We start from the raw sequence: 57,018 nt of genomic DNA, 5'->3' as shown, positions 1-57,018 counted from the left end.
TGCAGCGCTGGTAGGCCTTGCCGGGCCAGACCGTGTCGCCAGTCCGGGCGGCCTGCAGGCACAGCATGGACAGGGCGCGGCCTGCCAGTGCACGGCGGCCGGCGCTGACATGGTCGGGGCGATAGGCGCCGGTGTCTCGGTTGGCCTCCCAAGCCGCTTCCCATTCGGGCTGCAGGGCACTCGCGAGCTGCAAGATCATGGCTTCGCGCACGGCATGGACGCGCTGCGGATCGACCTCGGCCAGTTGCTCGGCGATATAGCTCTCCGACGGCAGCGTGAGCACCAGGTCCTTGAACGCGGCATCCAGCTTGTCGTCACGCAGCACGCGGCGCATGGCTTCGATGAAGTCTGCTGGCAGGATCTCGGCGTTGGCGTCGCCGCTGGCAGCGATTGCCTTGAGGGCATAGCGCAGGCCCAGGCGCTGGCTGGCTTCCCATTGGTTGAACGGGTCGCTGTCATGGGCCAGCAGGGTCAGCAGATCGGCATCGCTGAATTCATGCTCCAGCACCACGGGGGCACTGAAGCTGCGCAGCAGCGAGGGCACGGGTGCTTCGTTCACATTGCTGAAGACAAAGCGCTGTTCGGCTTCGGTCAGCACCAGCATGCGGCTGGCGACTGCCTGGGCCGCATCCTCGCCTTGCAATTGCAGGGCGATGGGCTGGCCGCTGGCCGTCAGCAGACCCATCTGCACGGGAATGACGAACGGCAGTTTCTCGGCCTGACCCACGGTGGGCGCACAGCTTTGCGACAGCGTCAGCGTATAGGTCCGGGCGTCTGCATCGTACTGGCCCACGGCCTTGAGCACGGGCGTTCCGGCCTGGCTGTACCAGCGGCGGAACTGCTGCAGATGCTGGGCCAGGGGAGAGTCGGGGTTGGCGTCGGCAATGGCCTGCGAGAAGTCGTCGCAGGTCACTGCTTGGCCGTCATGGCGCTCGAAGTACAGCTTCATGCCCTTGGCAAAGCCTTCGCGGCCGACCAGGTTGTGCTGCATGCGCACGACTTCCGCGCCTTTTTCGTAGATCGTGACCGTGTAGAAGTTGTTGATCTCGATATAGCTGTCGGGGCGCACGGGGTGGGCCATGGGGCCGGCATCCTCGGGGAACTGCACGGTGCGCAGCACGCGCACATCGTCGATGCGCTTGACGGCGCGGGCCGAAGCCGTGCCCGCCATGTCCATGCTGAACTCCTGATCGCGGAAAACCGTCAGGCCTTCCTTGAGGCTCAGCTGGAACCAGTCGCGGCAGGTGACGCGGTCACCGGTCCAGTTATGGAAGTATTCGTGGCCGACGACGGATTCGATATTGGCGTAATCGGTGTCGGTGGCCGTGGCCTGGCTGGCCAGAACATACTTGGTGTTGAAGATGTTCAGGCCCTTGTTTTCCATGGCGCCCATGTTGAAGTCGCTGGTGGCGACGATCATGAAGCGGTCCAGATCCAGGCTCAGGCCAAAGCGGGCCTCGTCCCATGCAACGGAGTGCATGAGGGAGTTCATGGCGTGCTCGGTCTTTTCGAGGTCGCCGGGGCGCACATAGACCTGCAGCAGGTGATCGCGGCCGGCACGGCTCTTGATCTTCTGCTCGCGGGCCACCAGATTGCCGGCCACCAGTGCAAACAGATAGCTGGGCTTCTTGTGCGGATCGACCCACTTGGCAAAGTGGCGGCCGTCGTCCAGGTCGCCGGACTCCACCAGATTGCCGTTGGACAGCAGCACCGGGTACTGGGCCTTGTTGGCGCGCAGCGTGACGGTGTACATGGCCATCACGTCGGGGCGGTCCAGGAAGTAGGTGATGCGGCGGAAACCTTCGGCCTCGCACTGCGTGAAGAACGTGTCCTCGCTCACATACAAGCCCATGAGCTTGGTGTTCTTGATGGGGGCGCAGGTGGTGAAGATCTCCAGCTCCACGGGCTCGTTGCCCTCGGGCAGGTTCTCCAGCACCAGCTGGTCGCCATCCATCTTGAAGGAGGTACCACCGCCGTTGACCATCACCCGCGCCAGATTCAGCTCGTCGCCGTCCAGGCGAAGCGCCTGTGCCGGCACCTCGGGGTTGCGGCGCACGCGCATCTTGCTGAGCACGCGCGTCTTGGCTGGGTCCAGGTCAAAAGTCAGGTCCACCGTGTCGATCCACCAGGCCGGGGCCTCGTAGTCGGCACGATAAATCGCGGTGGCCGGGGCTTGCCCGTCACGCAGTTGCAGCATATCGATTCCTTTCTAGGATCAGAGGCCTTGCTTGAGCGAGGCTTCGATAAACACGTCCAGGTCGCCGTCCAGCACCTTCTGGGTGGCCGAGACTTCGACGTTGGTGCGCAAGTCCTTGATGCGGCTGTTGTCCAGCACATAGGAGCGGATCTGGTGACCCCAGCCCACATCGGTCTTGGTGTCCTCGAGCTTTTGCTGCTCTTCCATGCGTTTGCGCATCTCGAAGTCGTACAGCCTGGAGCGCAGGCGCTGCCATGCCACGTCACGGTTGCTGTGCTGCGAGCGACCATCCTGGCACTGCACCACGATGCCCGTGGGAATGTGGGTCAGGCGCACGGCCGAGTCGGTCTTGTTGATGTGCTGACCGCCGGCGCCCGAGGCGCGGTAGGTGTCGGTGCGCACATCCGACGGATTGATGTTGATCTCGATGGAGTCATCGATCTCGGGATAGACGAACAGCGAGGAAAAGCTGGTGTGACGGCCGCCAGAGCTGTCGAAAGGCGACTTGCGCACCAGGCGGTGCACGCCGGTTTCGGTGCGCAGCAGGCCGTAGGCATACTCGCCTTCGACCTTGATGGTGGCGCTCTTGATGCCGGCTACGTCGCCCGGAGTCTCTTCTTCGACCGTGGCCTTGAAGCCCTTGCGTTCCGCGTACTTCAGGTACTGGCGCAGCAGCATGCTGGCCCAGTCGCAGGCTTCGGTGCCGCCGGCGCCGGCCTGGATGTCGATGAAGCAGTTGAGCGGATCGGCTTCGCCGCCGAACATGCGGCGGAACTCGAGCTCCTCGATCAGCGGCTTGAGCTTGGCGGTTTCGGCCTCGATGGTCTCGAGGCCGGCATCATCGCCTTCTTCCTTGCTCATCTCGAACAGCTCGACGTTGTCGGCCAGCTCGGTGGTGAGCTTCTGCAGCGTCAGCACGACGGAGTCGAGCGACTTCTTTTCCTTGCCCAGCTCCTGCGCCTTCTTGGGGTCGTTCCAGACGGCCGGGTCTTCCAGCGAGGCGTTTACAGTGCGCAGACGTTCGTACTTGGCATCGTAGTCAAAGATACCTCCGGAGATCTGCCGTGCGCTCGGACAGATCTTGGAGGGTGTTGCCGATAGAGTTGACGCGTTCTGCTTCCATGGTGAATCCGTTGTTCTTGCTGATAAATAACGGGTGATTTTCTCATGCCAAACGGCTGTGGGGATGCAATGGCCTTTGACAGGGCTTTTGCGTGCGTCATCGGGGTGTCTTTTTGATCCCAGCTATGTCCCTGATACCCCCATCGGTTTTATTCATGGATGCCGTTACTCGAGGTAACAAATACTGCATAGAATTCGCAGGCGCGCGCAGTGTGCACGCGCTTTTCGGACCGTTCTTCCTATTTCCCATCTCGCAGGTGCCAGACCTTCCAGGTCGTCCAGGCTCCCCATCCCCCATGAACTTCTTTCGCAACCTCAAGCTGGCCAACAAGCTGCTGGTGTCTTTTGTGCTGATCCTGCTGATCAGCGCGGTATCGGGTCTGTACGGCCTGGTACAGATGGAGCGTGTCAATGCCACGGCCACCGATCTGGCGCGCCAGTGGCTGCCGGCGGCCCGCAACCTGCAGGACATGCGCTATCAGCTGCAGCGCTATCGCTCGCAGACCATGCAGCATGTGATGGCGCAGTCGTCCGAGGAAATGGCGGTCTATGACAAGAGCATGCCCAAGCTCTGGGACGAACTGGTCCAGAACCAGCAGTCCTATGCCAAGTATGTGAAGACCGACAAGGAGCGGGCATTGCTGGCCGAGATCGGCGAGGATCTCAAGGCCTATGCCGTGCAGACGGCCAAGGTGGTGGATCTGTCGCACCAGCTGCTCAACGATGACGCCAGCGAGATTCTGCGCGGCGAGTCGCTCAAGATCAGCCGCGGCATCAACACCCGTCTGGATGCGCTCAGCGAGATCAACTACCAGGCCACCGAGGAAACCAACCAGGCCGGCGACGACCTGTATGCCGCTGCCCGCTGGTGGGTGATGGCGCTGCTGCTGGGCTCCATCGTCATCGGCGTGGCGCTGGCAGTGCTGATCGCGCGCTCCATCTCGCGTCCGCTGCAGTCGGCCGTGCAACTGGCGCAGTCCGTGGCCGCAGGCGATCTGAGCGCCAGCATCACCGTGCAAAGCCGCGACGAAGTGGGTCAGCTGCTGAAGGCGCTCAAGGACATGAACAACAGTCTGCAGCGCATCGTGGGCCAGGTGCGCCAGGGCACGGACTCGATCGCCTCGGCCAGCAGCCAGATTGCCAGCGGCAACCAGGATCTGTCCTCGCGCACCGAAGAGCAGGCCAGCTCGCTGGAGCAGACGGCGGCCTCGATGGAAGAGCTGACCGCCACCGTGCAGCAAAATGCCGGCAACGCCCAGCAGGCCAACCAGATGGCCTCTGCCGCATCGCAGGTGGCCGTTCGCGGCGGTGCCACTGTGGCCCAGGTCGTGCAGACCATGTCGGCCATCAATGAGTCCTCGCGCAAGATCGTGGACATCATCGGCGTGATCGACTCCATCGCCTTCCAGACCAATATTCTGGCGCTGAACGCGGCGGTGGAAGCGGCCCGTGCGGGCGACCAGGGCCGCGGCTTTGCCGTGGTGGCCTCCGAGGTGCGTACCCTGGCCCAGCGCTCGGCCGAGGCGGCCAAGCAGATCAAGCAGCTGATCGACGACTCGGTGAGCAAGGTGCAGGAAGGCAGCACGCAGGTCGACGAGGCCGGCAGGACCATGGACGAGATCGTGATGAGTGTGCGCCGCGTCACCGACATCATGGGCGAGATCTCGGTGGCCAGCCACCAGCAGACCTCGGGCATCGAGCAGGTCACCCAGGCCGTGACGCAGATGGATCAGATGACCCAGCAGAACGCCGCCCTGGTGGAGGAGGCTGCGGCCGCGACCGACGCACTGCGCGGCCAGGCCGCCGCGCTGGCGGAGACGGTGAGCTTCTTCAAGCTCGGCGCCCAGTCCGGCCAGCAAGCCGCACCGGCCCTGGCTCCAGCGACGTTCAAGCCCGCGCCTGCCAGGGCTGCGATCAAGGCTCCTGCCCCGCTCAAGGCCTCGTCGGCTGCACTCAAGCGCCCGGTGATGTCGGCGGCGAGCAAGCCGCCGGTTCTGAGCCCCGTGAAAAACGCAGCAGCGCCCCAGCCGCAAAAGGCCGCAACGGCAGACGATGGAGAGTGGGAGAGCTTCTAAGCCTGATAAGGGTGTGCGGTGCCGGGCCCGGTGCCGCTAGCTATGCTGCTATTGATTAAGAAGCTTCTATCGCATGGATTCATTGAATTTCAAGATGTTTTGTATCTGAAATCTTTTGATATAGGGCGGTATAAGCTTCTTTGTTGATAGCGAATAACAAATCTGCCATCGAAACAAAAACACCCCGCAGCCGTGGCTGACGGGGTGCTTTTGTTTCCGGGCAGCAGCGGCGCGATGCGCTACCGCTGCCTCGCATCAGCCGCCGCGCGTGATGGGCACTTCGGCGTTCTTGCCGTAGCTGCCGTATTTGCCCAGCTCCCACTTGGCAATCGCGTTGCGGTGCACCTCGTCGGGGCCGTCGGCGAAGCGCAGCGTGCGTGCTGCGGCATAGGCATAGGCCAGCGGGAAGTCGTCGCACATGCCGCCGCCGCCGTGGACCTGCATGGCCCAGTCTATGACCTGGCAGGCCATGCTGGGGGCGACGACCTTGATCATGGCGATCTCGGTCCTGGCCACCTTGTTGCCGGCCACGTCCATCAGCCAGGCGGCCTTGAGCGTGAGCAGGCGCGCCATGTCGATCTTGCAGCGTGCTTCGGCAATGCGTTCCTGTGTCACGGTCTGCTGGGCCACGCTCTTGCCGAAGGCCACGCGGCTGCTGGCGCGCTTGCACATCAGCTCCAGCGCACGCTCGGCCAGGCCGATCAGTCGCATGCAGTGGTGAATGCGGCCCGGGCCCAGGCGGCCCTGGGCGATCTCGAAGCCGCGCCCTTCGCCCAGCAAAATATTGCCGACGGGAACGCGCACGTTCTCGAAATACATCTCCATGTGGCCGTGGGGCGCATCGTCATAGCCCATCACGTTCAGCGGACGCTCGATGCGGATGCCCTTGGCATCCGCCGGGATGATGATCATGCTCTGCTGCGAATGCTTGGCCGCTTCGGGGTCGGTCTTGCCCATGGTGATGAAGACCTGGCAACGTGGATCGCCGGCACCCGAGATCCACCACTTGTGGCCGTTGATCACGTATTCGTCGCCCTGGCGCTCGATGCGCGTGCAGATATTGGTGGCGTCGGAGGAGGCGACTTCGGGCTCGGTCATGGCGAAGGCCGAGCGGATCTTGCCTTCCAGCAAGGGCTTGAGCCAGCGCTCCTTGAGTTCGGCACTGCCGTAGCGGGCAATGGTCTCCATATTGCCGGTGTCCGGCGCGGAGCAGTTGAAGACTTCGGAAGCCCATGGCACGCGGCCCATGATTTCGGCCAGCGGTGCGTATTCCTGGTTGGTCAGGCCCGCGCCGTGGTAGCCCGAGGCTTCGGCGCTGTCCACGGGCAGGAACAGGTTCCACAGGCCGGCGGCCTGGGCCTTGGGCTTGAGCTTTTCAATGGTTTGCAGCGGCGTCCAGCGTTTGCCGGCGGCCGTGTTGGCCTGCATCTCCTGGGCATATTCCTTTTCTGCCGGGTAGATGTGTTCGTCCATGAACTTGAGCAGGCGCTGCTGCAGGTCCTTGGTTTTGGGCGAGTAGTCGAAGTCCATGAGTGCTCCTTTTGTTGTGGGACGGTCTGATTGCGTGGTGGTGGATGAAAGTCAGGCGCGCTGAGCGAAGGACCAGGCCAGCTCGGCCATGGGGCGGGCGGTGTCGCCCGAGGCCTTGGCCTGGGCGCTGGAGGCCGTGCCGGCCTCGACACGTTTGGCAATGCCTTGCAGGATGGCCGCGATGCGGAACATGTTGTAGGCCAGGTAGAAGTTCCAGTCGCGCTGCAGCGTGGCCACATCGGCAATGCCGGTGCGCTGGCAGTAGCGCTGCATGTAATCGTGCTCGGCGGGGATGCCCAGGCCCGCGATGTCCAGGCCCGCAATGCCGCGGCCCAGCTCGGCCGGGATATGCCAGCTCATGCAGTGGTAGCTGAAATCGGCCAGCGGGTGGCCCAGCGTGGACAGCTCCCAGTCCAGCACGGCGATCACGCGCGGCTCGGTGGGGTGGAACATCAGGTTGTCCAGGCGGTAGTCGCCATGCACGATGGAGACGCGGCCCTCGTCGCGCGCGCTGGCCGGCATATGGGCGGGCAGCCACTCCATCAGCTTGTCCATCTCGGGGATGGGCTGGGTCACGGAGGCCACATACTGCTTGCTCCAGCGACCGATCTGGCGCTCGAAGTAGTTGCCGCTCTTGCCGTAGTCGGCCAGACCGCGCTCGGCAAACTTCACGCTGTGCAGGGCCGCGATCACGCGGTTCATCTCGTCGTAGATTTCGGCCCGCTCGGCGGGCGTCATGCCGGGCAGGGACTGATCCCAGAGCACGCGGCCTTCCATGAATTCCATGATGTAGAAGGCGCGGCCGATGACGGATTCGTCTTCGCACAGCGCATACATGTGCGGCACGGGCACATCGGTGCCGGCCAGGCCTTTCATCACGCGGTACTCGCGCTCGATCGCATGCGCAGAGGGCAGCAGCTTGGCCACGGGCCCGGGCTTGGCGCGCATCACATAGCTTTTGCCGGGTGTGATCAGCTTGTAGGTGGGGTTGGACTGGCCGCCCTTGAACATCTCCACCTGCAGCGGACCTTCAAAGCCCTGGACATGCTGGCTCATCCAGGCACCCATGGCATCGGTGTCAAAAGCATGCTGATCGGAAACCGCGCGGGTGCCGACGAAATGGTCATAAGTGCTCATGCTGTCTCAGTCCTGTGTTCGATTTGTGATGCGCAAGGCGCAGCCCGCCACGCCGCGCCGAAGGCGCAGCGAGCGAATGCGTGAAAGGGGAGAGTTGCCGCAGAACGCGGCGAAGAGAGAAACGAAGGTGAAAACTGGCGCGATCCCGGCCAGAGATGCCGAGCAAGAGCCGCCTCGCGGCGATGGCATCGTCCCCCTCCCGCAAGCGCAGCGAAGCGAGAGAGGGGGAAGCGGCAAAGCCGCTCAGGGGGTGAATCAGTGATCCGTGTCTGCAATACGCAGCAGCGTCACCCGGTCGCGCACGATGAGGCCACCTGGCTCGATGCGAATGACTTCCTCGCGTTCCATGGACTTGAGCTCCTGGTTGACGCGCTGACGCGAGGCGCCCAGCAGCTGCGCCAGCTCTTCCTGTGCCAGATGCAGGCCGATGCGGATCTCGTTGCTGTCCGACAGGCTCATCACGCCATAGCTGCGCGTCAGGTGCAGCAGTTGCTTGGCCAGGCGCGCGCGCAGAGGCAAGGTATTGAGATCTTCCACCAGACCGTAGAGCTGGCGCACACGGCGCGCATTGAGGCGCAGGATCGCCTCGGAAAACTCCACATGCTCGGCCAGAATGCGCCTGAAGTCTGCCTTGGTCAGGCACAGCAGCGTGGTCTCGCCATGTGCATAGGCGTCGTGCGTGCGCTTGTCGCCATCCAGAATCGCCACATCCCCGAACCAGATGCCCGGCTCCACATAGGTCAGCGTGATCTGCTTGCCCGTGATGGAGGTGGAGCTGACCCGCACCGCGCCACGCGCACAGGCAATCCACTCCTCGGGCGGTTCGCCGCGAGCGCAGATGAGCATGCCATCTTTGTATCGTTTGACGTAAGCGCATCGAAGAATGTCGTGCCGCAAAGAGGGCGAAAGGGATGAAAACCAGCGACCAGAGTTGATCGCCTCACGTTCTTCCATACTAAGAATTGGCTCGTCCATGTTCTGTCTTGTGCGTGACTGGTAACCGCCCCATTGTCGCGTGTGGGACCGGCCATGCCGAAGCTGATGGACTCAGGGTTGTCACCTGTGTGTCCGCTTTTACGGCGAAGAGGGCTTGCGCCAATCAAGAAAACCCAGCAGCCATGCGGCCTGCGCAGCGGCGCTCCAGAAAAGAAGCCCGCTGGCTGCGGGCATTTTTTCTGGTCATTTCCGGTGTTTTCTGTGCCAGTCAGGCCTGGCGCGGCGGGAGTTTTGAGTCTCTCAATGAAAATAGCCGCCGGTGCTTGTTCAAAGCGCCGGCGGCTATTGAATGGGAAGTCGACGCGCTTCGATACGCTCAGACTGCAGCCTGCATGCGCTGCAGCAGATGCCGGGCTGCTGCCTCTGGATCGGGGGCGTTGACCAGGGCGCGTACCACGGCCACCGAGCCCACGCCCGTGGCGCGTACGGCAGGGAACAGGTCTTCGGAAATACCGCCAATCGCCACCAGCGGGTACTGCTGCATCAGTCGCACATAGGCCGCCAGACGAGCCAGGCCTTGTGGGGCCGTCGCCATCTTCTTGAGCGTGGTCGGGAACACCGCTCCCAGGGCGATATAGCTGGGCTGGACGGCATGGGCGCGCACCATCTCGGCGTAGCCGTGGGTGGAAACGCCCAGGCGTGTGCCCGAGGTGCGGATGGTCTGCAGATCGCGCTGGCCGATCACGTCCAGATCTTCCTGACCCACATGGATGCCGTAGGCGCCTGCGTCCAGCGCGGCCTGCCAGTGGTCGTTGATGAACAGACGTGCATGCGTGCCCTTGACGGCTTCGACGGCCGCCTTGACTTCACGGGCCACGGCGGCCTGGTCGCCGGATTTGAAGCGCAGCTGCACCGTGGGCACGCCCGCACGGGCCATGCGGCCCACCCATTCGGCCGTGGGCAGCACGCCATACAGGCCCAGCTCGCGCGGGCAATGGGCAAAGGCCTGGGCCGGGTCGGCCTTGCCGAGACCGAAGTCGCGTGGGTCGTCTGGCCAGTGGGTGGCATCGAAACGATTGTTGCGTTCGCTCTGGCACTGCCAGGCCTGGGCCAGTGTCTGCGCATCCACGGCGATAAAGCCCAGCTGGCTGCAGGCCTCAAGCGCGGCCAGATAGGCGGGTTCCTGGCGCAGTGCGGGCGGCACGGGCTGTGGCGTCAGCTCGACCGAGTTGGCATCGTGGTGCAACTGGGCGCCAAAGTTGGCGCTGTGCTGGTGAACAATGGCTTGCGCCAATGCATTGATCTCTGCGGAGTCCATCACGGCGACCTTTATTCCTGATGCCAGAAGGGCGTGCCCAGTACAGGGGTGCTGGGCTGGGCGGCGTTTTGCTCGGCCATGGCTCCTGCGCGCCAAGCGGCGTGACCGGCATTGACGGCATCGGAGAACGCTCCGGCCATGGCCACGGGGTCTTCGGACAGGGCCACGGCGGTGTTCAGCAGCACGGCGTCATAGCCCCATTCCATCACGGTGCAGGCGTGGGAGGGGCGGCCCAGGCCGGCATCGACGATCAGCGGCACCTTCAGGCGCTCGCGCAGCATCTGCATGGCATAGGGATTGACGGGGCCGCGGCCGGTGCCGATGGGCGCAGCCCAGGGCATGACTGCCTGGCAGCCCACGTCGACGAGCTTTTGGCACAGCACCAGATCGTAGGTGGTGTAGGGCAGGACCTGGAAGCCGTCCTTGATGAGGATGGAGGCCGCTTCCACCAGATTGAGCGTGTCGGGCTGCAGCGTGTAGTCGTCACCGATCAGCTCCAGCTTGATCCAGGGGGTATCGAAGACTTCGCGCGCCATCTGGGCCGTGGTCACTGCTTCCTGGATGGTCATGCAGCCTGCCGTGTTGGGCAGTACGGGCACGTTGAGCTTGCGCAGCAGCTCCCAGAAGCTGGCACCGGTTTCGGCGGCATTGCTGCCCTGGCGGCGCAGCGAGGCCGTGACCATGGCGGGCCTGGAGCGCTCCACAGCGGCTTCGAGAATCGCCGGCGAGGGGTAGCGCGAGGTGCCCAGCAGCAAGCGGCTTTCAAAACGCTGGCCGTAGAGAACCAGGGCGTCGTCGGTGGTTTTGGTATTCATGATTTATCTATATCTCTTGTCTTTGTGCCGCAATGCGTGTGGAGCCCAATGAACCTCAAACAGGCATGTGCCAAGTCAGTGACACCCAGCAAGAGCCGCCTCGCAGCGCAGGTGTCGTCCCCCCTTGGGGGGAAGGCGCGAAGCGACTCAGGGGGATTCATTTCCTAGCCACCGGTCACCGGAGAGATGACTTCCATCCTGTCGCCCTCATTGAGCGCATGGTCGGCGTACTGCGTCTTGGGCACGAACACCGTGTTGACCGCCACGGCAAACGGGGGCTTGGCCTGCATCTGCGCCAGCGCATCGGCCACGGTGGCATGGGCTGGCAGCTCGGTGGCTTGCTGGTTGAGAGTGATCTTCATGGCATGGAAACGGAAAATAAAGCGGGTGCTAAGTTAAACCTCTGCACGACGGTGCTTGCGTGCGCCAGGGGTGCAAGTGCTGTGCGCCAAAGTTCAGGCTCGCAGTTCAGCCACGATGCACGGCGACATCGAACTCGCGCGCCAGTGGCGAGTCGTTGTGGTCCAGCAGCTCCAGCACCACGTCCAGCATGGCGGGCGAGATCATGAAGCCGTGACGGTAGAGGCCGTTGACTTCCATGACGCGCGGAGTCAGCAGACGCACGGCGGGCAGATTATCGGGCAGGGTAGGGCGGCACTGGGTGGCAATCTCCACAATCCGGCCTTCGGCAAAGCCGGAGTGCACGGTATAGGCCGCGCTCAGCAGCTCCAGCGTGGAGCGCACGCTGGCCGGCGACATATCGTCGGACTCGATCTCGGTCGCGCCGATCACGAACAGATGGTCTTCCTTGGGCGCGATATAGATGGGGTAGCGCGGATGGATCAGACGTGTAGGGCGCTGCAGCGTGACTTCGGGCGCATGGATGCGCACCACTTCCCCGCGAATGCCGCGCAGCTGCTTCCATTGGGTGCGAGCACCAAGGCCCCGGCAGTCGAACACGAAGTCGGGCTGGCCGGCCTCGCCGGGGCGGAAGTCGCCCACCTCGCGCGGGCTCTCCCAGTGCAGCTGCACGCCCAGGGCGCTGAGCTTGTCAACCAGTGCCGTCAGCAGCTGGCGGTTGTCCAGCTGGCCTTCGCCGGGCAGATAGACGGCCTGGTTAAAGCGTCCCTGCAGCGCGGGCTCGCAGTCCTGCAGTGCCGCGCCGGTCTTTTCCTGCATGGCCGGCAGGCTGGGGTTGATGCGCCGGTTTTTCTCCAGCAGACCGAAAAAGCGTGCCGCATCGCCCTGATCCTGGCGGTGCCAGAGAATCAGCGTTCCGTTCTGCTGCAGGAACACATGCTGCTCGAGCTGAGCTATGAGGTCGGGCCAGCGCTTGAGTCCATGCTGGCCCATGCGCACCACGCCGGGCTCGGTAATGGCCGACTCGGCCAGCGGCGCCAGCATGGCAGCCGCCACGCGCGCCGCAGCGCCATCGCCTTGCGGGCCATGGGCGTCATAGAGGTCGATGGCGTGACCGCGCTGGGCCAGGGCCAGCGACAGCAGACGGCCCATGAGGCCGCCGCCGAGAATTGCGATCTTTGAAGAGGCTTGTAGCAATGACATGTGCAAATCGTTTTCCATCCGGACACAGGAACAGGGCCATGTGCAGGACAAAACGCGGCATGCCTTGCGGCTTGTGAAACTCCCCACGCCAGCATGACCTGGATCGGGTGCAGGGGGCACAGGGCACGGATGGTGCTCTGGTGCGCAGCCGGCAGCTGGCGCAGCCCCAGGGTGTTTCTCAGTCCGCACAGGCTGCTTGCCTGCGGGACACCCCTGTTTCGTCCGTTGGACATTACAGCACAACCGCAAACAGCACGCATTGACCATGCGCATGGGCGATAATTTTTGCCATGACAGTGATTGCTTCTTCCTCCATCTCCGGCGCCGCAAAAAAGCGCTATGCACGCGTGCTCTCCATCGCCGGCTCGGACAGCGGCGGTGGCGCCGGCATCCAGGCCGACCTCAAGACCTGTGCGGCCCTGGGCTGCTACGGCATGACGGCGATCACGGCCATCACCGTGCAGAACACGCTCGGCGTGACGGGCATTCATGGCATTCCGCTGGATACCGTGCGCGGCCAGATCGATGCCGTTGTGCAAGACATAGGCGTCGATGCCGTCAAGATCGGCATGCTGGCAACCCCCGATGTGGTGAGCGTGGTGGCGGATGCGATCCGTCGCCACCGGATCAGGAACGTGGTGCTGGACCCCGTGATGGTGGCCACCAGCGGCGACCGCCTGATCGTTCCCGAGACGGCCCAGGCGCTGGTCAAGGAGCTGTTCCCGCTGGCGACGGTGATTACCCCCAATCTGGATGAAGCAGCTTTGCTGCTGGGTCGCAGCATCGACGGCATTGCAGCGCTGGATGCGGCCGTGGCCGATCTGCTGGCCATGGGCGCGCCTGCGGTGCTGCTCAAGGGCGGGCATCTGAGCGGCGATCTGGTCATGGATGTGCTGGGCCGGCAAGGTCAGCAGGCCAGCGACTATCTGCGTCTGCAGTCGCAGCGCATCGTCACCCATAACGGCCATGGCACGGGCTGCACGCTTTCGTCGGCGATTGCCTCCTTCCTGGCCCAGGGGCTGGCGCTGGAAGCCGCAGTGACCGAGGCGCGGCGCTATATCCTGGGTGCCATCGAGGCGGGAGCCGAGGTCTACACCGGCCAGGGCCACGGCCCCCTCAACCACGGCTATGCGCCACGCGCGCAGCTGATCGTCGAAGGCTGATTGCCGACACTCGCAAAAAAGGCCTGCAGCTGCAGGCCTTTGCCTTTTGGGGCGCCTGTTGCCGGGCTTACCAGCCCCAGACCAGATTCTTGGCTACCCAGCCGCTCTGGCCGTTGCTGCGCTGGACCTGGGCCCAGCTACCTTGCTTTTTCAGCGTCTGCAACACTTCATTTTGTTCCAGCTTGCCTACCCGGCTGTGCTTCTGGCCGGGGCCGGAGCGCAGATTGGCCGTGCGTGCCGTCACCACCATATGCGGGCTCTTGCTGGTCAGCGGGGCATGGACCCAGCCCAGCGTGGACTCATAGTCCTTCACACGCAGCCACTGGCCTTTGCGCTGGGTGACCTGCACCGGGTAGCCCTTGCTCAGTTCCCAGAGGGTGGCGGAGCGGGTGTTGGGCTGCTCGCGCACATTCACGGTCTTGCCCTTGATGCTGACGAATTCCTGGGCTTGTGCGAGGGCCGGCAGCAGGCCGGCGGTGAGCGCACCCAGCGCGATCAGACTTGAAGTGGCGGCGGTGCGGATCCAGCGGTTGCAAGACACGGGGCAGATTCTCCTTTTATCGATTGAAAACATGCTGTAACCCTCATCGGACTTGCGTGGTTAGCTATAGTTCCTGTAGAAAGCTGACAGGGGCTGAACACCCAGCCAGCCATCAAGGAATGCCATGAACCAGCCAGTCCGCGCCCGTGGGAGCGCCTCGTTGACTACCCGATTGACGATTGCATTGACGGCTTCGGCCGCAGCGACGCTGCTCACGGCCTGCCAGAGCGGCACGTCGGCGAATGCTGCCGCTGCAACACCTGCCGCTGCTGCGGCGGCAAAGGCCGGGGACCCGCAGATGCTAGGCCAGCAATTGCTGGCCGCTGCCGCGCAGGGCGATGCCGTGGCGGTGCGCAATCTGCTGGCCGGCAACGCGCCTGTCGACGTGCAGGACGCCCGGGGCAACACCCCGTTGCTGCTGGCCACGGCGGCCAACCATATCGAGGTGGCACGCTCGCTGCTGATGCATGGTGCCAGCCCTAATATCAAGAACCAGATGCAGGACAGCGCCTATCTGCTGGCCGGCGCGCAGGGTCGGCTGGAGATTGTGCGCATGACGATTTCCTATGGCGCCGATCTCAAGAGCACCAACCGCTATGGCGGCACGGCCCTGATTCCGGCCTGCGAGCGTGGCCATCTGGAAACAGCCCAGGCGCTGATCACGGCAGGTGTGGATGTGAACCATGTCAACCGGCTGGGCTGGACCTGTCTGATGGAAGCCGTGGTGCTCAGCGATGGCGGGCCTCGCCATCAGGCCATCATCCAGGCCTTGATCGATGCCAAGGCCGATCTGAATCTGCCCGACAAGGATGGGGTGACGGCCCTGGCCCATGCACGCCAGCGCGGGCAGCAGGCCGTGGTGCAGCTGCTGCAGGCGGCGGGCGCCAGGTAGAAGATAAGAAACAAGGCTGAAACGCCCTGTTTTAGGGCGCTGGTTGCTATTGAATTTGTTTTTGCTCAGACGGCAACGGAGCGCGGATGCAACTGGCGTGTAGCGACTGCCACCACAAAGGTCAGCGCCAGCGTGGGCAGGGCCGAGCCCAGGGCCGTACTGACATAGGGCAGCAGGTGATAGAAGGCAATGCCCAGCACCCAGATGGCTACGGCATCCCAGCGCACGGCGGGCGCTTTTTGCATCAGCTCCACGGCATCCGTGCCAAAGGCCAGGCGGCCCAGCATCACGCCGAACAGTGGCACAAAGCAGGAGCTGAGCAACAGCAGAAACGGCTCCAGGCTGTGCATGGGCAGCACCATGGCCAGCGCGGTACACAGGGATGCGATCAGCAGGCCCCAGCGGCGAATACTCCAGCCCGGTTGCAGGCTGTGGGCCGACATGGCGCCAGAGTAGGCATCGCCATAGGCGTTGTCCACCTCGTCGATCAGAATCAGCGACAGGGCAATCAGCCCGCCCTGGGCCAGTAGCAGGGCCGTGACCAGGTCTTCGCTGGGCAGGGTCAGGGCCACCAGCACGCCCAGGGAATAGCACCAGATATTGGCCAGGGCAAAGCCGGTCCAGGCTCCCGTCAGCGCGGATTTGCCGCTTTTGCCGTGGCGCGCATAGTCGGCCACCAGCGGCAGCCAGCTGATGGGCATGGCGATCACCAGATCAACGGCGCCCAGCATGCTCATGCCGCCTGCACCCTCGCGGGCCAGCAGGGGCCCGAGGCCGGTGGCGCCGGCCATTTTCAGGAATTGCCAGCTCAGCCACAGCAACGAGGCAATCACCAGCGGCAAGGCCACGCGCGAGATGATGCGGCGCACCAGGGTGGTCATGGAGCTGCTCATCAGCAGCAGGATCACGCTGCCCCAGAGCAGCGTGGCGAGCCAGGGCCAGTAGGGGGCGCCCATGATGCCGCTTTGCTTGCCCAGCGCCACGGTGGCGTCGCGCATCACCACCAGCTCGAAACTGCCCCAGCCCAGCAGCTGGATGATGTTGAGCACGATAGGTAGTCGTGCGAAGCGGCGGCCGTAGACGCTGTGCATCAGCCCGGCGCTGGACAGGCCGCTGTCGCAGCCCAGCTTGCCCACCCAGCCCAGCAGGCCTGCGCCGATCAGGGAACCGATGCCGATCGCGATCAGCGCATGCAGCGGGCTGAGCGCTGGCAGCAGATAGGCGCCCATCTGCATGACCAGCAGGCCCACGCCCAGACTGAACCACAGCGAGGCATGGTCGCGCCAGGCAAAGACGCGCTCCTGCGCCGTCACCGGGGCCAGGGCCCGATTGGCCGATGTGGAAGAAGATGAATTCATGAATGCTCCGCCAGAAAAACGAAGCAGGGGCCGCATGGTTTGCGCGGCAGGCCATGAAAGACATGGCCAGTCGCGGTCTGACACCTTGGACAGCTTCCCTGCGCGAGGATGATCTCGGGCAAGCGGTCGTCAAGAACCGCTTGCGCAATCAGGTTCAAAGGGACTCTCTCAGCCCTGACCGGTCATGGTCAGGACACCCCCAGCATTGCTGCCTGCCTTGGGCTGCAGCGAGCGCGATTGTGCCAGACATGCCGGGCCGGAGCAGGACTGCGATGCCAAGCGTTATTGACAATGGTGTTGCAAATGCTTGCAAATTAGAGAGCCTGTCTTGACCCCGTTGCGTCTGCTGCTGCGTTTCAGCCTCCGACAAGTTTGTTTCAGCCGCCGTGGCTGTATCTTGAGGAGGCCTTGTCCATGTTGTCTGTCCGTATCGAACCCCCGGTTCCTGGTTTCTTGCTGTCGCGCGGCCGCCTGCTGCGCGCTTCGCTGCTCTGCGCTGCCGTAATGGCGGTCGCCGCGCCGGCTTCGGCCTGGACGCGCGGCAACCCAAAGCTGGCCCAGATCAGCATCGTTGAACGTGCCACGGGGCGGGTACTGCCCCAGTACAGTCACGAGGGCGAGCTGTGGGTAGTGGGTCGCCCCGGTGCCAACTATGCGGTGCGCATCCGCAATCTCGAGAGCCGCCGCATCATGGGCGTCATCAGCGTCGACGGGGTCAATGCCATCAACGGCCGCACGGCGAGCTCCCGCGCCGAAGGCGGCTATGTGCTGGATGCGGGCGATAGCTATGACGTGCGGGGCTGGCGCAAGAGCAATGACAACGTGGCCGCGTTCTATTTCTCCGAAAGCGATATGTCCTATGCCGCCAGGACCGGCAGGCCGCAGGAAGTCGGTGTGATCGGAGTTGCGCTGTACCGCGAAAAGCTGCCCGAGCCTGCCGCCTACCAGGGGCCGCTCTATGAGCCGCAAGCGCAGGCCAGTGCCTCGGCGGCTGAGTCTGCGGCGGCGGATGTCGCCGTGCCAAAGGCCGCCAGCAAGAGCAGCAGCGCCGAGCGCCGGGCACCACAGCCTTCGCCGGCCCCTTCGCTGGGCACGGGCCATGGCGCGGTTGAGCGCTCGCAAGTCACCCAGGTGGAGTTCGAGGCCGACACCGAGCAGCCCCGGCAGATGGTGCGTATCCGCTACGACAGCTATGCTAATCTGGTCGCCAGAGGCGTGATCCGCGAACCCCGTCCACGGCCATCGCAGCCGCGGGTGCCCAATCCTTTTCCTGGCGACAATGGCTTTGTCCCGGACCCGCCGCGCAACTGAACAAGGTGGGCTGTGGAATTTGCATAATCGCGGGCATGCTCGCACCGCAGCCTGCACCAGACACACCCGCCGACGAAGCCCTGATGCGCAGCTATGCCGCAGGGCAGGCTGCGGCGTTCGAGACGCTGTATGCCCGGCACAGCCTGCGGATGTGGCGCTATTTCTATCGCAACACGGGTGATTCGGCGCTGGCCGACGATCTGGCGCAGGACCTCTGGTTTGCCGTGGTGGACAGCGCCTCCCGCTATGAGGTGCGCAGCAAGTTCACGACCTGGCTGTTCACCATGGCACACAACCGCCTGGTCGATCACTGGCGCAGGCAAAGGCCGGGCATCAGCCTGTCGGCAGACACGCAAGAGTCCCTGCGGCTGGCCGAAAGCCTGTTTGCGGCATCGGGCTTCGAGCCCGAGCAGCAGCTCGATCGCCAACTCATGGCCCAGGCCATTCTGGCGGCACTGGCGCGACTTCCTGGTGAGCAGCGTGAGTGCTTTCTGCTGCAGGTCGAGGCTGATCTGACGCTGGCCGAAATTGCCCAGGCCACCGGAGTTGCCGAGGAAACAGCCAAAAGCCGCTTGCGCTATGCGCGTGCCAAACTGCGCGCTGCGCTGGAGGAGCTGGCATGAATATGCACCCCGAAACCCCGCCCGGCAACGGCAAGCCCGATGTGCTGCGCGAGCTCTACCACGAGGCCGTGGCAGAAGACCGTGGCCCCAGTACGCAAAGCAGCGCCGCCATTCTCGAGCGTGCACGCCAGCGTGTGGCAGGTGTGGGACAACAGCCCCCGGAGCTTGCGGACAAACCTGCGGCCAACGACCGCTACTGGCTGCGGCATGCGCTGGGCGGGCTGGCGGCCGTCGGACTGGTGGGCTGGCTGATGCTGCAGCATGGCGCCTGGTGGAGCGGGCCGGACGCCGTACCGGGTTCCAGCTCCGAAGTCGCGGCCGAGCCTGCCCAATCTGCGGATATAGACCCGGCTGCACAGGCGTCTGCACCGGCGCCTGCAATCGCTTCTACTCCGGCTGCCGCGGATGGCAGCGCAGCCGGTTCGGCTTCGCCGGCCGAGAGATCCAGGCAGAGCCGGGCTCCAGCCAAGGCACAGCAGGCGCCGCCTAGCCCGGATGGGCAGGCGTCGGCCCCCGCACCGCAGCCCGAGGCTGCGCCGGCTTCCGGCGCAAGCACTGCTAAAGACATGGCGCGCTCGGCCAGACCGGCTCCCCGGGCTTCTGCGCCGCAGCGTGATGCTGCTTCGCCAGCGGATGCCGCGGCGGCGCAAAGCTCGCTATCCGGCGCGCCGTTGCCGCTATGCCCCTTGCAGACCGAGAAAGAAGTTCTTGAGCAAGCCGCCAAAGAGGCCGAGGGCACAGTCTCCGGCGCGCCGGCAAAGCCTTTGCATTGCCGTCCGCGAAAGCCTGAGCAATTGCCGCCAGCCAAGTCCGAGTCTGATCAGGGTGCTGCGGAAGATGTAGCAAAACCGCAGCGCTGAGACAAAAAAAGCCCGCTTGACGCGGGCTTGGGTGATGGTCTGGCCAGTCCTTTTCAGGTCTGGCGTAAGAGCATGTTACTGGATTTTTGCGCTTTTGCGCAGCTGATCCTGGAATTGCTGCAGCTTTTGCTGTTGCAGCTGCTGTGTGATCTGGGGCTTGACGTCCTCGAACTTGGGCATTTCGGCCTGGCGCTCGTCATCCATGCGGATGATGTGCCAGCCAAACTGGCTCTTGACGGGCGCGTCGGTCATCTCGCCCTTCTTGAGCTTGATCAGTGCCTCGGTGAACTCGGGCACGTAGTTGTTGGGGTTGGCCCAGTCCAGGTCGCCGCCGCGGGCACCCGATCCGGGGTCCTTGGATTCCTTCTTGGCGATGTCTTCGAACTTCTTGCCGGCCTTCACTTCGGCGATGATGGCCTTGGCGCGGTCTTCGGATTCCACCAGGATGTGGCTGGCCTTGTATTCCTTGCCGCCATTGGCCTCGACGAACTTGTCGTATTCGGCCTTGGCTTCGGCGTCGGTCACGGGGTTCTTCTTCTGGAAGTCTTCGAACAGCGCACGGATCAGCACGGTCTGGCGGGCCATGTCCATCTGCTGCTTGTAGGCCTCGGAAGCTGCCAGGCCGCGGCGGTTGGCTTCCTGCATAAAGACTTCACGTGCGATGACCTCGTCCTTGATCATCTTGTCCATCTCGGGAGCCACGGGCTGGCCGCTGGCTTCGATCTGGGCCTTCAGGGCGTTGACGCGGGCCATGGGCACGGCCTTGCCATTGACGATGGCCACATTCTGGGCCGAGGCGGACAGGGCGGCAAAGCCCAGAACTGTGGCGCCCACGATGCGGGCCAGTTGCTTTTGTTTCATGCTCATTCGAGTTGAGATCGAGAAAAGTGAATGAAGTTCAGTCCATACACAACAGGCTCCCGTCAAGGAGCCTGTGGTCAGAACCGTGGGTTCTCAAAGTACTTCAATGGCGATGGCATGAGCACCCTGGTCAATGAAGTCTTGCAGTGCATCATACACAAGGCGATGGCGTGCCACGCGGCTTTTGCCATCAAAGGCGGCGCAGGCGATGCGCACGCGAAAATGCGTGCCCACGCCGCTGTCATTGGCACCGACATGGCCAGCATGCTGGTAGCTCTCGTCGATGACTTCGAGCTGGCTCGGGGCCAGACGCTCGCGCAGGGCGGCCTCCATGGCCTGGGCGCTGAGGATCACGCTCATGGCTGCTTGTCCTTGGCTTCGGCGGTGCCGGGTGCGCCGTCCTGGGGCAGGTAGCGGCTCATGTAGATGGCTTGCGCAATCACGAACACTACCATCAGCCCCATGCCGCCAAACAGCTTGAAGTTGACCCAGGTGTCGGTGTCGAAGTTGTAGGCCACCCAGATGTTGAGCGCGCCCATGGCCGCGAAGAACGCGGTCCAGGCCCAGTTGAGCTTGAGCCAGATGGCATCGGGCAGCTGCAACTGGGCACCCATGACGGAGCGCAGCAGGTTCTTCTTGAACACCAACTGGCCGATCAGCAGCGCACCGCCCATGAGCCAGTACAGCACCGTGGGCTTCCATTTGATGAAGTTGTCGTCATGGGCCAGCAAAGTGGCGCCGCCGAACAGCACGATGACGCCGAGGCTCATCCATTGCATGGGTTCGATCTTGCCGGTTTTGAAGCGCAGATAGGCGATCTGCGCCACGGTGGCGACTATGGCCACGGCCGTGGCGGTGTAGATGCCCCAGACCTTGAAGGCCACGAAAAACAGGATGATGGGGAAGAAATCAATCAGCAGCTTCATGCGCGAAATGGTAGTCGTTCTGAAAATTCAGACTGCGCAGCACCGGCAAGGTTCCCGGTGCTGCGAGCAAAGTCGCATCATGCACCAAAGCCCGGGCCGTACCGCCAGCAAAGCCTTGTGAGCCGGACGGATTCAGCTATCAAAGCTGATAGCCAGGGCCTGCGCAGCGCGCCCGTACCGGAATGGCTGCGGCCTTGCTGCTCAAGCCTTGTCAGCTCTTATTTTTGGGGCTCGTCCTGGAAATCCAGCGAGGCTGAATTCATGCAGTAGCGCAGTCCGGTGTCGGTGGGACCGTCGGGAAAGACATGGCCCAGATGGGCGCCGCAGTTGCTGCACACCGTCTCGGTGCGCACCATGCCGTGGCTGCGGTCCACGATATTGGTGATGGCGCCGGGCACGGCCTGGTCAAAGCTGGGCCAGCCGCAGCCCGCATCGAACTTGGTATGCGAGTCGAACAGCTTGTTGCCGCAGCAGACGCAGTGGTAGCTGCCGTCGGCCCAGAACTGCTCGTATTTTCCGGTGAAGGGGCGCTCGGTGGCCGCATGGCGCGTGACCTGGAAGGCCGCAGCTTCAGCCCCCTTGTCCTGCAGCAGGGCTTGCCATTCTTGGTCGGATTTCTGGATGGGAAAGCTCATGATGAACAGCTGATTTCAATCGAGGAAGCCCAGTCGGGCGGGAAGCCGGCCCAGTCAGCGTGGTCCGGATGCGAGTCATAAGGCGCTTGCAGCACGGCCAGCATCTGCTGCACCGGCGCGAAGTCACCGTCCCGGGCGGCGCGGATTACGGTTTCGCCCAGATGGTTGCGCAGCACGAAGCGCGGATTGGATTCTTGCATCAAAGCCATGGCCTGCACGCTATCTACTTGCGCCAGCTGCTCTGAATAAGTGAGCGACCAGGCGTCGAAGCTGGCCCGGTCAAGAATGATGTCACGCAGCGGCTCGAAGTCGATCGGCCTTGCCTGCCCCTGTGCGACGGCATCGGTCAGGCGACTGAAGAAGATGGTGTAGTCCACCTTGTTGTCGGCCAGGATCTGCAGCAGCGGGTTGACCAGCAGTGCAAAGCGGCCTTCGGTGGCCGGCGTGCCGGCCTCGTTCTCGGGCAGGCCCAGCTTGGCCAGCATCTGGCGCGCATAGGCGGCGGGAAAGACGGTCTTGTACGACTCCAGCGCCGCAATCGTCAGCTCTTCGTCGCCGATCAGCGGCAGCAGGGCCTGGCCCAGGCAATAGATATTCCAGTAGGCCACCTGGGGCTGGCGGTTGAAGGCATAGCGGCCCTGGCTGTCGCTGTGATTGCAGATATGGCCGGGGTCGAAGGCGTCGAGAAACTGGAAGGGGCCGTAATCGATGGTCAGGCCCAGAATGCTCATATTGTCGGTATTCATCACGCCGTGGCAAAAGCCCACGCCCTGCCACAGGGCCAGCAATCGGGCCGTGCGCTCGCTCACGGCCTGCAGCAAATTGGCGTAGTGGTTGCCGTTCAGCGTGGTGGCTGTGCGGCACTCGGGATAGTGCTGGTCTATGACCAGATCGGCCAGGGCGCGCAGCTCGGGCTGCATATCGCGTGCGGCGAAGTGCTCGAAATGGCCGAAGCGGATGAAGCTCTCGGCCACACGCGTCACGACGGCGGCGGTTTCCATGGTCTCGCGCGCCACGGGCAGGGGCGAGCCCGTCAGCGCCAGCGCACGCGTGGTGGGAATGCCCAGGGCCGCCATGGCTTCGCTGCAGAGAAACTCTCGAATCGACGAGCGCAGCACGGCCCGGCCGTCGCCCATGCGCGAATAGGGCGTGCGGCCTGCTCCCTTGAGCTGGATTTCAAAGCCCTGCTCGGTTTCGCCCAGCAGGATGGCGCGGCCGTCGCCGAGCTGGCCGGCCCAGACGCCGAACTGGTGACCGCTATAGACCGTGGCCAGCGGCCTGCTGCCGCCGTTACCTTGGTCGGAGACGGCATTGCCGCTGAGGACTTGCAGCGCTTCGGAGCTGTGCAGCCATTCGGGGTTCAGATCCATCCAGCGGGCCGTGCTGGTGCTGGTGGCAATCCAGTGCGGCTCGGGGACGGGCGTGGGTTGCAGATAGGTGAAAAAAGCCGGGCCCAGGGCTTCGAAGCGGCCGGGCTTGCGCCATTGCGGGGCAGGGGATTCGCTCATGCAGGCATTGTGCTTGAGCGGCATCAAGGACAGGGCTTGCAGGGTTGTTGAGCCGGTTGACGCTGGAGATCGTCCTAGGTTTTTCCCTGAGTGCTTGTCTATCGTTCAGAGGGAGGATGCAGACAAACGTCGCCACGGTTACGCATTGGTGACAGTCCTCAGATGACGGCAGGGAAGCCCGCGCTAGGATGCTTGCCGATCATCACAACGCTATCCAGGAGACTGCCAATGTTGGGTCTGATGCAAAGCCAGCCGCTGTTGATTTCTTCCCTGATCGAGTTTGCCGCGCGCAACCATGCCGACGGGGAGATCGTCTCCCGCCGTGTGGAGGGCGATATCCACTGCTATACCTACAAGGATCTGGCTGCGCGCTCGCGTCAGCTGGCCAACAAGCTCGATGCCATCGGCCTGGCCCAGGGCGACAGAGTGGCCAGCCTGGCCTGGAATGGCTATCGCCACATGGAGATGTATTTCGGCGTCAGCGGCTCGGGCCGGGTGCTGCACACCGTCAACCCGCGCCTGCATCCGGAGCAGATTGCCTGGATCGTCAACCACGCCGAAGACAAGGTGCTGTGCTTTGACCTGACCTTTTTGCCCATCATCCAGGCGGTGCATGCCAAATGCCCGCAGGTGCAGCAATGGGTGGTGCTCTGCGATGCGGACCGCCTGCCGGCAGACAGCGGCATTCCCGGCCTCATCAGCTACGAGAGCTGGATTGCAGGCCAGTCCGATCAATACCGCTGGCCGCAGTTCGACGAAAACACCGCATCCAGCATGTGCTACACCAGCGGCACCACGGGCAATCCCAAGGCCGTGCTCTACAGCCACCGCTCCAGCACCTTGCACGCCTATGCTGCCGCGCTGCCGGACGTGATGTGCCTGTCGGCCCGTGATTCGGTGCTGCCCGTGGTTCCCATGTTTCACGTCAATGCCTGGGGCCTGCCCTATTCGGCGGCGCTCACGGGCTGCAAGATGGTCTTCCCGGGCCCGGCGCTCGATGGCAAGTCGGTGTATGAACTCATCGAGTCGGAAGGCGTGACCTTTGCTGCCGGCGTGCCCACCGTCTGGCAGATGCTGCTTGGCTACATGAAGCCGGGCGGCCTGCGTTTTTCCAAGCTCAATCGCACGGTGATCGGCGGCTCTGCCTGCCCGCCAGCCATGATCACGGCCTTCCAGGACGATTACGGCGTGGAGGTTCTGCACGCCTGGGGCATGACGGAGATGAGCCCCCTGGGCACGCTGTGCACGCTCAAGAACAAGCATCTGGACCTGCCCAAGGACGAGCAGATGAAGATCCGGCAGAAGCAGGGGCGCGCGATCTATGGCGTGGAGATGAAGATCGTCAACGACGCCGGCGACGAGCAGCCCTGGGATGGCAAGAGCTATGGCGACCTGCTGGTGCGCGGCCCCTGGATCATCGACAGCTACTACAAAGGCAGCGGCAATCCCCTGGTGCGCGGTGCTGACGGCTATGGCTGGTTCCCGACGGGGGATGTGGCGACGATCGACCCCGATGGCTATATGCAGATCACCGACCGCAGCAAGGACGTGATCAAGTCCGGCGGCGAGTGGATCAGCTCCATCGATATAGAGAACATTGCCATGGCCAACCCGGCCGTGGCCATGGCAGCCTGCATAGGCATGCCGCATCCCAAGTGGGACGAGCGCCCCATCGTGGCCGTGGTCAAGAAGCCCGGCGCGGAAATCACGCGCGAGGAGCTGCTGAAGTTCTACGAGGGCAAGACGGCCAAGTGGCAGATTCCCGATGATGTGGTGTTTGTGGAAGCGATTCCGATTGGCGCCACGGGCAAGATGCTCAAGACCCGTTTGCGCGAGGAGCTCAAGGACTACAAGCTGCCCACGGCCGCCTGAGCGGTCTCAGGCCCGGCCCGGCTTGGCGCGACCGGAGCAAAGCCATCATCGTGGGATGATGGCTTTTTTTGTCTGGGCCCCATTTGTCCGGGCCTCTTCCGGCGCCATTGTTCGACATCCATTCCTTCTGCTCCCGGTGGCCTTATGGGGCTCGACCTTGCCGGGGCCGCTCGCTTGATGGTGGTGCTGGAGTCACTTGGGCCTGAGGGAACGCGCGGCCCGCTCGACTATCTGTGTGTGGCACTGATGGCCGGGGCACGCTTTGATCAGCTGCCCGGTGTGAGGTGGCGCTGCTGGCCGGGGTCAAGGCTGGCAGGCTGAGCTTCGAGCCGTTGCTGCAGGAGATAGGCCTGCATCTGGAGGATAGGGAATAGCCCGAGCCCCAGGTGCTGGGCAGCTTGGACGGCCTGCGGCTAACGGAAAGCCGGTTGCCGCTTCAGGCTTTTGAAATCAAAGCTGTCTCTGGCCCTTTGTGGGTGGGGGATGCCAGCTATGGTTTTGGAAGTTATGGCCTGAGGTAAACCCTGCAGTCGCCAATGTGATATGCGCTAGGGCAACCCCCAGGCCGCAGGCGCAGGCTTGCCCTTTAGTCTGGGCGTCGCTCATAAACACCAACGGAGACGCTCTATGAAGTTTGCAATCAAGGCTTTGACAGCATCGGTGATCCTGGCGTGCGCGGGGAGCGCGATGGCCCAGAAGGGAGAGACCGTCAAGGTCGCCTGGATTGACCCGCTCTCGGGCCTGATGGCAGCGCTGGGTTCCAACCAGCTCAAAAGCCTGCAGTACGTGGCAGAGGAACTCAACAAGGGCAATGCTTCGGGGGTGAAGTTCGAGATCATCGGCATCGACAACAAGCTCAGCCCGCAGGAGACCACGGCCGCGCTGCGTTCGGCCATGGATCAGGGCGTGCGCTATGTGTTCCAGGGCAATGGCTCGGGACCGGCGCTGGCCATCATGGATGCGCTGGAAAAGCACAATGCGCGCAACAAGGGCAAGGAGGTCGTGTTCCTCAACTATGCGGCTGTGGACCCCGATCTGACCAACAGCAAATGCAGCTACTGGCATTTCCGTCTCGATGCCGATACCTCCATGAAGATGGAGGCCTTGACCACGTACATGAAGGACGTACCCGAGATCAAGAAGGTCTATCTGATCAACCAGAACTACTCGCATGGCCAGCAGGTGTCCAAGTACGCCAAGGAGATGCTCAAGCGCAAGCGCCCCGATGTGGAAGTCGTGGGTGACGACTTCTCGCCGCTGGCCCAGGTGCGCGACTTCGCGCCCTATGTGGCCAAGATCAAGCAGTCGGGCGCAGACACGGTGATCACGGGCAACTGGGGCTCGGACCTGGCACTGCTGATCAAGGCTGCCAACGACGCGGGCCTGAACAACGTCAAGTTCTACACCTATTACGCCATTGCCACGGGAGCTCCCACGGCCATGGGTGCGGCAGCGGCCGGCAAGGTCTATATGGTGGGCTACGGCCACCTGAACATGCCCGGTGCCATGGACAAGATCGTCAAGGGCTTCAAGGCCAAGGTCAACGAGGATATGTACACCGGCACCGTGTACACGGGGCTGAACATGCTCGATCAGGCTTTTGCCAAGGCCAAGACCACCGATCCCGTCAAGGTCGCGGCGACCATGGAGGGCATGAAGTTCCAGAACTACAACGGCGAAGTCGAGATGCGCAAGAGCGACCACCAGCTGCAGCAGGGCCTGTACATCGCGCGCTGGGAAAAGGCCGGCGGCAAATACCCCATGGACTCCGAGAACACGGGCTATACCTTTGCTCCCGTGAAGTACTTCGAGCCCTATGTGGCCAGCACTCCCACCAGCTGCCAGATGAAGCGTCCCTCCTGAGGCGATGCGAGAGACGCGGATTTCGGGGCGCCCTGGTGGCGCCCTTTTTTGATCGCGGGTTTCATTCGTCTGCAAGTGCGAGCAGCTGTCGCGCAAGTGTCGCCAACTGCCGCGAATCGGCCCGGCAAGTCGCATGCGTGATAGTTCCTAAGGCTTTCCCCAGCGGGAAAAAGTCTACCGACCGGTAGATTGGCGTCAGTCGCTAGCAAAAATGGTGAAAGGAGACAAGTATGAAATGGGTTATGCGAGCAGTGGCCGTCTCGGCCATGGCCGTGAGTGCAGGTGGAGCCTGGGCTCAAAAGGGCGAAACCGTCAAGATCGCCTGGATCGATCCCTTGTCCGGCCTGATGGCCGCCGTGGGAACGAATCAACTCAAGACCTTTCAGCTGCTGGCGGAGGAGTTCAACAAGAAAAATGCCTCGGGCGTGAAGTTCGAGATCGTGGCGCTGGACAACAAGCTCAGTCCGCAGGAAACCACGGCCGCGCTGCGCTCGGCCATGGATCAGGGCGTGCGCTATGTGACGCAGGGCAATGGCTCGGGCCCGGCGCTGGCCATCATGGATGCGCTGGAAAAGCACAACAGCCGCAACAAGGGCAAGGAGTTGCTCTATCTCAACTACGCGGCTGTGGACCCGGACCTGACCAACAGCAAGTGCAGCTACTGGCATTTCCGCCTCGATGCCGATACCTCCATGAAGATGGAGGCGCTGACCACCTACATGAAGGACGATGCCGAGGTCAAGAAGGTCTATCTGATCAACCAGAACTACGGGCACGGCCAGCAGGTGTCCAAGTACGCCAAGGACCTGCTCAAGAGAAAGCGTCCCGATGTGCAGATTGTGGGCGATGACTTTTCTCCGCTGGCCCAGGTACGCGACTTCGCGCCCTATGTGGCCAAGATCAAGCAGTCGGGTGCCGATACCGTGATCACCGGCAACTGGGGGGCCGATCTGTCGCTGCTGCTCAAGGCCGCCAATGACGCCGGCCTGAACAACGTCAAGTTCTATACCTATTACGCGTTTGGCGCCGGCGCTCCCACCGCCATGGGCGCGGCCTCCGACGGCAAGGTCTATACCGTGACTTACGGGCACTACAACATGGGAGCGCCGATTCAGGCCAGCATGGAGAGCTTCAAGAAGAAGTTCAACGACGACCTGACGCAAAGCTCGATCTACCATGTGTTCGCCTTGCTGGATGCGGCCTTTGTCAAGACGGGCTCCACCGACCCGGTCAAGGTGGCGGCGGCTCTCGAAGGCATGAAGCTCAAAAGCTTCAATGGCGAAGTCGAAATGCGCAAGAGCGACCACCAGCTGCAGCAGGGCCTGTACATCTCGAAGTGGCAGAAGGCGGGCGGCAAGTTCCCCTATGACGCAGAAAACACGGGCTACACCTTTGCGCCCGTGAAGTACTACGAGCCCTATGTGGCCAGCACGCCCACCAGCTGCCAGATGAAGCGTCCGTCCTGAGCCAGGCTCGCATATTCTCACCCTCCCTCGTGCTGCAGCATCCGCGCCGACCAGAACGTATAACAGGTGCAGTGCTGCAGCGGTCTTTTCGCTCATGAGAACAAGGCAAGTCGATGACGCCTGAATTTTTCACCATATCCATGCTCAACGGCGTGAGCTACGGGCTGCTGCTCTTCATGCTCAGCTCGGGCCTGACGCTGATCTTCAGCATGATGGGCGTGCTGAATTTCGCCCACACCAGCTTCTACATGCTTGGCGCGTATTTCGCGTACACGCTCAGCGGCATCATCGGGTTCTGGCCCGCGCTCTTTTTCAGTCCGGTGCTGGTGGGAGTGCTGGGGGCGCTGTTCGAGCGCTACAGCCTGCGCCGGGTGCACAAGTACGGCCATGTGCCCGAGCTGCTGGTGACCTTTGGCCTGTCCTATCTGATTCTGGAAGTGGTGCAGCTGGTCTGGGGGCGCGGCACCGTGCCCTATGCGCTGCCGACAGCGCTGCAGGGGCCGCTGTTTACCTTGTACGGCACGCAGTTCCCCAAGTCGCGCTCCTTTGTGATGCTGGTGGCGCTGCTGATGTTGGTGGCCGTGTGGCTGTTGCTGACGCGCACGCGCATCGGTCTGGTGATCCAGGCCGCGCTCAAGAACCCCGAAATGGTGGAGGCGCTGGGCCACAACGTGCCGCGTGTCTTCATGCTGGTGTTTGGCGGCGGCTGCGCGCTGGCAGGTCTGGCTGGTGTGATCGGTGGCAATACCTATGTGACCGAGCCCGCCATGGCGGCCTCCGTGGGCTCCATCATTTTCGTGGTGGTGGTGGTCGGCGGCATGGGCTCGCTGGCCGGGGCCTTCGTGGCTTCGCTGCTGATCGGCGTGGTGCAGACCTTTGCCGTGGCGCTGGACTGGTCGCTGGCCGGCCTGTTCAGCTCCATGGGGCATCAGGTCAATGAATCCACCTTCGGCTGGCCCGTACTGCGGCTGACGCTGTCGCAGGTCGCGCCGATTCTGCCGTACCTGTTCCTGGTGCTGATTCTGATCTTCCGGCCCAAGGGCCTGCTGGGCACCAGAGGAGATTGAGCCATGTCTTCGATTGCAAAAACACCCATGAATTCTTCTGCTGCAGAAAAAGCTCGGGCGCAGGCACATTACCGCTTCAAGCCCCTGAACATAGGGCGCATTCTGGTCTGGGGTCTGTTCGCGCTGGCGCTGATCGTGGCACCGCTGATCTTCACCAGCTCGCTGGCGCTGACCATGCTCAGCCAGATCGGCTATCTGATCATCATCTGCCTGTCATACAACATCCTGCTGGGGCAGGGCGGCATGCTGAGCTTCGGGCATGCGGTCTATACCGGCCTGGGGTCATTCCTGGCCATTCATGCCATGAACAAGGCTGCTGCTGGCGAGATCGCCATTCCGCTGGTGCTGATTCCCATCGTGGGCGGCCTGGCGGGCATGTTCTTCGCGGCGATCTTCGGCTATGTGACGACCAAGAAATCGGGCACCACCTTTGCCATGATCACCATGGGGCTGGGAGAGCTGGTGGCCTCCATGGCGCTGATGTTCCCCGAGTTCTTCGGCGGCGAGGGCGGCATCACCACGGACCGTGTCTACAGCAAGTTCTTCGGGCTGGACTTCGGCTCGGGTCTGCAGGTGTATTACCTGATTGCCGTGTACTGCTTCGTCTGCACGGCCGCCATGTTCGCCTTCACCGGTACGCCGCTGGGACGCATGCTGAATGCCGTGCGCGACAACCCCGAGCGTGTCGAGTTCGTGGGCTACAACACCCAGCGCGTGCGCTACTTCGCCTTCATCATTGCAGGCTTTTTTGCGGGTATCGGCGGCGGGCTGACGGCCATCAACTTCGAGATCATCACGGCCATGGACAGCGTCAGCGTGGTGCGCTCTGGCGGCTATCTGCTGTTCACCTTCCTGGGCGGTGCCACCTTCTTCTTCGGCCCCATCATCGGTGCCGTGCTGCTGGTGCTGGCTTCGGTGCTGCTGTCCGAGCTGACCAAGGCCTGGCTGCTGTACCTGGGCCTGGTGTTCCTGCTCATGGTCATGTATGCGCCCGGCGGTGTGGCCAGCCTGATCATGATGAATCTGCGCGTAGCCAAGTTCGGTCATTTCAAGCGCCTGCTGATGCCCTATCTGGGCATTCTGGCGGCCGGCATCGTGACGGTGGTCGGTGCCGCGTCGCTGATCGAGATGATCTACCACATGCAGCTCAACGCGGCGCTGGGCCCCAAGGTGCCCTTCATGGGGGCCGAGCTGGACACCAGCGCTGCCTCCACCTGGACCGTGGCGATTGTGGTGTTCGTGGTGGGTCTGGGTCTGCTGGAGGGCGTGCGCCGCCTGACGGCCCGCCGCTGGGGACGCATACAGGAAGCGATCGAAGAAAGCATCAAGAAAGGGGAGGGCTGAACCATGTCCAGCATCGCCATCCATCAACCGGCTGCGCAAGCGGTGCAGCAGTCAGGCCATGCACTGGAGCTGCGTGATCTGCGCAAGAGCTTCGGCAAGACCGAAATCATTCGCGGTGCCAACCTGGCGGTCAATGCCGGCGAACGCATCGCCATCATCGGCCCCAACGGTGCCGGCAAGAGCACGCTGTTCAATCTGATCAGCGGTCGCTTCGAGCCCAGCAGCGGCGAGGTGCTGCTGCACGGCCAGCGCATCAACGGCAAGAAGCCCTTCGAAATCAATCGCATGGGGTTGTCGCGCAGCTTTCAGATCACCAACATCTTTCCCAAGCTCAGCGTGTTCGAGAACCTGCGCTGCAGCGTGCTCTGGAGCCTGGGCTATCGCTACAGCTTCTGGCGCTTTCTCTCCAATCTGCATGACGCCAACGAACGCGCCAACGAGCTGATGGAGATGATCGGCCTGCACCGCAAGCGCGACACGCTGGCGGTGAACCTGACCTATGCCGAGCAGCGTGCGTTGGAGATCGGCATCACCATCGGCGGCGGTGCGAGCGTCATCCTGCTGGACGAACCCACGGCCGGCATGAGCAACAGCGAAACCGCCCACTTCATCCAGCTCATCAAGAAAGTCACCGAAGGCAAAACGCTGCTGACGGTGGAGCACGACATGGGCGTGGTCTTCGGTCTGGCCGACAAGATCGCGGTAGTCGTCTATGGCGAAGTGATTGCCTTTGACACGCCGGAAGCCGTGCGCGCCAATGCGCGCGTGCAGGAAGCCTATCTGGGCTCATCGGTGGCAGACCAACAGGCAGGAGCGCATTGAGATGCTGAAGATCAACGATTTGCATGCCTACTACGGCAAAAGCCATGTGCTGCATGGCGTGGACTTCGAGGTCCATGCGGGGGAAATCGTGGCCTTGCTGGGACGCAACGGTTCGGGCCGCTCCACCACGGCCAAGGCCATCATGGGCCTGGTGCACTGGGAAGGGGCGCTGGACTGGAAAGGCAAGAACCTGAACGGCAAGAAAGCCTATGAGGTGGCCCATCTGGGTATCGGCTATGTGCCCGAGAGCCGCGATGTGTTCCCCAATCTGACCGTGCATCAGAACCTGATGCTCGGCCAGAAAGGCAAGGGCAAAAGCAGCCGCTGGGGTTTTGACGATATGTATGCCATGTTTCCTCGCCTCAAGGAGCGCCAGCATACCGAGGCCGGCGTGATGTCGGGCGGCGAGCAGCAGATGCTCACGCTCTGCCGCACGCTGATGGGCGACCCCGATCTCATCATCATCGACGAACCCACGGAAGGGCTGGCACCCAAGATCGTGGAGCTGGTGGGCGAATACCTCAAGAAGATCAAGGATCGCGGCGTGTCCGTGCTGCTGATCGAGCAAAAGCTGACCATTGCCATGAATATCTCGGATCGGGCGCTGGTAATGGGCCATGGACATATCGTGTTCGACGGCACTCCCGAGACCCTCAGGGCGAACGAAAAGGTTCGCAAGGAGTGGCTGGAGGTTTGAGGTGAATCTCGCCCTGGGGCGCTTCTAGCGCCTTTCCCCTGCCTCGCCTGCCATCGCCCGGGCCGCCTCGCCGCGGCTTGCTTGGCATCTCTGACGGGGATTGCGTCAGTGGTTGTGGCCCAGGGATGTCTCATTGAGGACAAGCATCAGTTGCGCAACGCAGCAAAACTCGGAAAATAAAAAACGCACGACCGTTCTTTTCTATTTATTGAACAGGGGACAACAGCATGACTGCTGAATACAAAGTGGACGGAGCCATCGCCGTCATTACCTTGAACAACCCGCCGGTCAACGGCCTGGGTCTGGCCACCAGACGAGGTGTGGTTGAAGGCTTGAGCCAGGCTCTGGCCGACAAGGCCGTCAAGGCCATTGTGATCACCGGGGCCGGCAAGGCCTTCTCGGGCGGAGCCGATATCACCGAATTCGGCAAGGAAGATGCCTACCGTGAGCCGCATCTGATTTCGGTCATCCAGCAACTGGACCTGTCGACCAAGCCTGTGATTGCTGCGATTCACAGCGTCTGCATGGGGGGCGGGCTGGAACTGGCGCTGGGCTGCCATTACCGCATTGCGGCTCCCGGCACGGCCGTGGCGCTGCCCGAGGTCAAGCTCGGCCTGCTGCCAGGCGCCGGCGGCACCCAGCGCCTGCCGCGCGTCCTGGGTGTGGAAGCCGCCCTCAACATGATCGTCAGCGGCGAGGCCGTGATGAGCGAAATGCTGGCCACGCTGCCCGGCCAGACGCTGTTCAACAAGATGTCTGCCTCGGCCGAGACGCTGCTGGCCGAGGCCAAGGCCTTGGCGCTGGAGGTCGCCGATGTCCGCCCGCTGCCGCGTGTGCGTGACCTGTCGTGCAAGCATCCCCAGGGCGAGGCCTATTTCGAGTTTGCCGCCACCATGGTGCAGGGCATGTCCAAGAACTTCCCTGCGCCCCTGCGCTGCCTGGAAGCCGTCAAGAACGCCACGACCAAGAAGTTCGACGACGGCATGGTGGCCGAGCGCGAAGCCTTCATGCAGCTGATGATGACGCCCGAGTCGCGTTCGCTGCGCCATCTGTTCATGGCCGAACGTGCTGCCTCCAAGATCCCCGATGTGCCCGGCGATACACCGGTGCGCGAGATCCGCACTGTGGGCGTGATCGGTGCCGGCACCATGGGCGGAGGCATCTCCATGAACTTCCTCAATGCGGGCATTCCCGTCACGATTCTGGAGACCAAGCAGGAAGCCCTGGACCGCGGCGTGGCGACCATCCGCAAGAACTACGAGGCCCAGGTCAAGAAGGGCAAGCTCTCCGAGCAGAAGTACGAGCAGCGCATGAGCCTGCTGTCCACCACGCTCAACTACGGCGATCTGAAGAATGCCGACCTCATCATCGAGGCCGTTTTCGAGGAGCTGGGCGTGAAGGAGCAGGTCTTCAAGCAGCTCGATGAGGTGGCCAAGCCCGGCGCGATTCTGGCATCCAACACTTCGACCCTGGATGTGGACAAGATCGCCGCCTTCACCAAGCGTCCGCAGGACGTGGTGGGCATGCATTTCTTCAGTCCCGCCAATGTGATGAAGCTGCTGGAAGTGGTGCGTGGCAAGGCCACGGCCAAGGATGTGCTGGCCACGGTGATGAAGGTGGCCAAGAAGATCAAGAAGACGGCCGTGGTCTCCGGCGTCTGCGACGGCTTCATCGGCAATCGCATGATCGAGCAGTACTCGCGCCAGGCCGGCTTCCTGCTCGACGAAGGTGCATCGCCACAGCAGGTGGACAAGGCCATCGAGAAGTTCGGCTTTGCCATGGGGCCGTTCCGCATGGGCGATCTGGCCGGCAACGATATCGGCTGGGCCATCCGCAAGCGTCGCCATGTCGAGCAACCCGACATGAAGTACAGCGCCAGCGCGGACCGTCTGTGCGAGCTGGGCCGCTTCGGCCAGAAGACCGGTGCGGGCTGGTATGACTATGTGCCCGGCAAGCGCGACGCCATCCCTTCGGAGGTGGTGACCAAGATGATCGACGAGCATCGCAAGAGCCTGGGGCTGACGCCGCGCAAGATCTCCGACGAGGAAATCGTGCAGCGCCTGGTCTTTGCGCTGGTCAACGAGGGCGCGCACATTCTGGAGGACGGCATTGCCAGCAAGTCCGGCGATATCGACATGGTGTATCTGACCGGCTACGGCTTTCCGCTGTGGCGCGGCGGCCCCATGCACTATGCGGGCGAAGTCGGCCTGTTCAATGTGGTTCAGGCCATGGGCCGCTTTGCCCAGAACCCCAACGACGATGCCAAGTTCTGGCAGCCCGCTCCGCTGCTGGCCAAGCTGGCCGCCGAAGGCAAGCAGTTCAGCTAAGCGCCGCGCACACAGACCTTGAGGCGCCGTAGCGAAGCCTTGTCGTACTACTCGTACTGCCTGCGGCTTCGCTCCTCGTCTCCAACGCAAATCGTCGATTTGCTGGCCTGTGTGAACGGCGATCTGCCACGAAATACCCAGAATCAAAGGACAGAACATGACATCCGCAGTGATTGTTTCTACCGCGCGCACTCCGCTGGCCAAGAGCTGGAAGGGCGCTTTCAACATGACTTATGGCCCCACCCTGGGTGCCCACGCCGTCAAGGCGGCTGTGGAGCGCGCAGGCATTGAGGGCGCCGAGGTCGAGGACGTGATCATGGGCATGTCCCTGCCCGAAGGTACGACAGGCGGCAACGTTGCCCGTCTGATCGCCATGCGTGCAGGCCTGCCGGTCACGACATCGGGCCTGACCATCAACCGCTTCTGCTCCTCGGGCCTGCAGGCGATTGCGCTGGCTGCCCAGCGCATCATCGCGGGCGAGAACGATGTGCTGGTGGCCGGCGGTCTGGAGAGCATCTCCTGCGTGCAGCCCCATCTGAACCCGCACATGGCCTTCGATCCCGAGCTGACAGCCATGAAGCCCGAGATCTACTGGAGCATGCTGCAGACTGCCGAGCAGGTGGCCAAGCGCTACAACATCAGTCGCGATGCCCAGGACGAGTACGGCGCCTCCAGCCAGCAAAAAGCGGCTGCGGCACAGGCGGCAGGCCTGTTCGAAGCGGAAATTGCTCCCATGAAGACCGTCATGGGCGTGGCTGACAAGGTGCGCGGCCTGATCACCAAGGAGGTGACCGTCAGCAAGGATGAGGGCATTCGCGAGGGCACAACCAAGGAAGGCATCAGTGGTCTGCGCAGCGCGCTGCCCGGCGGGGTGATTACCGCCGGCAATGCGAGCCAGTTCTCCGACGGCGCCGGCGCCTGCGCCGTGGTCAGCGAGGAATACGCTTCGCGCAAGGGCCTCAAGCCCCTGGGCCGTTTCCTGGGCTTTGCCGTGGCCGGCTGCGAGCCCGACGAAATGGGCATCGGCCCCATCTATGCCATTCCCAAGGTGCTCAAGAAGCTGGGGCTGTCGATCAACGATATCGACCTGTGGGAGCTCAACGAAGCCTTTGCCGTGCAGGTCATCTACTGCCGCGACAAGCTGGGCATTCCGGCCGACAGGCTCAACGTCAACGGCGGCGCGATTGCCGTGGGCCACCCCTATGGCGTCTCGGGCCAGCGCCTGACGGGCCATGCACTGATCGAGGGCAAGCGCCGCGGCGCCAAGCGTGTCTGCGTGACCATGTGCATTGGCGGCGGCATGGGCGCGGCAGGCGTGTTTGAAGTCCTGTAAGCAGGGCTTGGGTCAAGCCGTCTTCTGGCCACCTTGGGGTTGGGGGCTGGAGGCGGCTTTTTTCTCCTCTGGATATATGAAATTGATAGCTTGCATCGCTTTATTCATAAACGATGAAGCCTGTTTTGATAGGTAATCTATGCGCCTGCGTTCCACCATTGACTTTCTGCTCTACGACTGGCTGCAGGCCGAAGGACTAACCAGTCGCTCACGCTTTGCCGATCATTCGCGTGATACCTTTGATGCGGTGATGGATACCTGCGAGCGCATCGCGCGGGAGAAATACGCGCCCTTCAACCGCACGGTGGACTTGCAGGAGCCGCAGTTCGATGGCGAAAAAGTCATCCTGCCCCAATGCACCTATGAAGCGCGCGAGGCCTATGCCGACTCCGGCATGCTCAGCGCGGCCCAGGACTACGAGATGGGCGGCATGCAGCTGCCCTATACCGTGGAGGCGGCGGCCAACTGCTTTTTCGCAGCGGCCTCGATCAGCATTGGCTCGAACATGCTGACCTCGGGCAATGCCAACGCCATCATGGCCCATGGCACCGAGCGGCAGAAAAAAGTCTTTGCCGCCAATGAGTTCAACGGCCGCTGGGCCGGCACCATGGCCTTGTCCGAGCCGCAGGCGGGCTCCTCGCTGTCGGACATCGCCACGCGCGCCGAGCCCGATGGCGTCGAGTACGAGAGCGATGCGCTGGGACCGCGTTATCGGCTCAAGGGCAACAAGATGTGGATCAGCTCGGGCGACCACGAGATGACCGAGAACATCGTGCACCTGGTGCTGGCCAAGATTCCCGGCGCCGATGGCAAGACCATTGCCGGCGTGAAGGGCATTTCGCTGTTCATCGTGCCCAAGAAGCTCGTCGATGCCGAGGGGCGGCTGACCGGCGAGCGCAACGACGTGGCCCTGGCGGGCCTCAACCACAAGCTGGGTTGGCGCGGCACAACCAATACCTTGCTCAATTTCGGCGAAGGCAGATACCCGGTGCGTGGGCAGCATGGCGGGGGCCTGGATGGACGCGGTGCGGGTGCGATAGGCTATCTGGTTGGCAAGCCCGGCGAGGGCCTCAAATGCATGTTCCACATGATGAACGAGGCGCGCATCTCCATCGGCATGGCGGCTTCCATGCTGGGCATGGCGGGCTACCACGCCAGTCTCGAATATGCGCAAAGCCGGCCTCAGGGTCGGCCCATAGGCGAGGGCGGCAAGGATGCGAGCCGGCCACAGTCGCGCATCATCGAGCATGCCGACGTCAAGCGCATGCTGCTTGCGCAGAAGGCCTATTGCGAAGGCGCGCTGGCCCTGAACCTGCTGTGCGCGAGGCTGGTGGACGAGCAGTACACCGGCCAGAGCCAGGAGGCGGCAGAAGCCAGGCTGCTGCTGGAGGTGTTGACGCCGGTTGCCAAGAGCTGGCCCAGCGAGTTCTGCCTGGAAGCCAATTCGCTGGCCATCCAGATCCATGGCGGCTATGGCTATACGCGGGACTTTGCGGTCGAGCAGTACTGGCGCGACAACCGCCTGAACATGATTCACGAGGGCACGCATGGCATCCAGGCCATGGATCTGCTGGGCCGCAAGGTCGTCATGGACGGTGGCAAGGGGCTGCAGCTGCTGGCGGCCCGCATCAATGCCACCATCCAGCGTGCCATGCAGCATGAAAGGCTGGCGAGCCATGCCAACCAGCTGGCGCGTGCGCTGGCCGATGTAGGCGCCGCCACCAAGGCGGCCTGGGCGAACGGCAATCCCCAGGAGGCCCTGGCCAATGCCGTGCCCTATATGCAGGCCTTCGGCCATATGGTGCTGGCCTGGATCTGGCTGGATGTGGCGCTGGCCGTGCTGGCCATGGACAGGGATCTGGCAATTGCCGCACATCGCGGCAGCATGGCGGCGCAGCGCTACTTCTTCCACTACGAGCTGCCGCGCATCGGTGCCTGGCTGCAGGTGGTCAAGGCGCGCGACATGACCTGTGCAGGTATGGAGGAAGAGGCGTTCTAAGAGCGGCCAGCACTATCTCTCCATAAGGCATGCGCCGAGGGGGTAGCAGCCAGCTTTGCTTGGTGCAGGCATTCATGGGAAGACTTCCCCCAATCCCTGGGGTACGGCAGCGGCATGACCTGCTGGCGGCGCCTGCGTGAAAGGAGCACCGCTGTTTGCAAGGCCATGCTCACTCGCTTGCGAGAACATGGCCTTGGGCTTCATGGGTTGGTCCAGCGTTGGCGCACGCCTATTCACGTCCCGAAGCCGGCACGCTGGAAATCAATACGGCTCCGCAGGAAGTCCTGTGTCCGTCGAATGCCGCAGGCCTGCCCTCGACCAGAAAAGCAGGGTCGCCCTCGGCAATCACGCAGGCCTGATGCCCCTTGAGGGGGCACAGGCACGAGTCCCCCAGTCTTGCCACCGCCAGCCCCATGACGGTGCTGCTGGCTGCTCCGGCAAGCACACGGCCCCCATGGCTGGTGGCGTCTCCTACGCGAATGACTCCCCGCATGGCATCCCTCCCTTTTAGTTATTCGGAAAACCCCTGCGGATATCGGCCCACGTCTTCATGGCGCAGACCCCACCAGGGCAGATAGGCATTGTTCTCGCCACGGGCGCGGAACCAGTTCTTGTCCGGGTCGATGGGCGTGAGTGCGGTCGGTGGCACCACCACCACGGCCGTGGGCTGGTCGGCGTCGGTGGTGCCGGCCACCAGCACGCTGCCTCCCAGATGGTTGGCCCTGCCAATGGCCAGCACCACATTGGTCAGGGCCGAGCCTGCCCCCATATCGCCCAACAGGCCTGCGGTATTAAAGGTCTGCTTGCTGAAATCAAACTCGGGCAGCACCTCGGTCAGGGTGCGGCTCAGTGACGCCAGCCGGTTGGAGGCCTCGGCCGAGCCCTTGCCCGCATCGTGAATGGTGTACTGGATATCGGAAAGGCTGCGGCCTGCATTGTGCGCCGCTGTTTCAATGGCGGCCTTCCAGGCCTGTACAGCCCTGGTGGTGCCGGCCTGGGTTGGCTGATCCTGGGTGCGCGCCGTGGCGGCCTTGCCTATCCAGGCCAGCGGCCTGCGGCCCGTCTTCATCTCGGGCCCGGCCAGAATCAGGATGGCCATGTTCTCGTTCAGCTGCTCATCCTCGGGCGGAAAACTGGGCGCATCCCAGTTCATGGCCCAGACACTTTCCTGGGGATGGGCCTGCAGATAGTCCAGCGCGGCATTCAAGGAAGTAAAGCCTGCGTTGGGGCCGCCCTGGGTGATGCGGATATCGGGTAGCGTATCGCGGCTCCACACGGTTTTAGGAAAAGGTTCGCCGATTGAGAAATTTTTCCTGAATGTTGCGCGGGCATAGTCTGCCGCTTCTATTGCGTCCAATTTATTGGCAGGAATAGCATATTCAACATGCAGTCCTGATATCTCTCGCCAGCCATCCCTGCGATCCGGTGCAACCGTATAAAAATAATTGGGTTGCATAAAATATCTATTTCTAAAATAAATCAAAGATTCTGCAATATATTTATGATGAAACCCTTTGAACGTCTCTTTGCCATAATTCCCATCCGCAACTATTGCAATAGGCTGAATTTTGGTGAATTTCTGAGGCTCTGCTTTAACCATGTCATCATTTTTATTGGGCTTGACCAAGCCCAGGGTCCAGAGTATTTGCCACTGCGTGGGGTAATCGCGTCGTTGCAGCGGGTTCATCCATTGCAAACCCACCACCTGGGCCATTCCCGGAGCAGGTGCCTCAAAAGGCGTGGGGGCCTGCATTTCCTGGGTTGCGCAAGAATTTAGCAACAAGGGCAGTGCCACTCCAATAAGCAAATGGCCCCAGCGGGCGTTTTTCTTCTCGGTCATCCCTTACTCCGAAAATCCCTGCGTATATCGGCCCACGTCTTCATGGCGCAGGCCCCACCAGGGCAGATAGGCATTGTTCTCGCCGCGGGCGCGGAACCAGTTCTTGTCCGGGTCTATGGACGTGAGTTCGGTCGGTGGCACCACCAACACGGCCGTGGGCTGGTCGGCGTCGGTGGTGCCGGCCACCAGCACGCTGCCGCCAAAATAGTTGGCCCGGCCAATGGCCAGCACCACATTGGTCAGGGCCGAGCCTGCCCCCATATCGCCCAACAGGCCGGCGGTATTAAAGGTCTGCCGGCTGAAATCAAACTCGGGCAGCACCTCGGTCAGGGTGCGGCTCAGTGGTGCCAGCCGGTTGGAGGCCTCGGTCGAGCCCTTGCCCGCATCGTGAATGGTGTACTGGATGTCGGAAAGGCTGCGGCCTGCATTGTGCGCCGCTGTTTCAATGGCGGCTTTCCAGGCCTGTACAGCCCTGGTGGTGCCGGCCTGGGTGGGCTGATCCTGGGTGCGCGCTGTCGCCGCCTTGCCTATCCAGGCCAGCGGCCTGCGGCCGGTCTTCATCTCGGGCCCGGCCAGAATCAGGATGGCCATGTTCTCGTTCATCTGCTCATCCTCGGGCGGAAAACTGGGCGCATCCCAGTTCATGGCCCAGACACTTTCCTGGGGATGGGCCTGCAGATAGTCCAGCGCGGCATTCAAGGAGGTAAAGCCTGCATTGGGGCCGCCCTGGGTGATGCGGATATCAGGTAGCGTATCGTGGCTCCACACGGTTTTAGGAAAAGGTTCGCCGATTGAGAAATTTTTCCTGAATGTTGCGCGGGTATAGTCTGCAGCCTCTACTGGATCTAATTTTTTGGCAGGAATGGCATATTCAACATGAAGTCCTGATACCTCTCGCCAGTCATCCCTGCTATCTGGTGCAACCGTGTAAAAATAATTGGATTGCATAAAATATCTATTTCTAAAAGCCAAAAGCGTTTTTTTAATGTATTTATGATGAAACCCTTTGAACGTCTCCTGGCCCTTATTGCCGTAGGCGATACCAGCAACAGGTCGAATTGAATTAAATGCATCAGGTTCTGCCTTAACCATGTCATCATTTTTATTGGGTTTGACCAAGCCCAGGGTCCAGAGTATTTGCCACTGCGTGGGGTAATCGCGCCGTTGCAGCGGGTTCATCCATTGCAGACCCACTACCTGGGCCATAAAGGGTGGCGCGGCCTCGGGCGCAGGCTGCGCCGAGTTTGGAGCGGTCTGCGCGGTCAGCGCCGCTGCCTGGGCAGATTGCAGCATGAACAGGCTGCTCAATACCAGGGTTGCAACACCGACCAGGGCCGGAAATATAATCAGCTTTCTCGTGATTGCCTCGTCGTCATAAGAGTTCAAAGAAGCATGGTCCATATACAGCATCCAGACCAGCATCAAGGCTGCGCATAGCAGCAGCATGCACAGGGAAAACAACAGCCGCCGAGGCCAGCTTGAAATCAATACTTTCATGCCACCGCTCCCGGAATGGTTAGATGAATACCGCCTTCGCGCTGATTGACGATTTTTTCGGGCATGGCGGCTTCAGAGTCATTACTATTAATCCATTGGCTTAAATTGATATCTTTATATATCCCATAATGAAAATATTCAGAATATTTCGTATTGGGATTTTTATCTCCCAAATCATCACCGAATCTCCAATCTGCTTCTACACGGAATTGATCCATCTTTTCCGGAGCAATCGTGCATAGCCCGATGGCCATGTCATAGGCCAGCGCATGCTGGGCATGGTCGGGGTTGGTCATGATGGTGGAGTGATTGGATGGGTTGTTCTCCAGCCCGCTTTTGAGAATCTGGGTGATCTGCCTGGCCTGCCACTGCTTGTAGTCTTCGGGCGTGTCCGCATCCATGCTTTCGCCTTTGACATTTCCTTTTTCATCCACCCACTGCGGGTTGTGGGTGCGGCGCGCGCGCATGCGCAAAATAGCGCGGTCCTCATAGCGCTGGCTGGCTTCGCTGTCGCGGTTGCCCAGGGCCTGCCCTTCGTTGGGGGCGTCGAAGCGGTCATAGGCATCATCGCCACTCCGGTCTTCGGCGGTCTTTTGCGCATTGCGCGCCTCGGAGGGGCGGTCATAGTTTTCATTGAAGCGGCTGACGGCATCGCCATCGCGCACCTCGGTGACGCGGCCGCCATAGCGCCTGGCCTCGGGCTCAAAGGGCTGGTCCAGCGCCGGCGCATCGATCTGCACCACCCAGTCCTTTTCCGGATCGGCATTGACGCGGATGGCATTGAAGCTGGAGCTGACCCCCAGGACCATATACATGACGGGGGTCGTGAGCAGCGTCATGATCTTGCCCAGGACGGTTTCGTTGCCGCTCAGGGCCCCGGTCAGCGAGTATTTCGCGGGCGGCGATGCGGGATACCAGAATCCCTTGACCTGGGTTTGGTTGCCGTAGCGCCAATCGTCTTGCACGATGCGATAGGGCTTTTGCTCACCCACCTTGAAGCCCGAGGCAAAGACACGCTGGGTGAGCACACCTGCCGCCTGGGTCGCAGCGATTTCGGTGGCGCTCATGCCGCGCCAGCCTATGCCCTGGACCACGATGGCAGAGATGACCTGATCGTGCGGGCAACTGTAGACAGTGACCCGTCCATAGGTCTTGCCAGCCACGCCATGCGTGCTGCGGTCCTGCGCGGCGCCATAGGGTTTGCCGCCTTCGCAGGGATTGGCATTGCCCATTTCCTCATCAAGCCTGGCGGCGTCGATTTCAAATGGGCGGCGCTGGCCGACCAGTTTGAAGAATTCGGCCAAGGTCTTGCAGCGCGCCTCGTAGGTCTGGCGGCCGCGCCGGCCCTGGCCGTCCTTCATGCCGCGCTGCGTCCAGTTGTCCATGGCCGTGCCCTGGTTGAGCAGGCTGTAGGGGGCATTGGCCAGCACATAGGCATCGGCCACGCAGCCTGTGGCCTCACTGGCGCCTTTCAGCTTGTCGCCGATAAAGGCCGCTGTCAGGCCCACGATATTGCCCTGGCTGTGGCAGACCACGGTGATGGGCACATCGGCCTGCGCGGCACGGATGGACTGGATCAGCCTGGCCAGGCGCAGCGCGGCCATGACGCCATAGGCACGTGGCGGGCAGCGGTACAGGGGGCGGGTCGTGGGGTTGAGCCCTTGCAGCGTGATCCAGCCAAAAGCCTGGTCGCTAAAGCCTTCATCCCACAGGTCCGGCAGATTGGTGCAGCCATTGGCAAACGGGCCGCCGCCCCAGTAGTCCTGCTCATTGAGAAAGATCTTGTCGCCGAACTCCTTGAGCTCCTCGCCATTGGCCTTGTAGCCCCAGCGGAAATGGATGACGGGTGAGAAGGCGGGCTTGGGCTGAATATAGGTTTTGGCCCACATCTTCGGGTTGATGAAACCGTCTGCAGTCAGGCTGTCGATGTACTCCACGGGCGACATCTGGCCGGATGCGACGCCCTGGTGCACCATTTGTTCCTGCTGACGCCCCAGGCGGCGGTTCAGGCCTTTGCACAGGCCTTCTTCGGCAGCCTTGTACCACTCGCCGTCGGAGTTGACGCCGTGCACAAAGATGACGATGCCCGGCAAGGGCATTTGCTTGATGCTGTTGTGCACATTGGCCGTGTCGTAAAGCGTGAGGCCCTGGCTGCAGGAAACCTGCCGTCCAGCCGGGCTGTGGCTGTCAGTGGATTGGGTCATAAGTGCTTGCGCGGCCTCAAGGCGCGTCTTTCTTGAAGAATCGGATGTCGAGCTTTTCGAATTGCTCGCTCTTGAGTGGGCCGAGCTTGCCCGAGCCATCGGTGGCCCCCGAACTCAGCAGTTCGCCCGCGGCGTTGCGCACCTCGCCCTGGTAGCCGGCGAGCTCCTTGCCGTCGCTGGCTCTGACCAGCTTGAACTCCCGGCCCAGCGGTGCCTTGTCAAAGCGCGGAAGATCGGTACTCATGCTGGCGGCTCCCATCCAGCTGTGGCTTGCCGTCTTGACCGTGAAGCTGCCCGGGCCGCCGATTTCTATGTTGCCGCCGTCCAGCTTGAGGTAGGCGCCACCCGAGGTGACGAAGACCACTTGCTCGCTGGCCATTCCCGAGAGCTGGCCGCCCGCTGCGGTGAGCTTGATGCTTTTGGCCGAGTCGATCTGGGTGTCGGCCGCCTGGCTTTGCACCTTGACCGGTCCCTGGTTGGCAATGGCACTCAGACCTTCCTCGTGCGCAAACAGAAAGACTCCGTGACCGGCATGCACGTTGACACGTTGGCCGCTGCTCATCTGCAGATGCTGCTGGGCCACGAGGTCGATGTTGTCGCCTGCATGGTTTGTCACGGACTTGGGGGTGGCAAGGCTGATACCCGCCGGTGCCGTGATCGCGATGGCGGCCTGGGTATCAGGGTCGGCAGCGGTATTGTCTGTACCCCCTTGGGGCCAGTTGCGAATGGCCTCGCTCAAGGCTTGCTGGGGCTGGGTGTGCATAGCCATGCCCTGATGGCCGGCAGCGTAGTCGCTCAGGCTGGTGAACAGTTGCACGCACTCCTGCATGAGGGCCAGGCATTCCTCGCGGGCCAGCTGGTCCTGGTTGGCGCCCAGTCTTTGCCATGCCGAGACCAGCAAGGCCCGACCGCTGCGAATGGCCACATGGGCATCGCTGCGCAGCTCGGCCCCTTGCCCGCGCGCCTGGCCCAGCCCCTCTTCGCGCGGGTGGGTGAGGTAGCCCAGATTGAGCTGGCTATGCCCATGCTCGCTGGCCAGTTGGCTGCTGATCTGGCCGGCCGTATCGTCAAAGCGCAGCTGGTTGTAGCGCTGGCCCTTGATTTCTTTGGTCTTGACGCCCGACAGATAGCGGTTGCCCGGCAGCCCACCCTTGTGGCTGAAGGTCGCCGGCATATTGGGGCCGTTGTGCAGCACACCGGCCACGAACATCTTGTCGGGGTCGCCATGCAGATGGTCTATGAGCACCTCCATGCCTGCACGCGGCAAGGTGTCGTGTCCGTAGCCGGGCCCGGCCCAGCTGCTGCTGGTCCGCACCCAGGCGCTGTCCCTCTCGGAGGCGCTGGTCCCCGCACCATGGGCATGTGCATGGTCCTCGGCCTGCAGGCCCAGCAACTGGACCTTGATGCGACCCAGCTCATCGCAGTGCACCTCCTCTCCCTCCGGCCCCACGACCAGCGCCGTGGTGGGGTGCACACGCGGCAGATCTATGCGTGGGTCATAGACAGGCGTCAGCGGCAGGCCCCGGGTCACGCAAGTGAAGGTGTTTTCATAGCGGGTGGAAACGCTGCCGGCAACATGTCCGTCGGCGGCCTTGTCTTGGTGCCATGGCTGCCCGAAGCGCCAGTGACTGGCCTCGAACAAGGCCTGGGCGCGTTCGTCAAGCGTCTTGGGCAGATTGTTCTGCGCCCTGTGCCGCAGGCTGGTGACGATGAATTGGCGCTGCTCGGCTTCGAGTTTGTCCACTTCGGGATGCTCGGCCAGTTCGAACCAGGTACCGACCTGGGCGTTGCGCACGCCGCTGACGCCAAGAATGCTGTGGGCACCTTGCTCGTGGGCCTGGATGCGGATCTTGCCCAGGCGCTCGAAGTCGGCGCGCGAGTTACCTGCGTGGGGTACGTCCATGAAGGAGTCGCTCAGCAGATGGGCCAGATCGTTGCCACTGTCGCCCTGGTCGATGAGGGTTTGCTGAATGACCTCTTCCAGCTGGCCACTCTTGTAGTCCCAGCTCGTGCGCCTGATGCTGCCGGGCCGCAGGCTTCTTGCCGCCGACCACAATGTGATGGAGTCGCGCTGCTCGGTGGCTGCATCCCGGTGATAGCGCAGCCTTGCAGCTGGCGAGGCCCCCAGCTTCATGGGGTCGTCACAGAACACCAGCGTATGCATGGGCAAGGCACCGGCATCGCTCTGCGCCCCTGTCCGCATACCGGGTTTACAGAACCAGAAAATGCCCTCGCGCCGGCACAGACGACGTATGAATGCTGCATCCGACTCATCGGCCTGGCGGGTTTGTTCCCGGGCGGGGTATTGCTCCTGCTGCAAAAGCAGTTCGAAATCCAGCGCCTGTGCCAGCACGGGGCTGCGCTGCTGCCATTCACGCAAAATGGTGGCGAGAATATCGGGAACGCGCATTCCACGAAAGATCCTGCTGTTAAGCCGCTTTTCCAGAATGGAGAGCGCATCACCGATGCTTAGCTGATAGCTGGCCAGGGAGCCATCGGACTGACCGGCCTGCACCTTGGTAACCAGGGCATTGATAGGGTGCAGATTGCCTGTGTCGGTGACTATCTGCACCGACAATGGCAAACCAAGCAGTGAATGCAGGGGAAACTCGGAATCTGGCGAAAGACAGGTCAAATATCCTTCAATGCCTGTACATAAGCCCTCATGAATATCCAGGCGCTGAAGCGTCAGCATATGCCCCAGCTGATCCTGCCGGCTACCCCAATGCAAACGGATGGCGCGCTGACTCTGGTCCAGCACGCCATTCAAGGCCTGTTTTAAATCATTCGTATTCAAGGGATTTGGCGCATGGTAGCTGCCTGCCGGCGTTTACCAAGAGTGCGTAAAGTGATGAAGATGCCAAAACAGTCTAATGCACCATTTATATAGGCCCGTCATCTATTCCTGATGACAATCATCGATTTTTGATATGTCCTATTCAACGGAGGTTATCACCTGGCATGTCACTGGGGGCGGTCGCTAGTTATGGCTTTTTTCAGGAAAGGGTCAAGTGCAGAGCTGGCTTTGAATTTCATCCTTACTGCAAAATGGTAATCATCGTCAATTTACGTCAATCCGAAAATTGAATATTTTTGGCATATTGAATGTGATTTGGATCAAATAATCATTTGAATGGAGCATGGAATCCTGATTCGGCAAAATGTTAAAAAATATTTTGGCCATGCTGGCGCTTTTCTTTAATTCACGCTTTTACAGGTATCGACGTTGTTGCGAAACAGGGTGGGGACTCGTCGGGCTGTTTCCAAGGCAAGTTGATAGCCCATGCTGGCTTGGGCGTACTCTGGCGGTCGCGACGACAGCGGTGAGCAAAAGAATGGGGTTCCCGGGGTGAGGCAAGTCGCGCGAAATGCTCTGAGACTCGGAGAGCAAGGCGAGCAACGACTCGGGAAGATAGGGGAGGGGAATGAGAGGCTTGGGGCGCGATCAGTCACTGGGTTTCCAGCAGCACCGCGTTCGGTGCGATCCTGGCCGGCCGCGAGCGAAGATAGGCGGGCTCAGAGCGCGTGGCTCGAACTCACGATCCCAGCAAGAAAAGGCCACTCAGTTTTCACTGAGCGGCAGTGTCCTTTCGGAGGCCCGATAGTCATCGGGCGGTTCAAGCTCAGGGCTTTTCGCAGTTGTCGCTCATGCCCACCATGCCGGAGAGCTTTTGCAGGCTGGAGCGCTGCTTCAGGCATTCCTGATAGCTGGCCGCGGCGGCTTTTTGCTGCGCCACCTGGGTGGCCTTGGCACGCTCGGCGCGCAGCTGGGCGATGCGTTCGCGAATCTGCGGCATCAGCGCTGCGGCGGCCTTCTCGCCTTCCACAATCGCATGGCTGCGCTGCGCGAAGTCGGCCGGGCCGATGTCCAGAACCTTGGGGCGGATGATGATGTCGGCGCGTGCCAGCTCGGCCTGGCCCAGCTTCTGGCCCATGATGGCAATCGATTGGTTGAGCGCGCCCAGCATATTGGCCGGGGTCTTGCCGCTGGCCTTGTTGGAGATGTCCACGGCAATCACGATGTCGGCCCCCAGATTGCGCACGGCATCCACGGGCACGGGGCTGACAATGCCGCCATCCACATAGTGGTACTTGCCGATGGTGACGGGCTGGAACACGCCGGGCACGCTGCTGGAGGCGCGCACGGCCTGGCCCACGTTGCCCCGGGCAAACACCGTGCGTTCGCCGTCTTCCAGGCGCGTGGAGATGGCGACAAACGGCTTGGCCATCTGCTCCAGCGGCTTGCGGTGCACCTGTTCATTTACATAGTCTTCGAGCTTCTGGCCCAGCACCAGACCGCCGGCGGACAGTTGCAGGTCGCGGATCTTGGCCTCGTCCAGCGCCACGGCTTTTTCCTGCAGCTCGAAGGCGTTCATGCCGCTCGCATAGAGCGCGCCCACCACGCTGCCGGCGCTGGTGCCGGCCACGAACGAGGGCGTCAGGCCATTGGCCTCGAGCATCTTGATGACCCCGATATGGGCAAAGCCCTTGGCCGCACCGCCGCCCAGGGCCAGGCCGATCTTGATCGCGGGGGCCGAGGTGGTGGTGGTAGGCGGCTCGGGTGTCGCTGCGGGGCTGGGCGGATTGCTGCCGCAGGCGGCAAGGCCAAGCAGACTCAAACAGAGCAAAGGGCGCAAAAAAACGTTCGGGCGCATGCCGGGAAATCCTGCTGTCATTAGGGCGCAAAGTATAGCGATGGGTGCCGGAGTCGGTGATGTGCGGGTTTGCTTGTCAAAAAGCATAGCTTTCATCGCTTGCCTGTAAATCGTTTGAGGCATGTATCCCTTGTTTGGCCTATGCGCGAGCAAGCCGCCCTGCCGACAATGTTCTCATCGCAAGCAAGTGGCTGGCCCCTTCTGACGGCGCGGCAGGACGAACTCCTGTGCGCTCTGTCCCTGATGCGGGAGCGGCACCATGAAGAGGCAGCAGATGTCGCAAGGCAATACATGGCAGGCAGAAGTCGCAACGGCACAGGCCGCAGTCTGGTGGGTGGGCTTCGGCCTGGTGGTGGGAGTGCTGGGGGCAGCGCTGATCAGCCCTCTGTATGCGCTCTACCAGCAGGACTGGCAGTTGCGGCCCAGCGATATCTCGCTGATCTATGTGCTCTATATGTGCGGCGGGCTGTGCGCCCTGCTGTTTCTGGGGCGTTTACCTGATCGCATCGGTTTCCAGCGCGTGATGCTGTGCTTTCTGTGTCTGACGCTGGTGGGCACGCTGATCTCGATGCTGGCCTGGAATCTGCCCAGCCTGATCGTCGGGCGCTTTGTGGTGGGGCTGTCCTCAAGCCTCATCACCATCAGCGCCACCACGGGACTGACGCTGCTGGCGGCCAGCGGCGCCACCCGTCTGCAGCCTCGGCGTGTGGCCATGGTGGCCAGTTTTCTCAATGTGCTGGGCTTCGGTCTGGGGCCGCTGATCGGCGGTGTGGCCGGGCAGTGGCTGCCTCGGCCCTTGGCGACGGCCTATCTGGTGCCGCTGGTGCTGGGCTGCATTGGCGTGGCCGGCGTCCTCATGGTCAAGCTGCCTGAGTCGGCTCAGCTGAAAGCAGGGCGGCCCGCTCAGGCGGCGGCTCGCCTGCGCTGGCAGGACTGTCTGCCGCAGCTGACCTGGCCTGGGCGCGAGGACTCCCTGGCTTTTGCGTTGACCTGCGGCTATCCGTTCGTGGCGTTTGGCGTGTTCGGACTCTATGCCTCCATGGCGCCGCTGTTTCTGCAGCAGATGATTGCCTGGAGCGGCCCCGTGGTCAGCGGCACGGCCATTGCGGTGATCCTGCTCGTCTCTGCGGGCATTCAGCTCCTGGCTGCCAGTCTGCCGCTGCATCGCTGCGGCTTTGCTGGAATGGCGCTGCTGGCGCTCAGCAACGCCGTGCTGATGTTGAACCTGCAGGCCCGATCGATGCTGCTGTTTGTCCTGGGAGTGTGTCTGACGGCGCTCGGGCATGGCATGTGCATGCTGGCCGGCATGAGCATGGTCGGCCGTCTTGCGGGGCCTGACAACCGGGCGGGCCTGCTGTCCACCTATCAGACCATAGGCTTGCTCGGCTCCATGCTGCCTATGCTGGTCGTGGGCTGGATTGCCGACCGCTGGAGCATCACGCTGGCCGTGAGCCTGTTTGCCTGTTTTGTCATGCTGTTGGCTACCCTGTTGGGACTGGCATTCGTGCGACACCCACGCATGCGGGAGGCTGCGGACTGAGGCAGGGCTTGCAGATAGTTTCTGTAAATAACAGAAAATAACATTCATTAATTAAATGTCACAAATTTGGATAAATTTGTCCTACAGGGATGCGGGAAAAGTTCGTATCCGGGCCAAAATGGGGGCTGGTTACAGTTACTAGTCATGTTTTTGCAAGCATTAAGGGAGAAATCGATATGACCACTATGTTCAAGCGTTCCGCTCAAGTTCTGGCCATTACCGCCTTGGCCTTTGGCTTGGCTGCCTGCGGCAAGTCCGAAGACAAGACCGCTGGCCAGAAGCTCGATTCCGCCATTTCCCAGACCGAGAAGGCTGCGGAAAATGCAGGCACCAAGATTGAAGAAGGCACGGCCAAGGCCGGCGATGCGGCTGCCGATGCACTGGCCAAGGCTGGCGAAGCTGCTGGCGCTGCTGTGGACAAGGCTGGCGAGAAGATGGAAGAGGGCGCTGCCAAGGCAGGTGCTGCCCTGGATGACGCAGGCATCACCGCCGCCGTCAAGACCGACCTGATCAAGGCCCCGGAAATCAGCGCGCTGCAGATCAATGTGGACACCAAGGCCGGCGCAGTGACCCTGACCGGCACCGTGCCCAGCGAAGCCGTCAAGACCCAGGCCGGCGATATCGCCAAGGCTGCCAAGGGTGTGACCTCGGTCAACAACAATCTGACCGTGAAGGCTGGTTGATACCTTTCGGCCTGCATCTCGCACGAAGCCAGAGCGCGCAAGCCCTCTGGCTTTTTTGTGCTCGCATGGCCCTAAGATCAGGGCATGACCCAAGCCGACCACAAGCTTTCCACCCATCTGATTCACCATCCCTACAAGGCTCCCACGGACTTCGAAGGCCCGCAGCCGGCCGTGCACAAGGCTTCGACCGTGTACTTCGAGAACGTGCAGGCCATGCGCGAACGCCGCTGGCTGGACAAGAGCAGCTACACCTACGGCCTGCATGGCACGCCCACGACCTATGCGCTGGAAGAGCGTCTGGCTTCGCTGGAGGGTGGCCTGCAATGCCTGCTGGTGCCCAGCGGCCTGGCCGCGATTGCCACGGTGTCGTTGGCGCTGCTCAGGACGGGCGACGAGGTGCTGGTTCCCGATAACGTCTACGGCCCCAACAAGACGCTGACCGAAGGCGAGCTGGCCCATTTCGGCATCGGCCACCAGTACTACGACCCCATGAGTGTCGAAGACCTGGCGGCCAAGATCACGCCCGCCACCAAGCTGGTCTGGCTGGAAGCTCCGGGCTCGGTGACCATGGAGTTTCCGAATCTCGTCGAGCAGGTGCGCCTGTGCCGGGCCAGGGGCGTGACCATGGTGCTGGACAACACCTGGGGCGCGGGCCTGGCTTTTCGCCCCTTCGACCTGCTGGGCGACGGCAGCCTGGGCGTCGATGTCACGGCCCATGCACTGACCAAGTACCCCAGCGGCGGCGGCGATGTGCTGATGGGCAGCATCATCACGCGCAACCAGCCTCTGCATATGCGCATCAAGCTTGCGCACATGCGCCTGGGTCTGGGCGTGAGCGGCAACGACGCCGAGGCCGTGCTGCGCAGCCTGCCCAGCATCGGCCTGCGCTATCACGCACAGGATCGCTCAGCACGCCAGCTGGCGCAGTGGCTGGACACCCACAGTGCGGTGGCGCAGGTCTTGCACCCCGCCATGCCTGACGCCCCGGGTCATGCTTACTGGAAGCAGCTGTGCGCACAAGGCCAGGGCCAGGATGGCGTGGCTGCCGGTTTGTTCAGCGTGGTCATCGACGAACGCTTCGACCAGGCGGCCGTGGATCGCTTCTGCGACAGCCTGCGCCTGTTCAAGCTGGGCTACAGCTGGGGCGGGCCGGTGAGTCTGGTCGTGCCCTACGAGCTGCCCGAGATGCGCAGCCGTGCCACGCCGCATATCAAGGCGGGGACCGTGGTGCGCTTTGCCATCGGCCTCGAAGATGCGACCGATCTGCAGGCCGATCTGGCCCAGGCGCTGCTCAAGGCTTTTGGTTGATGCTATTGAGATGAGAGCTTATAGCGCTTGCTGATCATTGATTTCAAGGTGATTTTTAATTGAAATCAAGTATGGATGTCCGCTATAAGCTCTTGTTTTTATAGTGAAGACCCATGCTTGCACATGCGGGCTTTCCGCAATGCAGATTCAAGGTCGAGCGGGTAACTTGTTCCTGTCAGCTGCCGCCACCGAGGCGCGGCACGGGCGACAAGGAGGGTCTCGCATGCAAGCTTCCCCTGTTTCCGAAGTCAAGGCCGAGTCCGGCAATCTGCAGATTCTGCAGCTGCGCTGGAGCGAGCCCTGGCAGTGGTTGCTGCTCGGCCTGCGCGATGTGCGGCGTGCACCCATGATTGCGCTGTTCTACGGCCTGTGCTTCTGGGGCATGGCGCGGCTGCTGGCCTGGGTGTTCCGCTCCAGTCCCGAATATGTGATGTCCATGGCCAGCGGCTGTCTGCTGGTCGGCCCTTTCATGGCCATGGGCCTGTACTACGTCAGCAAGCAGCTGGAGCAGGGCAGGCCCGTGCTGCTGTCGCAGTCGCTGACCTGCTGGGACCGGCACCTGGCCAGCATGGGCATGCTGGTGATGGTGTTGATGGTGCTGGAGATGCTCTGGGGGCGCGCCGCCATGGTGGTGTTCGCCATCTCGTTCGACACCGGCATGCCCAGCACGGCAACCTTGCTGCAGACCCTGCTGCGTCCCGAGAACTGGGAGTTCCTGCTGGGCTACAGCGCGGTTGGCGGGATATTTGCGGCCCTGGTGTTTGCCAGCATGGTGGTTTCGTTGCCCACGATTCTCGATCTGGATACCGATGCATTGACGGCCTGTATCACCAGCATGCGTGTGGTGGGCGCCAACATGGGCGTGATGTTGCTGTGGGGGCTGATCATCACCGTGTTGATCGCAGCCTCGCTGCTGTTCTACAGTGTGGGTCTGATCGTCATCGGGCCGCTGCTGGGCTGTGCCAGCTGGCATGCGTATAAAGCCAGCGTCCGCGCCGAAAGCAAGGAGGTCGCTGCCTGAGGCGCAATGAGGGGGATGCCATGGAGTTCTGGAACTGGTTGAAAAAAGTCTTCTCGTCTCAGTCCGGCGTGCCGGGGCGCAGCGCCGATTCGCAGCTGGCATGGACTTCGGCGAGCAGCCGTGAAGACGGCAGCGACGTCTTCAACGACAGCTATTTTCGTGGCTCGGGCAGCGGCGAGAGTGCCTGCAGCACGGACAGCGGCGATTCCGGCGGTGATGGCGGAGGCGGCGGCAGCGACTGAGGCCGCGCGGGCACCGCCTATTTCAGCAGCGGCCTGAGCTTGGGCCAGACATTGGCCAGCATCTGGGGCTGGGCCTGGGCATTGGGGTGAATGCGGTCGCTCTGAAACCACTGCTCGGCATCCGCCGCATCGCCGATTCCCGACAGCAGAAACGGCACCAGTGGCAGCTTTTGCGCGTCGGCAACCTTCCTGAACATGCCGGCGAACTGCTCGGTGTAGGTTGCTCCATAGTTGGGAGGCACCTGCATGCCTACCAGCAGCACCTGGGCTCCGGCTTCCCTGGCGGCCTTGATCATGACTTCCAGATTCTGCTGCGTGCTCTGCAGCGCCAGGCCGCGCAATGCGTCATTGCCGCCCAGCTCCAGAATCACGATGCCGGGTTCATGCTGCCTGAGCAGCGACGCCAGGCGCGCTCTGCCGCCAGCCGTGGTCTCGCCGCTGATGCTGGCATTGACCACCTTGCGCGGGTTTTTTTCATCATTCATGCGCTGCTGCAGCAACTGAACCCAGCCCTTGCCGCGCGTCAGTCCGTACTCGGCGCTCAGCGAATCGCCCAGCACCAGCACCGGGCCGGATTGAGCTCCGGGCGCGGCCGCCGCTGCAATGCCGCAAGCCCCCGAAATGGCGAGCGTCAGAGCAACAGCGATACAGTGACGACGCTGCAGTGCAAACTGCGGGCTGCGATCCTTGACGTTTTTGCTATCCAATTGATTCATGTCCACAACTCTTGCCATTCCTTTGATTGCCGTTGAGCAACTGTCCAAATCGGTGAGCGATTCCACAGGCGTGCTGGATATTTTGCGGGATATCAATCTGAGCTTCACGGCCGGTGAAACCGTTGCCATTGTGGGTGCCTCGGGCTCGGGTAAAAGCACTTTGCTGTCGATTCTGGCCGGCCTGGATACCCCCAGTCACGGCACGGTCCGGCTGCTGGGCCAGGATTTGTTTGCACTCAGCGAGGACGACAGGGCGGCGGTGCGGGCCCAGAAGATGGGTTTTGTCTTTCAGAGCTTTCAGTTGCTGGGCAATCTCACGGCGCTGGAGAACGTCATGCTGCCGCTGGAGCTGGCGGGGCAGCGCGATGCGAGGGCGCGCGCCGCGCAGATGCTGGAGCGCGTGGGCCTGGGGCAGCGCCTCAATCACTATCCCAGGCTGATGTCAGGCGGCGAGCAGCAGCGCGTGGCCCTGGCGCGCGCCTTTGTGGTGGAGCCAGCCGTGCTGCTGGCCGACGAGCCCACGGGCAGCCTGGACTTCGCCACGGGCCAGACCATCATGGAGCTGATGTTTGCGCTCAACCGCGAGCGCGGCACGACACTGATCCTGGTCACGCATGACCGCGAGATAGCGGCGCAATGCGAGCGCAGCATCACCATCGAGGCCGGCCGCGCGGTCTAGGAAGCAAAAAGGCCTGTGTGATCACAGGCCTTCTTTCATCTGGCGCTTATCGGAAAAGCGCTCGCAGCTGTCAAATCAATCGCTTTCGAGAGGCAGGCCTCATATGCGTGCCACTTCCAGTCCGGCCTTGCGTTCGGCGGCGCGGCAGGCGGCGGCGGTGAACAGCACATCGGTCGAGGAGTTGAGAGCCGTCTCGGTAGAGTCCTGAATCACGCCGATGACATAGCCCACGCCAACCACCTGCATGGCCACATCGTTGGGAATGTTGAACAGGCTGCAGGCCAGCGGAATCAGCAGCAGCGAGCCGCCGGGAACGCCCGAGGCGCCGCAGGCGCAGACCGCAGAGACCACGCACAGCAGGATGGCCGTCGGGATGTCCACCGGGATATGGAGCGTATGGGCGGCGGCCAGCGTCAGCACGCTGATGGTGACGGCCGCGCCGGCCATATTGATGGTGGCGCCCAGCGGAATGGAGATGCTGTAGGTGTTCTCGTCGAGCTTGAGCTTCTGGGCCAGGGCCAGGTTGACGGGAATGTTGGCGCCCGAGCTGCGCGTGAAGAAGGCGGTTACCGCACTCTCGCGCAGGCAGGTCAGCACCAGCGGGTAGGGGTTGCGGCGAGTCTGCGTCCAGACAATGGCGGGGTTGACCACCAGTGCCACGAACACCATGCAGCCGACCAGTACGGCCAGCAGATGGGCGTAGTCCTTGAGTGCGTCCAGCCCGCCCGAGGAGAAGGTGGCGACCACCAGGCCGAAGATGCCGAAGGGGGCCAGGCGGATCACGCCCTGAATCACGCGGGTGATGGCATGGCCGAAGTCCTCCACCATGGTGCGGGTGCCAAGGCTGGCGTGGCGCAGCGCAATCCCCAGGGCGATGGCCCAGGCCAGAATGCCGATGTAGTTGGCATTCAGCAAGGCGTTGACGGGGTTGTCGAACAGGCTCTGGACTACTGTGCTCAGCACCTGGCTGATCTCGCCGGGCACGCTCTGGACTTTGGGCGCTTCACGAAAGTGAATCACCGAGGGGAAAATGGCGCTGGCCGCCACGGCCACGCAGGCTGCCGCCAGCGTGCCGATGACGTAGAGCCAGAGCACGGGCTTGATCTGCGTTTCCTGGCCCGGGCGGTGGCTGCTGATGGCCGCCATGACCAGCAGCAGGACCAGTACCGGGGCCACTGCCTTGAGGGCGGCAATGAACAGGCTGCCCAGCAAGGATGCGGGCTGGGCGGCAGCCGGGAACAGCCAGGCCACCAGGCCGCCCAGAATCAGGGCAATCACAATCTGCAGCACCAGGCTGGTGCGGTTGAACCAATCGAGCAAGGCTTTGAGCATGCAGGGTATTCGTTAGGGGGATTGGAAGGGGATGCAAACGCGCCACTCTCGTCATGCCGGGCATGAAGAGATCCTGTGCGCGAATGCAGGGGGAGCTGCAGGGCAAGCCTGCTGCCAGTCGCTCTGGGCGGCTACGCGGCTTCATGTAAAGACTTGCACTCGGCAAAAGCCATGCCGGTTCTGCCTGATGAATGAGGTGCCGCCCGCTGGGGGCGCAGTGTAGCGGCAATGAAAAACCTCAGCTGCCAGCCCAGACATGGCCCTGCGAGTCCCAGGTCTGCCGCAAACGCCGGGATAATACGGCCCCATGTCGTCCCCCAAAGTTCTTTTCGGCTTTCACGCCGTCGGCGTGCGTCTGAAGACCGCCCCTCAATCCATCATCGAAGTCTATTTCGAGGCTTCGCGCCGCGATGCGCGCATGCGCCAGTTTCTGGAGCGCGCCAAGGAGGCCGGGGTGCGTCTGATCGAGGCCGATGCCCTGCGCATTGCCAAGCTCGTCGGCTCGCACGGTCACCAGGGTGTGGCAGCACGTGTGGAAGAGGTCAAGGACACACGTACGCTCGACGAGCTGCTCGATGACCTGGAGGATGAAGGCGTGAAGGCACCGCTGCTGCTGGTGCTCGACGGCGTGACCGATCCTCACAATCTGGGCGCCTGCCTGCGTGTGGCCGATGGTGCAGGCGTGCACGCCGTGATCGCTCCCAAGGACCATGCGGCCGGCATCAACGCCACCGTGGCCAAGGTGGCCAGCGGTGCGGCCGAGACCGTGCCCTACTTCATGGTCACCAATCTGGCGCGCACGCTCAAGGAACTCAAGGAGCGCGGCGTCTGGATCATCGGCACCAGCGGCGATGCCGACAAGCATCTCTACCAGATGGATCTGACCGGTCCGACGGCGCTGGTGCTCGGGGCCGAGGGCGATGGCATGCGCCAGCTGACCCGCAAGACCTGCGACGCGCTGGTCAGCATCCCCATGCAAGGTGCGGTGGAAAGCCTGAATGTGTCCGTTGCCAGTGGTGTGTGCCTGTATGAGGCATTGCGCCAGCGTCTGGCAGCAGCCGTGGCGATCAAGGCCTGAGCAGGCTAGCCAGGCCGCTGAAAGCGAAAGCAAGGCGCGACTGCGAGAGCGGTGGCGCCTTT

General features: G+C 62.5%; 47 protein-coding genes and 1 pseudogene (1 of these 48 running past the window's edge). 24 read left to right on the top strand and 24 right to left on the bottom strand.

The features are described from left to right. Both pepN and prfB read right to left on the bottom strand, forming a co-directional pair. On the bottom strand, positions 1–2,197 hold the 5' portion of the coding sequence (pepN, locus tag DJFAAGMI_RS22150) for an aminopeptidase N (protein WP_211459194.1). 506 nt of this gene lie to the left of the window's left edge; the window shows 2,197 of its 2,703 coding nt (coding positions 1–2,197); it begins with the start codon at positions 2,195–2,197; its stop codon lies beyond the left edge, outside the window. An 18-nt stretch (positions 2,198–2,215) separates the two neighbouring features. After that, a protein-coding gene (gene prfB, locus DJFAAGMI_RS22145) for a peptide chain release factor 2 (protein ID WP_155293381.1) occupies positions 2,216–3,320 on the bottom strand; the annotation gives its coding sequence in 2 pieces (ribosomal slippage) (positions 2,216–3,238 and positions 3,240–3,320; 1,104 coding nt in all). A 295-nt stretch (positions 3,321–3,615) separates the two neighbouring features. On the opposite strand from prfB, the gene DJFAAGMI_RS22140 reads away from it, so the two are divergent. Then, positions 3,616–5,394: a methyl-accepting chemotaxis protein gene (locus tag DJFAAGMI_RS22140; RefSeq protein WP_211459192.1), complete on the top strand. Its 1,779-nt coding sequence runs from the start codon at positions 3,616–3,618 to the stop codon at positions 5,392–5,394. A 255-nt stretch (positions 5,395–5,649) separates the two neighbouring features. Here DJFAAGMI_RS22140 and DJFAAGMI_RS22135 read toward each other — a convergent pair whose 3' ends face one another. The 7 genes from DJFAAGMI_RS22135 to DJFAAGMI_RS22105 all read right to left on the bottom strand — a co-directional run bounded on the left by DJFAAGMI_RS22135 (position 5,650) and on the right by DJFAAGMI_RS22105 (position 12,693). Further along, complete coding sequence (locus DJFAAGMI_RS22135) at positions 5,650–6,924, bottom strand: acyl-CoA dehydrogenase family protein (RefSeq protein ID WP_034377687.1); 1,275 nt, start codon at positions 6,922–6,924, stop codon at positions 5,650–5,652. A gap of 51 nt (positions 6,925–6,975) precedes the next feature. Then, entirely contained in the window at positions 6,976–8,061 is a 1,086-nt protein-coding gene (locus DJFAAGMI_RS22130) for a phosphotransferase (RefSeq protein WP_211459190.1), read from the bottom strand. 255 nt (positions 8,062–8,316) lie between these two features. Next, complete coding sequence (locus DJFAAGMI_RS22125) at positions 8,317–9,036, bottom strand: Crp/Fnr family transcriptional regulator (protein WP_029158393.1); 720 nt, start codon at positions 9,034–9,036, stop codon at positions 8,317–8,319. Between the two features lie 337 nt (positions 9,037–9,373). Next, complete coding sequence (thiE, locus tag DJFAAGMI_RS22120; protein WP_211459333.1) at positions 9,374–10,315, bottom strand: thiamine phosphate synthase; 942 nt, start codon at positions 10,313–10,315, stop codon at positions 9,374–9,376. Between the two features lie 11 nt (positions 10,316–10,326). Further along, entirely contained in the window at positions 10,327–11,130 is an 804-nt protein-coding gene (locus DJFAAGMI_RS22115; RefSeq protein ID WP_053281721.1) for a thiazole synthase, read from the bottom strand. Between the two features lie 164 nt (positions 11,131–11,294). Beyond that, complete coding sequence (gene thiS, locus DJFAAGMI_RS22110) at positions 11,295–11,492, bottom strand: sulfur carrier protein ThiS (protein ID WP_211459188.1); 198 nt, start codon at positions 11,490–11,492, stop codon at positions 11,295–11,297. 106 nt (positions 11,493–11,598) lie between these two features. Then, positions 11,599–12,693: an FAD-dependent oxidoreductase gene (locus DJFAAGMI_RS22105; RefSeq protein ID WP_211459186.1), complete on the bottom strand. Its 1,095-nt coding sequence runs from the start codon at positions 12,691–12,693 to the stop codon at positions 11,599–11,601. Between the two features lie 290 nt (positions 12,694–12,983). On the opposite strand from DJFAAGMI_RS22105, the gene thiD reads away from it, so the two are divergent. After that, the gene (gene thiD / locus DJFAAGMI_RS22100) at positions 12,984–13,856 is read left to right on the top strand and encodes a bifunctional hydroxymethylpyrimidine kinase/phosphomethylpyrimidine kinase (RefSeq protein ID WP_211459184.1); all 873 of its coding nucleotides are present in this window, start codon (positions 12,984–12,986) and stop codon (positions 13,854–13,856) included. A gap of 67 nt (positions 13,857–13,923) precedes the next feature. On the opposite strand, the gene DJFAAGMI_RS22095 is transcribed toward thiD, so the two are convergent. Then, the gene (locus tag DJFAAGMI_RS22095) at positions 13,924–14,397 is read right to left on the bottom strand and encodes an SH3 domain-containing protein (RefSeq protein WP_211459182.1); all 474 of its coding nucleotides are present in this window, start codon (positions 14,395–14,397) and stop codon (positions 13,924–13,926) included. Between the two features lie 124 nt (positions 14,398–14,521). Between DJFAAGMI_RS22095 and DJFAAGMI_RS22090 the strand changes: the two genes are divergently transcribed. After that, on the top strand, positions 14,522–15,289 hold the full coding sequence (locus DJFAAGMI_RS22090) for an ankyrin repeat domain-containing protein (protein ID WP_211459180.1): 768 nt from the start codon (positions 14,522–14,524) through the stop codon (positions 15,287–15,289). A 65-nt stretch (positions 15,290–15,354) separates the two neighbouring features. Here the strand turns inward: DJFAAGMI_RS22090 and DJFAAGMI_RS22085 are convergent, their stop codons facing one another. Beyond that, on the bottom strand, positions 15,355–16,647 hold the full coding sequence (locus DJFAAGMI_RS22085; RefSeq protein ID WP_211459178.1) for a purine-cytosine permease family protein: 1,293 nt from the start codon (positions 16,645–16,647) through the stop codon (positions 15,355–15,357). A 414-nt stretch (positions 16,648–17,061) separates the two neighbouring features. Here DJFAAGMI_RS22085 and DJFAAGMI_RS22080 point away from each other — a divergent pair, with 414 nt between their 5' ends. The 3 genes from DJFAAGMI_RS22080 to DJFAAGMI_RS22070 are packed head-to-tail and all read left to right on the top strand — an operon-like array spanning position 17,062 to position 19,441. Continuing rightward, a complete protein-coding gene (locus DJFAAGMI_RS22080) occupies positions 17,062–17,958 on the top strand; it encodes a hypothetical protein (protein ID WP_211459171.1) in 897 nt (298 codons plus the stop codon). Positions 17,959–17,993: 35 nt separating this feature from the next. Next, positions 17,994–18,581 carry an RNA polymerase sigma factor gene (locus tag DJFAAGMI_RS22075; RefSeq protein WP_211459170.1) on the top strand — a complete coding sequence of 196 codons (588 nt, stop codon included), beginning with the start codon at positions 17,994–17,996 and terminating at the stop codon, positions 18,579–18,581. After that, a complete protein-coding gene (locus DJFAAGMI_RS22070) occupies positions 18,578–19,441 on the top strand; it encodes a hypothetical protein (RefSeq protein ID WP_211459169.1) in 864 nt (287 codons plus the stop codon). The genes DJFAAGMI_RS22075 and DJFAAGMI_RS22070 overlap by 4 nt, the downstream gene beginning before the upstream one ends. 75 nt (positions 19,442–19,516) lie before the next feature. Here DJFAAGMI_RS22070 and DJFAAGMI_RS22065 read toward each other — a convergent pair whose 3' ends face one another. The 5 genes from DJFAAGMI_RS22065 to DJFAAGMI_RS22045 form a co-directional block, all read right to left on the bottom strand. Beyond that, a complete protein-coding gene (locus DJFAAGMI_RS22065) occupies positions 19,517–20,308 on the bottom strand; it encodes a peptidylprolyl isomerase (RefSeq protein ID WP_003053722.1) in 792 nt (263 codons plus the stop codon). An 87-nt stretch (positions 20,309–20,395) separates the two neighbouring features. After that, entirely contained in the window at positions 20,396–20,662 is a 267-nt protein-coding gene (locus DJFAAGMI_RS22060; RefSeq protein ID WP_211459168.1) for a BolA family protein, read from the bottom strand. Beyond that, positions 20,659–21,228, bottom strand: a complete 570-nt coding sequence (locus tag DJFAAGMI_RS22055; protein ID WP_211459167.1) for a septation protein A — start codon at positions 21,226–21,228, stop codon at positions 20,659–20,661. Before DJFAAGMI_RS22055 ends, DJFAAGMI_RS22060 begins: the two co-directional genes overlap by 4 nt. Before the next feature lie 218 nt (positions 21,229–21,446). Beyond that, entirely contained in the window at positions 21,447–21,863 is a 417-nt protein-coding gene (gene msrB, locus DJFAAGMI_RS22050) for a peptide-methionine (R)-S-oxide reductase MsrB (RefSeq protein WP_043005228.1), read from the bottom strand. After that, positions 21,860–23,395 (bottom strand): protein adenylyltransferase SelO, encoded by a 1,536-nt coding sequence (locus DJFAAGMI_RS22045; RefSeq protein ID WP_211459166.1) that lies wholly within the window; start codon positions 23,393–23,395, stop codon positions 21,860–21,862. Before DJFAAGMI_RS22045 ends, msrB begins: the two co-directional genes overlap by 4 nt. A gap of 204 nt (positions 23,396–23,599) precedes the next feature. Here DJFAAGMI_RS22045 and DJFAAGMI_RS22040 point away from each other — a divergent pair, with 204 nt between their 5' ends. From DJFAAGMI_RS22040 to DJFAAGMI_RS21990, 11 genes and pseudogenes are all read left to right on the top strand, one after another. Next, positions 23,600–25,243 (top strand): 3-(methylthio)propionyl-CoA ligase, encoded by a 1,644-nt coding sequence (locus DJFAAGMI_RS22040; RefSeq protein WP_211459165.1) that lies wholly within the window; start codon positions 23,600–23,602, stop codon positions 25,241–25,243. Between the two features lie 627 nt (positions 25,244–25,870). Further along, positions 25,871–27,106: a branched-chain amino acid ABC transporter substrate-binding protein gene (locus tag DJFAAGMI_RS22035; RefSeq protein ID WP_003053735.1), complete on the top strand. Its 1,236-nt coding sequence runs from the start codon at positions 25,871–25,873 to the stop codon at positions 27,104–27,106. A gap of 230 nt (positions 27,107–27,336) precedes the next feature. After that, on the top strand, positions 27,337–28,572 hold the full coding sequence (locus DJFAAGMI_RS22030; protein ID WP_003053737.1) for a branched-chain amino acid ABC transporter substrate-binding protein: 1,236 nt from the start codon (positions 27,337–27,339) through the stop codon (positions 28,570–28,572). Positions 28,573–28,685: 113 nt separating this feature from the next. Then, the gene (locus DJFAAGMI_RS22025; protein WP_003053739.1) at positions 28,686–29,639 is read left to right on the top strand and encodes a branched-chain amino acid ABC transporter permease; all 954 of its coding nucleotides are present in this window, start codon (positions 28,686–28,688) and stop codon (positions 29,637–29,639) included. A gap of 3 nt (positions 29,640–29,642) precedes the next feature. Further along, positions 29,643–30,983, top strand: coding sequence for a branched-chain amino acid ABC transporter permease (locus tag DJFAAGMI_RS22020; RefSeq protein WP_211459163.1), 1,341 nt, complete (start codon positions 29,643–29,645; stop codon positions 30,981–30,983). Positions 30,984–30,986: 3 nt separating this feature from the next. Further along, a complete protein-coding gene (locus tag DJFAAGMI_RS22015) occupies positions 30,987–31,805 on the top strand; it encodes an ABC transporter ATP-binding protein (RefSeq protein WP_211459161.1) in 819 nt (272 codons plus the stop codon). Position 31,806: 1 nt separating this feature from the next. Next, positions 31,807–32,502: an ABC transporter ATP-binding protein gene (locus DJFAAGMI_RS22010; protein ID WP_003053748.1), complete on the top strand. Its 696-nt coding sequence runs from the start codon at positions 31,807–31,809 to the stop codon at positions 32,500–32,502. Positions 32,503–32,729: 227 nt separating this feature from the next. Then, on the top strand, positions 32,730–34,829 hold the full coding sequence (locus DJFAAGMI_RS22005; protein WP_211459159.1) for a 3-hydroxyacyl-CoA dehydrogenase NAD-binding domain-containing protein: 2,100 nt from the start codon (positions 32,730–32,732) through the stop codon (positions 34,827–34,829). A gap of 157 nt (positions 34,830–34,986) precedes the next feature. Further along, positions 34,987–36,162 (top strand): acetyl-CoA C-acyltransferase, encoded by a 1,176-nt coding sequence (locus tag DJFAAGMI_RS22000; protein WP_003069486.1) that lies wholly within the window; start codon positions 34,987–34,989, stop codon positions 36,160–36,162. Positions 36,163–36,301: 139 nt separating this feature from the next. Then, positions 36,302–38,161, top strand: a complete 1,860-nt coding sequence (locus tag DJFAAGMI_RS21995; RefSeq protein ID WP_211459157.1) for an acyl-CoA dehydrogenase — start codon at positions 36,302–36,304, stop codon at positions 38,159–38,161. 75 nt (positions 38,162–38,236) lie between these two features. Further along, positions 38,237–38,350: pseudogene (locus DJFAAGMI_RS21990) on the top strand (IS5/IS1182 family transposase); the annotation flags it as partial. A gap of 40 nt (positions 38,351–38,390) precedes the next feature. Here DJFAAGMI_RS21990 and DJFAAGMI_RS21985 read toward each other — a convergent pair. From DJFAAGMI_RS21985 to DJFAAGMI_RS21960, 6 genes are all read right to left on the bottom strand, one after another. Continuing rightward, positions 38,391–38,654, bottom strand: coding sequence for a PAAR domain-containing protein (locus tag DJFAAGMI_RS21985; protein WP_211459155.1), 264 nt, complete (start codon positions 38,652–38,654; stop codon positions 38,391–38,393). Between the two features lie 18 nt (positions 38,655–38,672). After that, a complete protein-coding gene (locus DJFAAGMI_RS25100; RefSeq protein ID WP_249334681.1) occupies positions 38,673–40,001 on the bottom strand; it encodes a virulence factor in 1,329 nt (442 codons plus the stop codon). A gap of 3 nt (positions 40,002–40,004) precedes the next feature. Beyond that, positions 40,005–41,498, bottom strand: coding sequence for a virulence factor (locus tag DJFAAGMI_RS21975; RefSeq protein WP_211459151.1), 1,494 nt, complete (start codon positions 41,496–41,498; stop codon positions 40,005–40,007). After that, a complete protein-coding gene (locus DJFAAGMI_RS21970) occupies positions 41,495–43,702 on the bottom strand; it encodes a T6SS effector phospholipase Tle3 domain-containing protein (RefSeq protein WP_211459149.1) in 2,208 nt (735 codons plus the stop codon). The genes DJFAAGMI_RS21975 and DJFAAGMI_RS21970 overlap by 4 nt, the downstream gene beginning before the upstream one ends. Before the next feature lie 16 nt (positions 43,703–43,718). Then, positions 43,719–46,397: a type VI secretion system Vgr family protein gene (locus DJFAAGMI_RS21965; RefSeq protein ID WP_349305260.1), complete on the bottom strand. Its 2,679-nt coding sequence runs from the start codon at positions 46,395–46,397 to the stop codon at positions 43,719–43,721. Positions 46,398–47,325: 928 nt separating this feature from the next. After that, entirely contained in the window at positions 47,326–48,357 is a 1,032-nt protein-coding gene (locus DJFAAGMI_RS21960) for a patatin-like phospholipase family protein (protein WP_211459146.1), read from the bottom strand. A gap of 259 nt (positions 48,358–48,616) precedes the next feature. Here DJFAAGMI_RS21960 and DJFAAGMI_RS21955 point away from each other — a divergent pair, with 259 nt between their 5' ends. The 5 genes from DJFAAGMI_RS21955 to DJFAAGMI_RS21935 all read left to right on the top strand — a co-directional run bounded on the left by DJFAAGMI_RS21955 (position 48,617) and on the right by DJFAAGMI_RS21935 (position 53,151). Then, positions 48,617–49,897 (top strand): MFS transporter, encoded by a 1,281-nt coding sequence (locus tag DJFAAGMI_RS21955; RefSeq protein WP_249334678.1) that lies wholly within the window; start codon positions 48,617–48,619, stop codon positions 49,895–49,897. Positions 49,898–50,073: 176 nt separating this feature from the next. After that, positions 50,074–50,580, top strand: coding sequence for a BON domain-containing protein (locus DJFAAGMI_RS21950; protein WP_003053758.1), 507 nt, complete (start codon positions 50,074–50,076; stop codon positions 50,578–50,580). 84 nt (positions 50,581–50,664) lie between these two features. After that, on the top strand, positions 50,665–51,888 hold the full coding sequence (locus tag DJFAAGMI_RS21945; RefSeq protein ID WP_211459144.1) for a PLP-dependent transferase: 1,224 nt from the start codon (positions 50,665–50,667) through the stop codon (positions 51,886–51,888). A gap of 223 nt (positions 51,889–52,111) precedes the next feature. Then, positions 52,112–52,909 (top strand): DUF2189 domain-containing protein, encoded by a 798-nt coding sequence (locus DJFAAGMI_RS21940; RefSeq protein WP_211459142.1) that lies wholly within the window; start codon positions 52,112–52,114, stop codon positions 52,907–52,909. Positions 52,910–52,929: 20 nt separating this feature from the next. After that, complete coding sequence (locus DJFAAGMI_RS21935) at positions 52,930–53,151, top strand: hypothetical protein (protein ID WP_211459140.1); 222 nt, start codon at positions 52,930–52,932, stop codon at positions 53,149–53,151. 17 nt (positions 53,152–53,168) lie between these two features. Here the strand turns inward: DJFAAGMI_RS21935 and DJFAAGMI_RS21930 are convergent, their stop codons facing one another. Then, positions 53,169–53,867, bottom strand: coding sequence for an arylesterase (locus tag DJFAAGMI_RS21930; protein WP_211459138.1), 699 nt, complete (start codon positions 53,865–53,867; stop codon positions 53,169–53,171). On the opposite strand from DJFAAGMI_RS21930, the gene DJFAAGMI_RS21925 reads away from it, so the two are divergent. Next, the gene (locus DJFAAGMI_RS21925) at positions 53,866–54,546 is read left to right on the top strand and encodes an ABC transporter ATP-binding protein (RefSeq protein ID WP_029158317.1); all 681 of its coding nucleotides are present in this window, start codon (positions 53,866–53,868) and stop codon (positions 54,544–54,546) included. The two genes, DJFAAGMI_RS21930 and DJFAAGMI_RS21925, sit on opposite strands and share 2 nt — an antisense overlap. Positions 54,547–54,645: 99 nt before the next feature. Here the strand turns inward: DJFAAGMI_RS21925 and sstT are convergent, their stop codons facing one another. Beyond that, positions 54,646–55,878 carry a serine/threonine transporter SstT gene (gene sstT, locus DJFAAGMI_RS21920; RefSeq protein ID WP_211459136.1) on the bottom strand — a complete coding sequence of 411 codons (1,233 nt, stop codon included), beginning with the start codon at positions 55,876–55,878 and terminating at the stop codon, positions 54,646–54,648. A 307-nt stretch (positions 55,879–56,185) separates the two neighbouring features. On the opposite strand from sstT, the gene rlmB reads away from it, so the two are divergent. Next, positions 56,186–56,956: a 23S rRNA (guanosine(2251)-2'-O)-methyltransferase RlmB gene (rlmB, locus tag DJFAAGMI_RS21915; protein WP_043005243.1), complete on the top strand. Its 771-nt coding sequence runs from the start codon at positions 56,186–56,188 to the stop codon at positions 56,954–56,956. Positions 56,957–57,018 lie beyond the last annotated feature (62 nt).

Source organism: Comamonas brasiliensis, assembly GCF_018292285.1.
Lineage (GTDB): Bacteria > Pseudomonadota > Gammaproteobacteria > Burkholderiales > Burkholderiaceae_C > Comamonas > Comamonas brasiliensis.
The sequence above is the reverse complement of the archived record's forward strand: the minus strand, read 5'-3'. Positions and strand labels throughout refer to the sequence as shown.

Bases quoted from the DNA above. Each gene is read 5' to 3' on its own strand.
- DJFAAGMI_RS21940 (WP_211459142.1), top strand. From the start codon at position 52,112: ATGCAAGCTTCCCCTGTTTCCGAAGTCAAGGCCGAGTCCGGCAATCTG.
- DJFAAGMI_RS22080 (WP_211459171.1), top strand. From the start codon at position 17,062: ATGTTGTCTGTCCGTATCGAACCCCCGGTTCCTGGTTTCTTGCTGTCG.
- DJFAAGMI_RS22090 (WP_211459180.1), top strand. From the start codon at position 14,522: ATGAACCAGCCAGTCCGCGCCCGTGGGAGCGCCTCGTTGACTACCCGA.
- DJFAAGMI_RS22020 (WP_211459163.1), top strand. From the start codon at position 29,643: ATGTCTTCGATTGCAAAAACACCCATGAATTCTTCTGCTGCAGAAAAA.
- DJFAAGMI_RS22035 (WP_003053735.1), top strand. From the start codon at position 25,871: ATGAAGTTTGCAATCAAGGCTTTGACAGCATCGGTGATCCTGGCGTGC.
- DJFAAGMI_RS21935 (WP_211459140.1), top strand. From the start codon at position 52,930: ATGGAGTTCTGGAACTGGTTGAAAAAAGTCTTCTCGTCTCAGTCCGGC.
- DJFAAGMI_RS22125 (WP_029158393.1), bottom strand. From the start codon at position 9,036: ATGGACGAGCCAATTCTTAGTATGGAAGAACGTGAGGCGATCAACTCT.
- DJFAAGMI_RS22130 (WP_211459190.1), bottom strand. From the start codon at position 8,061: ATGAGCACTTATGACCATTTCGTCGGCACCCGCGCGGTTTCCGATCAG.
- DJFAAGMI_RS22055 (WP_211459167.1), bottom strand. From the start codon at position 21,228: ATGAAGCTGCTGATTGATTTCTTCCCCATCATCCTGTTTTTCGTGGCC.
- DJFAAGMI_RS22085 (WP_211459178.1), bottom strand. From the start codon at position 16,647: ATGAATTCATCTTCTTCCACATCGGCCAATCGGGCCCTGGCCCCGGTG.
- DJFAAGMI_RS22025 (WP_003053739.1), top strand. From the start codon at position 28,686: ATGACGCCTGAATTTTTCACCATATCCATGCTCAACGGCGTGAGCTAC.
- DJFAAGMI_RS22115 (WP_053281721.1), bottom strand. From the start codon at position 11,130: ATGAATACCAAAACCACCGACGACGCCCTGGTTCTCTACGGCCAGCGT.
- sstT (WP_211459136.1), bottom strand. From the start codon at position 55,878: ATGCTCAAAGCCTTGCTCGATTGGTTCAACCGCACCAGCCTGGTGCTG.
- DJFAAGMI_RS21950 (WP_003053758.1), top strand. From the start codon at position 50,074: ATGACCACTATGTTCAAGCGTTCCGCTCAAGTTCTGGCCATTACCGCC.
- DJFAAGMI_RS22135 (WP_034377687.1), bottom strand. From the start codon at position 6,924: ATGGACTTCGACTACTCGCCCAAAACCAAGGACCTGCAGCAGCGCCTG.
- DJFAAGMI_RS21975 (WP_211459151.1), bottom strand. From the start codon at position 41,498: ATGAAAGTATTGATTTCAAGCTGGCCTCGGCGGCTGTTGTTTTCCCTG.
- DJFAAGMI_RS22105 (WP_211459186.1), bottom strand. From the start codon at position 12,693: ATGTCATTGCTACAAGCCTCTTCAAAGATCGCAATTCTCGGCGGCGGC.
- thiE (WP_211459333.1), bottom strand. From the start codon at position 10,315: ATGGACTCCGCAGAGATCAATGCATTGGCGCAAGCCATTGTTCACCAG.
- DJFAAGMI_RS22065 (WP_003053722.1), bottom strand. From the start codon at position 20,308: ATGAGCATGAAACAAAAGCAACTGGCCCGCATCGTGGGCGCCACAGTT.
- DJFAAGMI_RS21985 (WP_211459155.1), bottom strand. From the start codon at position 38,654: ATGCGGGGAGTCATTCGCGTAGGAGACGCCACCAGCCATGGGGGCCGT.
- rlmB (WP_043005243.1), top strand. From the start codon at position 56,186: ATGTCGTCCCCCAAAGTTCTTTTCGGCTTTCACGCCGTCGGCGTGCGT.
- DJFAAGMI_RS22075 (WP_211459170.1), top strand. From the start codon at position 17,994: ATGCTCGCACCGCAGCCTGCACCAGACACACCCGCCGACGAAGCCCTG.
- DJFAAGMI_RS21955 (WP_249334678.1), top strand. From the start codon at position 48,617: ATGAAGAGGCAGCAGATGTCGCAAGGCAATACATGGCAGGCAGAAGTC.
- thiS (WP_211459188.1), bottom strand. From the start codon at position 11,492: ATGAAGATCACTCTCAACCAGCAAGCCACCGAGCTGCCAGCCCATGCC.
- DJFAAGMI_RS21995 (WP_211459157.1), top strand. From the start codon at position 36,302: ATGCGCCTGCGTTCCACCATTGACTTTCTGCTCTACGACTGGCTGCAG.
- DJFAAGMI_RS22010 (WP_003053748.1), top strand. From the start codon at position 31,807: ATGCTGAAGATCAACGATTTGCATGCCTACTACGGCAAAAGCCATGTG.
- DJFAAGMI_RS21965 (WP_349305260.1), bottom strand. From the start codon at position 46,397: ATGCTGACGCTTCAGCGCCTGGATATTCATGAGGGCTTATGTACAGGC.
- DJFAAGMI_RS21970 (WP_211459149.1), bottom strand. From the start codon at position 43,702: ATGACCCAATCCACTGACAGCCACAGCCCGGCTGGACGGCAGGTTTCC.
- DJFAAGMI_RS21960 (WP_211459146.1), bottom strand. From the start codon at position 48,357: ATGCGCCCGAACGTTTTTTTGCGCCCTTTGCTCTGTTTGAGTCTGCTT.
- DJFAAGMI_RS21925 (WP_029158317.1), top strand. From the start codon at position 53,866: ATGTCCACAACTCTTGCCATTCCTTTGATTGCCGTTGAGCAACTGTCC.
- DJFAAGMI_RS25100 (WP_249334681.1), bottom strand. From the start codon at position 40,001: ATGACCGAGAAGAAAAACGCCCGCTGGGGCCATTTGCTTATTGGAGTG.
- thiD (WP_211459184.1), top strand. From the start codon at position 12,984: ATGACAGTGATTGCTTCTTCCTCCATCTCCGGCGCCGCAAAAAAGCGC.
- DJFAAGMI_RS21945 (WP_211459144.1), top strand. From the start codon at position 50,665: ATGACCCAAGCCGACCACAAGCTTTCCACCCATCTGATTCACCATCCC.
- DJFAAGMI_RS22040 (WP_211459165.1), top strand. From the start codon at position 23,600: ATGTTGGGTCTGATGCAAAGCCAGCCGCTGTTGATTTCTTCCCTGATC.
- DJFAAGMI_RS22070 (WP_211459169.1), top strand. From the start codon at position 18,578: ATGAATATGCACCCCGAAACCCCGCCCGGCAACGGCAAGCCCGATGTG.
- DJFAAGMI_RS22005 (WP_211459159.1), top strand. From the start codon at position 32,730: ATGACTGCTGAATACAAAGTGGACGGAGCCATCGCCGTCATTACCTTG.
- DJFAAGMI_RS22045 (WP_211459166.1), bottom strand. From the start codon at position 23,395: ATGCCGCTCAAGCACAATGCCTGCATGAGCGAATCCCCTGCCCCGCAA.
- DJFAAGMI_RS22140 (WP_211459192.1), top strand. From the start codon at position 3,616: ATGAACTTCTTTCGCAACCTCAAGCTGGCCAACAAGCTGCTGGTGTCT.
- DJFAAGMI_RS22015 (WP_211459161.1), top strand. From the start codon at position 30,987: ATGTCCAGCATCGCCATCCATCAACCGGCTGCGCAAGCGGTGCAGCAG.
- DJFAAGMI_RS21930 (WP_211459138.1), bottom strand. From the start codon at position 53,867: ATGAATCAATTGGATAGCAAAAACGTCAAGGATCGCAGCCCGCAGTTT.
- DJFAAGMI_RS22030 (WP_003053737.1), top strand. From the start codon at position 27,337: ATGAAATGGGTTATGCGAGCAGTGGCCGTCTCGGCCATGGCCGTGAGT.
- DJFAAGMI_RS22060 (WP_211459168.1), bottom strand. From the start codon at position 20,662: ATGAGCGTGATCCTCAGCGCCCAGGCCATGGAGGCCGCCCTGCGCGAG.
- DJFAAGMI_RS22000 (WP_003069486.1), top strand. From the start codon at position 34,987: ATGACATCCGCAGTGATTGTTTCTACCGCGCGCACTCCGCTGGCCAAG.
- msrB (WP_043005228.1), bottom strand. From the start codon at position 21,863: ATGAGCTTTCCCATCCAGAAATCCGACCAAGAATGGCAAGCCCTGCTG.